Origin of the sequence: Allobosea sp. LjRoot90 (assembly GCF_964254315.1) — a bacterium.
Taxonomy (GTDB): domain Bacteria; phylum Pseudomonadota; class Alphaproteobacteria; order Rhizobiales; family Beijerinckiaceae; genus Allobosea.
Window position 1 is genome coordinate 166,508 of sequence record NZ_CAXUTF020000005.1, and the last position, 56,739, is coordinate 223,246.

Genomic DNA, 56,739 nt, shown 5'->3' on the forward strand with positions numbered 1-56,739 from the left:
TGCCCCATTGCTGGCCGGGCGTGTTGGCGAGGATCGCCTGCGGCGGGTAGAGCGTCCATCCCGCTCCCGTCGGGCCGCCCGGCAGGAAGAAGCCGGCGACGAGAACCAGCACGGCGAGGAAATAGATCCAGAAGCTCAGCATGTTCACGTAAGGGAACACCATGTCCCGCGCGCCGAGCATCAGCGGGATGAGGTAGTTGCCGAAGCCGCCGAGGAACAAGGCGGTCAGCAGATAGATCACCATGATCATCCCGTGCATGGTGATGAACTGATAGTAGCGGTCAGGGTCGATGAAGGAGAACGCGCCAGGGAAGCCGAGCTGCAGCCGCATCAGCCAGGACAGGACCAGGGCGACCAGCCCGATCGCCAGCGCCACCATGGAATACTGGATGGCGATGACCTTGGCATCCTGCGAGAAGACGTACTTCGTGATCCAGCTCTTCGGGTGATACAGCTCGACATCATCGACCTCGGCCGCCGACAGCGGTCCGGCTGCGTCATGCGTCACGTCGGCCATCGAGCATCTCCCACTCCTTTCGGACGCAGCCCCTGTTCCGGGGCTTGATCCCGCATCAATCCCTAGTTCTTCGCCTGCGTCCTCGCCGGCGCCTGGAGTTGTGCGAAGGTTTTTTGTTGCTGCAGCCAGGCCTGGTAGCTGCCCTCGGGCTCGACCACGACATTGCCGCGCATGAACGTGTGGCCGGTGCCGCAGAGCTCGGCGCACAGCACGTCGAAGGTGCCGGCCCGCGTTGGCGTGAACCAGTAATAGGTGACGCTGCCGGGGATCATGTCCATCTTGGCGCGGAACTCGGGCACATAGAAATTGTGCAGGACATCGACCGCGCGCAGCAGCATCTTCACCGGCTTGCCGAGCGGGAGATGGAGGTTGTCGCCCTGGATGACGACGTCGTCCTGCCCGTGCGGATCCTTGGGATCAACGCCCAGCGGGTTCTCAGGAGTGATGTGGGCGACGTCGGAGGCGCCGAGCCTGCCATCGCCACCCGGCAGCCGGTAGGCCCATTGCCATTGCTGGGCGACGACCTCGACAATGGTCGCGTCCTTCGGGACCGTGATGAACTGATGCCAGACGACGAGGCCGGGTGCGAGCATGGCGGCGACGCCGACGCCGGTGCCGATCGCGAGCCACCATTCGAGCCGCTTGTTCTCCGGCTCGTAGGCCGCGCGGTTGCCCTCGCGATGGCGAAACCGGAGGACGCAATAGGCCATGAACAGGACGACAGCAGCGAAGACGACGCCGGTGATCCAGAATGTGATGATGATGGTGTCGTCGATATAGCCCCAGTTGGAGGCGATCGGCGTCCACCACCACGGGCTCAGGAAGTGGAACACCACCGAGCCGATCACGACCAGAGCCAAGGCGACCGCGACACCCATTCCTTTTTCATCCTTGCCGAGGGCGGCATGAACAGGAACCAGGCAATGCCACGGCGCAGGTAACGCGCCACGGCGCTACGTAAACGAACTCATTTCCGATATGAAAACGGGGTTGGGGCCCGACACGAAGCGGGCCCATTGCTTAAAACGATCGAGGTCAACAAGATCGGAGGCGGCACATGACTGCCGCTGGGCGCGGGCTCGGCTGAGCGCGCCGTCGGGCTGCAAATTTTGCTTCCTGTTCGCCATCGCCGAACCTTTGGTTCGCTTGGACGACCACGCGTCACATCTGACGCACAAGCTCTCAGTCGGACTGCAGGACACTCAAGCCTCCAGCCCATAGTCATCTGATGTTGTCGTCCTGCTCGCGGTGGTTGTCAATCGAACCCACATCGCAGCCCGCCGCGGCTGCGGCTGCATTCAAGCGCCGATCCGGCTATTTTTTCTTTCCGTCGGTGTCAAATTGCTTGAGGAAGGCGAGGATGTCGTCGATTTCCTGATCGGCTTTGAGCCCTGGAAACACCATCTTGGTACTCGGAATCTTCACCTGCGGCGCCTTGATGTAATCCCGGAACGTGGGCTCATCCCACGTGATGCCGGAGTTCTTGTTGGCAGCCGAATAGCTGTAGCCTTCGATCGATCCCGCCGGCCGACCGAGAAGGCCGTTCAGTCTCGGTCCGATGGCATTCTTGGCCGTCTCCCCGATCTGGTGGCAGGCGCGGCACTTCTGAAAAACCTTCTCACCCGCGGCGGGATCGCCGACCGCTTTGGCTGGATGGGTCAGGGCCGCAAGCATCAACGAAGCCATCAAGGTCCAACGCAGCATCGAAGGTTCTCCCTCGAACTCGGAGGCGACCCAATCCGCTCGACCGCGGCCGAGCCGCACAACCCTTCGCAATACGCTTACATCATTGCCGGCTTCCCTCCAATCCGGGGTCGATCGGCGTCACGGCAATCCGGCTGAGGCAGCTTGAGAATGAGAACGCCAAGCTTAGGAAACTGGCGCCGATCCACCGCTTGATCAGGATATGCCCCAGGATAGTGGTGCTGAGATCACGAGCGAAAATAAGATGGCAGAACCGAGAAGTAGGCCCCTTGGGCCGGCTTTTGTGATTCTGGTGTGCCGGCCCGGCTTTCACGCCTCGCGGACAATCTGCAAGGCCATTATGAAGAAGGGGCTTCTCGTTGCGCGTGAGCGGAGACGGCCAGTCTCGCCAGGCCGGCGCCCTTGAAGCTGCCTTTGATGACGGCGATGTCGGAAAGCCTGCCCCCGAAGGCCGTTGCGACGAGCAGTCCTTCCGCTTCGGGTGAGGCGAGAGGGTCGAACTGGCGCCAGCGCGTGCCTTCCCAGATGGCGATCCAGACATGGCGTCGGACCATTCGCACGTCGCCCTCGACATGGGCGAGACGATAACCGCCGACGAAGCGCGCCGGAATGCTCTGGCTTCGAACGATCTCGACTGCCAGGCGCGCCACCGCTTCGCAAGAGCCTGAGCGGAGCCGCGCAATCTCGGGCAGCGTCGACGGCTGCCGGTGCGGATCATCGCTATAGCACCAGCTGGCGCGCAGGCGCCCCAGCGCCTCTGGCCAGGGCTCGATCTCCGGGGGAGCCATCAGGCCTTCAAGCGCGAAGTCCGCCTTGGTTGGAGCGAAGACGGGGAGGGCTGCATCACGTACGACCAGATGGTCGAAGCTGGCGTTGAGCCGCAAGCGGGAGAGCGGCCCAGCGAGCCGAAACCGATCCACGGCTACACCGTTCTCGTCAATTTCCGGCCTCGCGAAACAGCCTTCTGGCTCGCTGGCGAGCCGGATCGGAACAAGTCCCGGTTTGGCATCAAGCCAGGGTCGAACCCTGAGTTCGAGCTCCAAATCGTGCGCCGGTCGATCGAAGGCATAGACGGCATCGAAGGTTAGCCGAACCCGTTCGGCGGCTTCGAGGCCCGTTCTCACGGCCTGGCTTCGGCGTCGAGCCGCGCGCGAATGGCCCGTCCAAGGTCCGTGCCTGAAGACGACGCATCCTGCGATCCGGCCGTCCGGAGCAGCGTCAGCGACGGATAGAATCTCGCCCGCCCCGCCTCCTCCTGCCAGATCCAGTGCGGCACGCGCGGGAGCAATGCGATGCCGGGCCGGCCGAGCGCGCCGGCGAGATGCAAAGCGAGGCAATCTGGCGCCACCACCAACTCGAGCGACGCGACAGCGGCGGCGAGATCCTCCGGCCCGGCGACCCGATGGCCCGCATCGATGACATCAGGCGCGCGGGCGAGATCGTCCCGCGCTTCGCCAATCGCCAAGCTCACCACCGTGCCGAGTGATCCGGCGGCCGCCAGGAGATCCTCCAGCCCCATTCCGGGGATACGGGCCGACCAGATGATGCCGATGCGCGGGCCGGGTAGCGCCGCGATCGCTTCCTGCCAGAGTCGGGCGCGGCCGGGTTCTACCGCGATATAGGGCGCCGACATGGCGAGCATGCCGGCATCGGCGCGCAGATGCGCCATAGCCTCGGCGAGAACGAGCGGCTGCGCGGCGCCCACTTCCGGGAGCAGAGGCGCGAGCGGCGCCAGCAGCGGATGCAAGGCCGGCGGCGCCAGCAGCGGCAGTTCCCGGTCGGCCTGCGCGGCCAGCGCCGGCAGCAGGCGCAGCGCGAAGAGGACCTCGCCGAGCGGCATGTCGGGCGGGATCAGCACCGCGTCGATCGCTGGCCGTGGCTCGGGCTCGCCATAGGCTTCCTCGAAGCGGCCGAGCGCGAATAGGCAGGCGTGCCGCAGCGGACGGGCTTCGGGCAACTGCATCGCTGCGGCGCGCTCGCTCGCCAGCAGCGCATCCGCGAAGCGCCCTGCTCCGGCCAGCGCCCGTGCCAGCGCGAGCAAAGCGGGGCCGCTCTCGGCTCTGTTCTCGCGAGCTGCCGCGGCCAGCGCGGCAAACGCCTGCCGGGCCGTTGCGTCATTGGTCGCGGTCAGCGCCTGCAGTTCCAGCGCGGGGAGGTGGCCTGGCGCGAGGGCCAGCGCACGCCGCAGCAGGTCGCCTGAACGGCCGGGGTCGCGGGCGGCGAGGAGCCGCGCCAGGGTGACGATATGCGTTGGGTCCGCCGGAGCACAGAGATAGGCCCGCTCGGCGCAGTCGATCGCGACCGCCTCATTGCCGAGCGAGGCATAGGCTTCGGTGAGGTTATGCCAAGCCTCGACGCAGGCCTCGTCCAGGGCGACGGCTTCCTCGAAACAGGCGATGGCGAGCGGCCGGTCCGAAACGGCGAGGGCGCAGAGGCCGCGCAGCAGCCAGGCACGCGGCCGCTCGGGATCGCATTCGAGCGCCCGCTGGGCCTCGTCGGCGGCTTCCGCCGGGCGTCGTCGCGCCAGAAGGAGCTCGGCCCGGCGTTCCCGGATACCCACATGGTTCGGTGCCAGGCGGACTGCCTCGCCGAGACAGAGCTCGGCATCGTCGAGGCGCCCGCATTCGGTATGCAGGGCCGCGAGATTGGCGATAATTTCGGGCTCGCCCGGGAGCAGCTGAGCCGCGGCGCCGATCAGCTTTTCAGCCGCCGCCGTGTCGCGCCGCAACAAGGCGACGCCGCCGAGCCCATTCAGCACCCAGGGATCGTCCGGACTTGCCGCGAGCGCTTCGCGCAGGATCGCATCGGCCTCGGCGGTGCGGCCTTCGGACAGGCGCTTCAGCCCGGCCCGTACCCTGGTCGCATGGCTGGTCGTGGCCACCGGCGCGCTCATCCGATCGTCACGCGCTTGGCGTCGAGGCGGATATCGTCGCGCGCCAGATGCGTCTCGACCGCGGCGCTGACCGTGGTCAGCTCGGTCTGCGAGAGATGCGTGCCGATGCGCTCGCTGTCGATGCCGGCGATCGCGGTGTTCCGCTCTTGTGACGTCACCTCGATGCGCTGCGCTACGGTCGACTGGCGGCCGACGACGGTGGTCAGTGTCTCGCCGATCACGGATGCCAATCGCGAGACCTGCGTCAACACGTCCGTAACAAGGTGGAAGCGCCGGCTGGTCACGGCCACTTCCGGCGCTTCGAGCCCGAGCCGTGCCGAGGCATTGAGAGCGATGCTCGGCGCCGCGATGGCAAGGCTCGCAGCCCGATCCGGCAAAGTGAGGGTCGCATCGCCGAGGCCGGTACGGGTCAGGACCGCCAGAATGAAGATGCGCCGGCCGGAGGCAACGATGAGTACCTCGTCCTCGGCCTGCGGCTGGATCAGGCAGGAGACGGCGCGCGAGGCCTCGCGCGTCCCCGCCTCGTCCTGCACAAGACAGCGTTCTCCGGTGACCGCGAGCACGCGCGCAGAATTCAGCCGATCTGCTTCCCGGAAAGGCACGGAATTCGCGCCGGCCAAGGCTTCAGCCATGGCCAAGGGGCTGTGCAAAGCTTGGCTCATGATCTGAAAAGGAGGCCGGTTTTGACATCGACATCCTTGCCGCCGATCTCGACTGTGCTTTTCTTCAACACGACCGCCTTGAGATAGGCGCTCATGTCGGCGTTCTTCACTTCCAGCCCGAATTTCTTGCCATCGATGCCCACCCATTTGAAATCCAGGCCGTTGACGTATTTGAAGTCCGAGCCGAGCACTGCCTTCGTATCGAGGCCGATGACGCCCTTGAAGGCGACGCCGATGATGATGTTCATGTCGATGGCGAGATTGATCTTGAGATCGATCGCGGCGTTGAGGCGGAACTCCGTGCCGAGCGCGAGTGTCAGCGTCGCCGCCAGCGTCATGCTGATGCGCGCGGCGAGGTTGGTCGAGATCTGGTCGCCGAGGAAATAGCTGATCGAGGTACCGAAGAACTTCTTCTCCTCGTAGCCGTGGAACTCGGTGTATTTCTCGCCGTAGAACCACTCCTTGGCGGTGCCGTAGGTCTTCTTCTCGGAGGTCGAGTAGAGCCATTCCGAAAGCGGCCCCTTCGCCTCGTTCTTCACATAGCCATAGGCGAGCAGGGAGATATTGGCCGGCGCGTCGGGCGTGCCGGCAGTGATCGAGACGCCGGAGAGGGCGTTGACGGCAAAGACGCCGGCCGGCGCCGTGAACTTGATGTCGCCGTCGGAGACGTTGGTGGTCTGGCCCTTGACGATATCGACGAGCATGCCGCCGCCGACGGAGAGGTTGACGTCGGAATCGGTCTTGCCGAGGAAGCCGTCGCCGGAGGAAGTCGTCGTCGTCGCCTTGGTCGAGATGGTCAATAGCTCCATCTGGCCGGCCTTGTTCTTCACGAACTTGTCGCCGCGCTTCAGATAGCCCTGCTTGACGCTGCCATCGGCATTGGTCGCGTCGCTCTCCTTGGCGGCGTTGGCTGTCTCGGCCATGCCGACATAGGGGTTCTTGCCGCTGAGCAGCGAGGTCAGCGAGAGGTCCGGGCTCGGCTCGGTCTTGGTCGTGTTCGAGGCGGTGCTCTTCGAGAGCGCGAGGTCGGGCATCATCGCGCCCTCCTCGCCCTCGACATAGGCGCCGAGGCGCAGATAGGTGCCGCTGCCGAATTCGTCGGGCTTCAGCGGCACGTCGATGCGGGTGTAGGGCCGGCCGGCAGCTGCCTCGCCTTCGGTGACCGAAGCGTCCTCGTAATGTGGCACCAGCGGCAGCGGCTTCGCTTCGCCGTCGATCACGCGTTCCAGGTCATTCGGGCGAACACGCTGTGCCGTTTGCACGCCGCGACCCAGCACGGCGAGGACGTGCCATTCCTCACTGCCTGCCCAGGCGAGGACCTCGTCGCCGACATGGGGGGCGAGCGGGCAGGACAGGGCGACGCAGGCCGGAACCTCGCCGGTCTCGCTCCGGAGAAGCAGCCGGTCACCGGTGCGGGCGACCACCGTTGCCGGGCGCAGCGCCGGCATGGGGCCGAGGGGCGGGATCAGGGCGGTTGCGGCGGGCATCATCGGTGCTCTCCCGTGGGATCAGAAATGCGGCCGTTGTCTCAGGACAGGCAGATCGTGGTGATCTGGGTAGGGGCAAGCGTCAGGCCGACGATGTTCGGGCTCATGCCGTTCTGCATGGTCGGGTTGAGCATCTTCGTGGCGGGCGGGCCGCCGAGGAACATCGTCACCGATCCCATTGCGTGTTTGACCGGCCCCATGACGAAGCCCGAGGCGACGCCGAGCAGGACGCCGGGCTGGTCGCCGAGGCTCATCGGCTTCGTGGTCAGAAGGTTGTGGGCCGGCATGCAGGTCAGGAAGGTGGTGAGCTGCGTCGGTATCGCCATCGGCGCGAGCGCGATGTTGGGGTAGGGCACCGGCACCGGCACGACCGCCGGCGTCATGCAGACATCGGGAAAGGCAAAATCGGGGGCGGGGATCGGCCCGGAGGAGTTGACGAAGACCATCGCGTGCCTCCTCAGGCCAGGGCCGCGACGCGCGCGGGATCGTAGAGATCGGCGACGGCGCGCTGTGGATCGGTCGGAAGGGTCGAACCCGTCGCATGCTGGAACAGCGTGCCTTCGGCCGAGATGGCGTGAAGATTGGTGCGATGAAAGCGCGCCGCGATGAAAGACGCGCCGTCGAGCCGGGCGTAGGGAAATTGCGCATGGTCGAGCAAGGCGCGCTCGAAGCGCGCCGCGGCGCAGTCAGCGCGTTCGAAGAGAGCGTTGCTCAGCCGTGCGTCGGAGAGATCGGCGCCCGCGAGCTTCGCCTCGCTGAAATTCGCGCCGGTGAGATCTGCTCCAACCAGTTTCGCGGCTGTGAGATCGACGCCGATCATCAATGCCATCGGCAGCTTTGCCCCGGAGAGATCGGCGCGCGAGAGATCGGCTTCGAGGAAGAGGCTCTGGGAGAGATCGACGCCAGCGAGATTGCTGCCGGCGAGGCGGGCTCTCATCAGATTGATGCGTGACAGCCGCACGTTGCGCAGGTCGCGATCCGATATATCCGCCTCCATGGCGAACATCGTATCGATGTCGGCGTGATCGAGGATGGCAGTTCGCAGATCGCCCTTGACCAGCGTCAGGCCGCGGATCGTCGCATCCGACAGATCAATGCTTGCGAGGGCGCATTCGATCATCGCGACTGTCGTCAGTTCGGCCCCAGCGAAGCACGATCGGGACAGGTCGACCCGGGCGAAGCTTGTGCTGACGAGTTTCGCTCCAGTGAAATCGGCTTCGGTCGCGTCGGTTTCGGCGAACTGGCAATTGAGCAGCACCGCGCGGGTGAAGGATGAGGCGATCAAGCCGGTGCGAGGCCATTGCACCGTGTCGAATTCGGCTCCGCTGAAATCTGCGCGTTCGAAACGGCATTGAACGAACTGGCATTGTTTCAGCTGCGCTTCGTGGAAACGCGCTCCGGAGAAATCGCAGCCGATCAGGATCGCGCCGTCCAGCAAGACACCGTTGAAATCCGCTTCGACGAAAGAGACTCCCTCGACCGGCAGGCCAAGCTCGACGCGCTCAAGCAGATCCTCACGGCGCATCGCTGGGCATCCCGAATATGGTCTTGTCGAGCAGGGCCTGCGTCAGGTCGGCGCCGACGAGCGACGCATCTGAGAGATCGCAGCCGTAGAGATTGGCCCGCAGCAGCCGCGCGCCGTCGAGATGGGCACGGCGCGCCTGGGCGTTGAACAGATTGGCGCCGAAGAGATCGGCCCGCAGCAGGATCGCCTTGCCGAGCGAGGCCTGCTTGAGCGAGGCGAGGGAGAGATCGGCCTCGCTGAGATCGGCTTCGCCGAAATCGACTCGGTTGAAGCTCGAACGCGCGAAGCTGGCGCGGATCAGCCGTGTCCCGCGAAAGGAGCCGTTCATGCCGACAGCACCATCGAAGCGCGCGCCGGTGAGGTCGCAACCCGCATAGAAACCGCATTGCTGCAGGTGCGCGCCGGAAAAGTCGGCGCCCGGTGCTTCGAGCTTCACCGCCGAGAGCTTGAACGCCTTGAGCCTGCGCGCGTCGAGCCCGTCCGCCCTGACCTCAACCAGTGAGCAGCTTTCCATGACCGCATCGGCGAGGACCGCCCGCGACATCTCCGAGCGCAGGATCGTGACCCGGTCGAGCCGGGCGCCGGCGAAGGAAACCTCCGACAGGTCGGTCTCGATGAAATTCGCCTGTTCGAGCGTCGCGCCGGCGAAGTCGCATTGCGCGACCTGGCTCTTGAGCCATTGCACGCGACGTAGATCGGCTCCGGCGAAGCGCGCGCCGCGGGCATCGGCGGCGCCGAAATTGGCCTCCAGCAGATTGGCCTGCGAGAAATCGGCCTCGCGCAGATCGGCGCCTGCGAAGACCGCGCCGGCGCAATTGGCGCCGAGAAAGCGCGCACCGCGTAGATCGCATTGCTCGAAGAAGGCACCGCTGAGATCGAGGCCGCTGAAATCGTGACTGGAGAGATTGGCGCCAGCCATGTCACGGCGGGCGAGTCCTTCCCCCTTCATCGCGGTGATCGCCTGGCCGAAGCGGAGCGCGGCTTCCGGTGGCAATGGCGTGATCGGATGGATCGGCTGCGGGGCGAGGCGGCGCATCGTCGCCATGGCTTCGCCGAGCTGCGGTTCGAGTTCGTCGAGCTGAGCGCTCGCCCGCGCGAGCTGCGCCTTCGGATCGGCCGGTTCCTTTGAAACCGGCAGGATATCGCCCGCCAGCAGCGTGCTGAGAAGATCGTCGAGCGATTGGCCGGGCGGTGCCAGATCAGGGAAGGCTCGTGTCAGTTTCTCGCGGGCCGCAGCGGTTTCTGCCGGCAGCTGGATCGCCTGTCTGCTGCCTGCTGCCGCCAGCTCCGGGAGCGGCGTATCGCGCTGCGCCGCCTGGGCACCGGCGAGGCCATCGCGCGCGGGGGCAAGGAGCGCCGCGCCCGGCGCGCTATGGAAGCGCTGCAGCGCCTCGCGCAGCGCTGCTTCCGGATCGATTGTGTCTGCCGGCAGCTTGAAATCCGGCGGCAGGGCGGTCGCGGCGAGGTTGGGCTGCTCCGGCAGGTCGAGCTCGGCGAGCAGGGCATCGAGCTCGCCGAGTTCTCCCGTCTGGCGGAAGCGCTCGCCGCGATTCGCCATGGCATGGGCCTGCGCCTCCAGCTGGCGGCCGCGTTCGTCCATCTGCGCCTGGAGCTGCTGCGTCCCCTCGAACAGGGCAGCGAAGTCGATCTCGCCGCTGGCGATCTCGTCAGGCGAAGGCATCCAGGCCGGTGGCGGCTCGGCCGGCGGCAGGCTCGGCATGAAGGCTGCTGGCAGGCCGGCCTTGTCGAGCGCGTCGCGCAGGACGAGCCGTTGCGCTTTTTCGGTCCGCTCGCGCTGGCGTTCGTGATGGGCCATGCGGGCAAGCCGGCGTCGCTCCAGCGCGGCGGGGTCGGGGAGGGGCGAGAGCGCCGCGTCGGCAAGAACGTATTTCGGTTTCTCGGCCGGATCGCTGCGCAGCCGGAAGGCTTCGGTATAATGCTCGACGGAGCGGGGCGCGTCAGCGAGGCGCTCATAGGCGAGCATGATATGGGTCACGTCGTCGCCGTCGATGTCGGAGACGGGGCAGGCGCCGCGATAGATCAGCACGCCCTTGTGGGCGCTGGGGAAGAGCCAGGCGGTGTCGAGCACGTTCGGCAGCTCGAACAGGCCATCGGCGCGGGCGATGAAGATGCGGGCACGCATCCCCGGCAAGGCGCCCTCGAGGACGGGATGCTCAGCCGAGAAGCCTGCGAGCCGGAACCGCTCCTGCCCGGAGAAGTAGCCTTCGATGCGCTGATCCGGCGTGGCGACACAGAATAGCCGCGGATCGGCATCGCGGGCGAGCCCCGGGAAATCGTGCTTCAGCCAATGATCGTCATAGGTGCCGGCCAGCACCCGCCTGGATGGGTGGGCTGGGTCGATCGGCCCAAGGCGCACTGACTCCGGCGCATCGTCGGCATTGCGGATCAGCCGGTCGGCGCGCTCGATGTTCGGCAGCAGGACGATCTCCCCGGCATCGACGCGGCGGGCCGCCTCCGCGCCGCGCCCGAGCGGATTGACCGGATGGTTCGGGCCGCCGAAGCAACGCTCGGGAACGAGCGGCATCTCGGTGAAGGGGCGGGGCGGCTCGAAGACAGGTCCGCCTGCGGTCTGGCGCCAGACGCGGTCGCCGAAGACGGCGAGGCGCTTGCGCATGGAGCCGAGCGCTATGTCGAGCGTGAGTGCCGGGACAGACTCTCCGCCCGGAGCCCTGGCAAAACCGGCGACGAGCACCTCACCGCACGGTTTTGGCATTGCCGCGTCGAAGATCGTGCCCGCCGGCATCTGCTCCATCGCCATCGGCCAGAGCGCGGTATCGGGCTCGAAATCACCGGGTTCGAGCAGCGAGAACAGCCCGAGCGCCGAGACGACCAGCGTTGCCGAAGCGCCCCGGCGCTCGACCTTGGTCAGGATGCCGAGCTTTCGTGGTTTGATGATCGTCGGCATGCTGCTGTCTTGATGGCTCGTAGGTGACGCTAGGGCGGGGAGACGACAGGCTGACGACGCTCGCGCGGCGCCTCAGGGCTCGCGGGTGATCAGGATTTCGACACGCCGGTTGCGGGCGCGGCCCTCGACGCTGCCATTGTCGGCGATCGCCTCGGATGAGCCGCGTCCATCGACCGCAAGGCGACCGCCCTCGCGCAGGGCGGGCCGGATCAGCGCTGCGACGGCCTCGGCTCGTGCGACCGAAAGCGCTTGGTTGTCGCGGAACGGGCCGCCGGCTGTGACCGCCTGATCGTCGGTATGCCCGACGATGCGCACGGGCCCGCGTTCGCCGTCGATCACACCGGCGATACGGCGCGCGACCGGCACGAAGCCCGGCAGGGCCGTCGCTTGGCCCGAGGCGAAGGTGATGAGATTGCCGATGCGGATCGCGACCCAGCTGCCGAACGGATCGACGGTGATCGAGCCGGCCTTGATCTCCTCGGCCAGCGCCGCCCGAATCCGATCGATTTGGCTGGGGCGCGGCGTCGGAACCGGAGTGGGCTGCGCCGTGACCGGCTGGGCTGGCCTGGGGGCTGGCAGCAACAGCGGGATCAGCAAGGCGAGCGCCACGAGCACCGCGATGATCGCGGCGCTGTAGAGGCCGATCTGAACGAATTTCGATCTGACCTGCGCGCTCGCCGCCATCGCTCCCCCCGTGCCCACGCGACAGATCACGACGCCGGTGACGACAGGACGATGACGGCACTGGCTATTGCAGGGACGCAACGGAATTTGATCGGAAACTGTATAGAAAATCGCATATTAAAGTAATTAGCCGGCATATTGAAACAATACTGTTAGATTCCCACCCTAGAGGTGCCGACGAGACTTCCTGGCCGCTGACGAGAGACCGTCCGTGACGAAGGTCCTGGGCGATGAAATGCCTTTGCGCTTGAACGGAGAGGCCGAGGCGTCTCCGGCAGCAGAACCGACTTCAGCAGGCACCGCTGCGTCCACCTTGCCGTTCCTGCCCGCCGTTCTCGTCCTAGCCGGGGTCGTCTGCCTGTTCGCGGCAGGCTCGCTGCTGCTGCGGCAAAGCTTGCGTCCGGCCGAGTTCCGAATTGCTCAGCCCGTGGGCCATGCCGAGCGCGAAGCGGGTTTCGTGCTGTACCGGACGCATTGCAGCGCCTGCCACGGCGCCTTTCTCGGCGGTGCGGCCGGATGGCGCAGCGATCCGCGAGCGGCGCCGGCGCTCAACGAGAACGGCCATGCGTCCAACCATAGCGATGCAGACCTGTTCTTCCGTGTCGCCGCCGGCGCCCGCACGGCCGATCGCCGCGTGACCATGCCGGCCTTTCGCGGTGTCCTCTCGGATCAGGAGATCGTGGCGGTGTTGGCCTATGTCATGTCCTGGTGGCCGCAGGAGGAATTGCAGCGACGTGCCGGCGCCGACTGGACCTTCCAGGCTGTGTGCACAGCGGCCGGGGCGCAGGTTTCCGCGAAGGCCGGGCTTTGACGCGATCCTCCTCCCAAGCAACATGCGCCTGGAGCGCCTGGTTCCGGCAGCGCGCAGTCCGGCCGGGATGCCTCTTGGCGCCGACGATCCTCTTCGCATCGACGGGGGGCGCCGAAGCGCATGTCAAATGGTTCGCGCCCTACAACGTCGCTGTCTCACCTGCCGCGCTCTGGGAGGTGTTCTCGATTCCTTTCGTGACCGCCCTGTCGCTGTCGATCCTCCTGATCGCGATCGTCTTCGTGGCCGACCGGCTCATGGCCGCCGGCGGTCTGGAAGATGCCGTCGATGCGATGTTCGCACCCTTGAAGGGCATGGCGCCTGGGATCATGCGCGTCAGTCTCGGCGCCTTCCTGCTCTGCCTCTGGCTGCTCGGCGGCATCCTGCTCACCCCGGAGCTGAAGACCGACAGCCAGGCCGTCTCCTGGTTTCAGCTCTTCCTGGCCATCTGCACGCTCTGGTGGCGAACGGTCTTCATCGCCGGCTTCGGGATCGTCGTGCTCTACGGCCTCGCGGTCGCCCAGTACGGTGCTTTCCACCTGATGGATTATCCGCTCTTCCTCGGAATCGCCGCCTACCTCATCATCCATTCGCTACGGCTGGCGAAGCTCCAGCCCTACGCCCTGTCGATTCTTTACGCCGCCATGGCGCAGACGCTGCTCTGGGCTTCGGTGGAGAAATGGGCCTATGCGTCGTGGACGCTACCGCTGCTCGCCGAGCACGAGCGCATCACCCTCGGCATCAACCATCACATCTATGTCATGCTGGCGGGTTTCGTAGAGTTCGTCGCCGCCTTCCTGCTCCTGTTCGGCATGCTCAGCCAGCGCCTGGTCGCCGCAATGCTACTCGGCATCTTCATTGCCGCCGTCATCGACTTCGGCAAGGTCGATGCCGTCGGCCATCTGATGATCATCGCCTCGCTCGGCATCGCCGTGATCGAGGGCAACACGGCTGTCAATCGCGCGGTCCAAAGTGGCATCCGCTCTTACCGGATCGGAGGGCTGGAGCAGGCCGCGACCTATGTCGGCGTCCTCCTGCTCCTCTTCCTGATGTATTACGGCGCGCACGGTCTGGCCTATGGCAGCCTGGCATAACGGCAAATCAACGGGTCGAACGACCACCCGGCTGAAAGCCGGCACGGTGGAACCGTTGCTGCGCCTGCGTGGCTGGCGGTTGCTCGCTAGCGTCGCGATGATCTTGCTCGCCGGCTGCTCCACCATCGAGCCACTGCTCGAAAGCCCGGCAAGCCTCGACGGCGACGGTCCAACTCTCACGCCTGAACAGGCCGAACAGAAGGCGAGGGCGACCGCACGCCCGCTCGACAACGCCGGCCTGCGAGCCAGATATCGCCGGCCAGCCGATCTGCCCGATGGCGCGCGCTCTTCGGCGCCCGTGGTCGCGCTCGGCGACAAGCTCTTTCACAGTACCGAATTATCGGGCAATCGTCGCATCGCCTGCGTCAGCTGCCATCTGCCGAATGCCGCCTGGGCCGATCGCAAGGCGAAGCCGATCGCCGACAATGGCCGGCCGATGGCGCGGCGCTCACAGACCCTCTACGACATGGCCTGGGCGAGCGCCTTCCTCTGGGACGGCCGGCAGGATTCGCTTGCCGGCATGGTGAGCGGGCCGATCGCCTCGCCCGACATCATGGGGCTCTCGCTTGACGCGATGGTGCAGCGCCTCGCCTTCTCGCCGGAGTTCTCGGCCGAGTTCCGGCGCGTCTATCCCGAGGTCGGGCCGACGCCCGAGACGGTCTCCGACGCGCTGGCGGGCTATATGAACACCTTACGCTCGCCGGCGACCCGCTTCGACCTCTGGGTCAAAGGTGATGACCGGGCGCTGACACCGGTGGAACTGCGCGGCTTCAAATTGTTCAACGGCAAGGCCAATTGCGTCGCCTGCCATTCGAGCTGGCGCTTCACCGACGAAGGCTTCCGCGACATCGGCCTGAAGGACACCAGCGATCGCGGGCGGGGCCGGATCAAGCCGCAGATCGAAAGCCTCGCCTTCGCCTTCAAGACGCCGACCTTGCGCGGCGTCGCCGAGCGCGCGCCCTATATGCACGACGGCTCGATCGGCACGCTGGAGGCCGTGATCGAGCATTACGACCGCGGCGGCGCGCGCCGCCCGAGCCTGTCGCCGGACATGTTCCCGCTGGGGCTCAGCGCGCAGGAGAAGAGCGACCTCGTCGCCTTCATGCGCTCGCTTTCGGGCTCTGCAACATCTGCCCAGACCAATGCTGACCCGGAGGCCACGGCCCAATGAAGTACGCCCCAGCAATCCTCCTCGCGCTGGCTTGTGCCGGCGCAGTGCCCTCGCTTGCCGCAGCGACCGAGTTCCGGGTCACCCAGAAGGGCCAGCAGTTCAATCCGCGCACGCTGACGATCAAGGCCGGCGACGAGGTCGTCTTCGTCAACGACGATGCCGGCACGCACAATGTCTTCTCCGAGAGCGCCACGAACAGCTTCGACCTCAAGGCGCAGCGGCCGGGCGCCAGCACCAGGGTCGCATTTCCAAAGGCGGGCCGGGTCGATGTACGCTGCGCCATCCACCCCTCGATGCGGATGACGATCGACGTCGAGTAATTCGACGGCCTGCCGCCCGGCCGCGGCTGGCGCGCAACTGTCACATGCGCGTGCTCCGATGCGTCGTCAGGACCGGGCGGCGATACGTCGCCATTCGGCGATCCGGCGTGTGGCATGAGGCCCGAGCGTTGAAAATGACCGTCAAACGCAAACTGTATGGGCTCGCCGCACTCGGCATCCTGATCGCGGCGATCGTCGCCGCCGCGGCAGTCTACGGCGTCGCGGCCATGTCGAGCGCCAGCCATTCGATCTTCAACAATGCGCTGCTCGTCAACAAGAACGTCTCGACCCTGGTCGTGCTGTTCGAGCAGAGCCGGACATTCGTTCGCGGTGTCACCGCGGCGACCAGCAAGGACGAGATCGCCAGGGCCGATGCGGCCTTCAACGTCATCGACCAGAGGCTCGCCGACACCAGCATCGACGTGTTCCGCTCGATCACCAATGAAGGGGTTCGCGAGGCAGTCACCGCCTTCATCGCCGCGCTCGACCAGTCGCGCCGGGTCGCGACCGAGATCTTCGAATCCTGGAAGGTCGGCGATGTCGAGAAGGCAGCGCGGCTCTATGAGGAGGACGGCCGCAACGAAGCGGCGATGCGCGACGCGCTGTCGACGCTGACGGCCTTTCTCGACCGGCTCGCCGATCAGGAGCTGAATGCGCTCGAAGAGACGCAACGCACGACCACGCTCGTCGCGATCGCGGTGGCGGCGGCGGTGCCGTTCCTGATCGTCATCGCCTTCCTGGTCGCGCGCCAGATCGCGACGCCGATCGCGGCACTGACCTTCGCTGCGCGCGATGTCGAGCGCCGCAAGTTCGAGCCGAGCTCGATCGAGGCCGTCGCCAGCCAGCGCAACGAGCTCGGCTCGCTCGCGCGCGTCTTCCAGAAGATGGCGGTCGACGTGCAACGGCGCGAGGAGGAGCTCGAAGGGCTCGTGCACGAGCGCACGCGCGATCTCGAAACCAAGAACGAACTGCTCGAAAAGCAGCACAAGCGGATGGAGACCGAGCTCGACATCGCCCGCTCGCTGCAGGGCGCCATGCTGCCGCAACGCATGCCGAAGCATCCGAGCTATTCCGGCCGGGCGATCATGCGGCCGGCGCGCGAGCTCGGTGGCGACTTCTATGATTTCTTCGTGATCGGCGAGGACGAGATCGGCCTCGTGATCGCGGATGTCTCGGGCAAGGGCGTGCCGGCGGCCTTCTTCATGGCGATATCCCGCACGGTACTGCAGGCGAGCGCGCGCGAGCGTCGTTCGGCCGGCGAGTGTCTCGCCGAGACCAATTCGATCCTGTGCGAGCAGAACCCGCTCGATATGTTCGTTACGGTCTTCTACGGCATCCTGAACCTGCGGACAGGCGAACTGAGCTACGCCAATGGCGGGCACAATCCGCCGATTGTCGTGCGCGAGAGCGGCGAGGTCACCGAACTGCCTGTTACCGGCGGCATCGCCATGGGCATCATGCCCGGCCTTTCCTACGAGCAGGGCAGCCTGATGCTGGAGAAGGGCGACACGCTCTTTCTTTACACCGATGGAATCTCCGAGGCGATGGATACTCAGGGCCGTGAATTCACCGTCTCTCGCCTGCTCGCATCGTTGAGCGAAAGCCATCACCACTCGCTCGACATCGTGGTCTCGAACGTCACCGACGCCGTCAGCCGCTTTGTGGGGGACGCCCCGCAGCATGACGACATCACCTATCTGGTGGTCCGCTATAAAGGTCCGCCGGAGCAGATCGAGCTCGAAACCATCAAAAAGATGGAAGACGCGGGCCGCGGGTGGGCGGTAGAGGCCATTTGATACTGAGCCGGCTTGGTCTTAGCTGCATTTCTACAGTGGACGTGACCTGAAGATCGATTGTCGAAGGGTTAGTCGCGCGGTCACATCAAAGTCATCGAAGCTTCAATAAGCGGCGTCATCAACGTCAGCGGGGCCAAATACACAATGGGCGCCGCTGCGAGCGTCGATGTCCGAAACCAGTTCCACCTTTTTCGATCCGCGTATCGCGAGCGGTGCATCGCCCGTGTCCGAGGCGGCGCCTGCCGGCTCGGAGCCGCGCAGCTCGTCCGAATTCGAGGAACTGGAGGCCGAGGTCCGCAAGCTCGAGACCGACGGACCGCTCGCCGTGAACTGGCGCGAGGTCGCACGGCTGTCGGCGGCCGTGCTGGAGACCCGCGGCAAGGATCTTCTGGTCGGCGCTTGGCTGGCGCATGCGCTCTGCCGCGAGGAGGGCTATCACGGCCTCGCCGTCGGGCTCGGCATCCTGCGCGGGATGATCGCCAATCATTGGGACGGCATGCAGCCGCCGGCCGCGCGTGAGCGGGCTCGTGTCGGCGCGCTGGAATGGCTGGTCGGCCGCACCGCTCCGCTTTGCGAAGGCGAGGTCGAGGAGCGCGATTGGCCGGCGGTTCTCTACGCCTATGACGCGCTGACCGAGATCGACACGCTCGCCGGTGAGAAGCTGCGCAAGGAGCAGGTCGCCCTCGGCGATCTCGTGCGTGCCCTGAGGCCGCATCGCGATGCCGCGCGCCATGCCCTCGCCGAGGCGGAGCAGAAGCGAAAGCAAGCGGAGGCCGAAGCCGCTGCCAGGGTGGAGCAGGAGGCGCGGGCTGCCGAGACGCCTGCAGCAGCTCCGGCGCCATCACCCGTAGCCCCAGTGCCCACACCGGCCGCGTCGCCCACGCCTGCCGCGTTGCCTGCGCTCGACCTCTCGACGATCGATACGCTGCCCGAGACGCTGCGCACCCTTTCGGCCGGGCTGATCGGTCGCAGCACCGCCGATGCGCGCGCCTATCTGCTCTCGCGCGTCGCCTCCTGGTGGCGCATCCGGCAATTGCCGCCGAACGAGGGCGGCCGCACCGGCGCCATGCCCCCGGTCGAGGAGGCGGCGACCGTCCAGGCCCAGCGTCAGGCGGGCCAGAACCAGGAGGCGCTCAAGGCGCTGAACGAACTGATCTGGACGGCGCCATTCTGGTTCGAGGGCCACCGCCTCAGCGCTGAGATCCTGAAGAGCATGGGCCCGGACCATGCCGATGCCTGCGCCGCGGTCGGCGGGGCGATGAACATGCTGTTCCGTCGCTTTCCCGAGCTGATGAATTTCAGCTTCGGCGACGGCAAGCCCTTCGTCGATCCTGCGACCCGAGACTGGATCGAGGAGAACGGCGGCGGCGGTAGCGCTGCTTCGGGCGACGCCGACGGGCTCGACCGGGTGCTAGGCGAAGCGAGGGCGCTGATTGCGGCCGGCAAGGCGCCGGAGGCGGTCGACCTGCTGGCGTCGCTGACCCGCGGCGAGATCGGCGGACGCAGCCGCCTGCTGCGCCAGATCGCCCAGGCGCGCTTCTGCCTCGATGTCGGCCTGATCGCCGCGGCGCTGCCGCTGCTCGATCATCTCGAGAACCTGCTCAAGACCTATGACCTCGAGAACTGGGAGCCGCAGCTCGCCGCCCAGGTGGCCGAGCTGCGCTTCCGGGCGCTCACCCATGCCGATGCCGCCCGGCTCGTCGCCGAGGACCGTCGTCGCATCAGCCTTGACGAGACGCGCCAGCGCCTCGTTCGGCTCGATCTTGCAACCGCCGCGCGCCTGTTCCGGTGACCGGCTCCACCTGAAGACCAAGTTTCAACACGCTGGGGAGATCGTCATGTCGAAGGAAGTCTCGGTCGCTCCGAAAGAGCGCGTCAACATCAAGTTCAAGCCGAGCACCGGCAATGTGAAGGAAGAGGTCGAGCTGCCGCTCAAGCTGCTGATGGTCGGCGACTTCACCGGCCGGGCCGATGACCGCCCGGTCGAGGAACGGGCGCTGGCCGACATCAACAAGGACAATTTCGACGACGTGCTGAAGGGCCACGAGCTCAAGCTCGACGTCGCCGTCGCCAACAAGCTCGATGACTCCGCCGATGCGCCCGACGTCCGCGCCTCGCTGTCCTTCAACAAGCTGAAGGATTTCGAGCCGGATGCGGTGGCACGGCAAGTGCCCGAGCTGCGCAAGCTGATGGAGCTGCGCGAGGCGCTGGTCGCGATGAAGGGCCCGCTCGGCAACGTTCCGGCCTTCCGCAAAGCGATCCAGAGCGTGCTCGAGGACGATACGGCCCGCGAGAAGCTGCTGCGGGAGCTGACCGGCTCCGTCGACGGCAAGACCCCCTGATCAAGCCAGCACGACAGGACCGCCACCATGAGCAATCAGCAACTCGAGATCGCCCCGGATGCCTCGGTCGTCACGACCGAATTGTCGCTGCTCGACCAGATCCTCGGCGAGACCAAGCTCCAGCCGAACGACGAGGGCTATGACGTCGCCCGCCGCGGCGTCGCCGCCTTCATTTCCGAGCTGATGCTGCCGGCGCGCAAGGACGAGAAGGTCAACAACGCCGTCATCGACCAGATGATCGCGGCGATCGACGGCAAGCTCTCAGCGCAGATCGACGAGATCCTGCACGACGAGTCGTTCCAGAAGCTCGAGGCGGCCTGGCGCGGGCTGAAATTCGTCGTCGACCGCACCGATTTCCGCCAGAACATCCGCATCGAGCTGCTGAACTGCTCGAAGGACGAACTCCTGGCCGATTTCGAAGACAGCCCTGAAGTGGTGAAGTCCGGCCTCTACAAGCACATCTACTCGGCCGAGTTCGGCCAGTTCGGCGGCAAGCCCTATGGCGCGGTGATCTCCAATTACGAGTTCTCCGCCGGCCCGCAGGACGTGAAGCTGATGCAGTTCATGTCCAGCGTCGGCGCGATCTCGCACGCTCCGGTGATCGCCTCGGCCGGGCCGCAGATGTTCGGCGTCGAGAAGTATGAGGACATCGCCAACCTCAAGGATCTCGAGTCGATTTTCGAGGGCCCGCGCTATGCGAAGTGGAACGCCTTCCGCGAGACGGAAGATGCGCGCTATCTCGGCCTGACGGTGCCGCGCTTCCTGCTGCGCATTCCCTACGGTTCGGACACGGTCCCGGTGAAGGCTTTCAACTACGAAGAAAAGAGCGCTGGCGAGACCGACAACTATCTGTGGGGCAACGCGGCCTACACCTTCGCGACGCGCCTGACGGAGTCCTTCGCGCAGTATCGCTGGTGCCCGAACATCATCGGGCCGCAGTCGGGCGGCGCGGTCGAGAACCTGCCGGTGCACAATTTCGAATCGATGGGTCAGCTCCAGTCCAAGGTTCCGACCGAGGTCCTGGTCACCGACCGGCGTGAATATGAGCTCGCCGAGCAGGGCTTCATCGCGCTGACCATGCGCAAGGGCAGCGACAATGCCGCCTTCTTCTCGGCCAATTCGGTGCAGAAGCCGAAATATTTCGGCAACACGCCGGAGGCCAAGCAGGCGGAGCTGAACTACAAGCTCGGCACGCAGCTGCCCTATATGTTCATGATCAACCGCCTGGCGCACTACATCAAGGTGCTGCAGCGCGAGAACATCGGCTCCTGGAAGAGCCGCGAGGAGCTCCAGGAAGAGCTCGGCAAGTGGATCAGCCAGTATGTCGCCGACCAGGACAATCCTTCGCCGGAGGTCCGGGCGCGCCGGCCGCTGCGCAAGGCCGAGATCCGGGTCGAGGACGTCGAGGGCGAGCCGGGCTGGTACCGCGTCGCGATGTCGGTCGTGCCGCACTTCAAGTACATGGGCGCCGACTTCACGCTTTCGCTGAAGGGCAAGCTCGACAAGCAGTGACCTAGTCCTGCTCTGCCCCGCCTCCCATCGGAGGTGGGGCGGCAGCGATCGACGAGAAGCCCGTGGCGAGCCTGTTCGAACGATTGGAGACCGCGCGCGAACCCGGCGCCGGTTCGCCGGGGGCAGCGCCCGGCCCGAGCCTGTCCGAGAGCGTGCTGACAAACGTCAGGCGCATCCTGAACGCGCGCCAGGGCTGCTGCGAGACGAGGCCCGATTTCGGCATGCCGGATCTCAACGACATCTCGCGTGAGGCATCCGAGACCATCCCGGCGATCGCGCGCACGGTGAAGGCGCAGCTCGAAGCCTTCGAGCCGCGGCTGCGCGAGGTGCTGGTCAAGCCGATGCAGGCGGAGGCTCCGGGCGAGTTCGCCTTCTCGGTCAGCGCCGTCCTGATCGATGGCGAGAGCGGCGAGGCGATGCGCATCGACACCGTGCTCGGCAATGACCGGCAGATGCGGCTGCGGAATTGATGCGATGTCGCTGAACGCCCATTACGAAGACGAATTGTCCTATCTACGCGAGCTCGGGCAGGAGTTCGCCCGGGCCAATCCCAAGCTCGCCGGCTTCCTGTCGCGCGAGGCGAGCGACCCTGATGTCGAGCGGCTGCTGGAGGGGTTCGCCTTCACCGTCGCGCGTCTGCGCCAGAAGCTCGAAGACGAGATGCCGGAGCTCGTCCACGGACTGATCCGGCTGGTCTGGCCGCATTACCTGCGCCCGATCCCGCCGATGAGCGTCGTCGCCTTCGAGGCGGCGGCCGGCGGCGGGCCGGGTGTCACGCGCGTTCCGGCGGGGATCGCACTGGCCTCGCGGCCAGTCGACGGCGTCTCCTGCCGCTTCCGCACCTGCTATCCGGTCGAGGTGCTGCCGTTCTCGATCACGCGCATCGAGAGCGAGAACCGGCCGACCACGGCGCGCCTCGCGCTGACCTTGCAGGCGGCCGGGCGTGGCACATTGCAAGGCCTGCAGGGCAGTCGCCTGCGGTTGTTCTTCAACACCGAGCGCGAGCCGCAGGTCGGGCGCACGCTCTTATTGTGGCTGTCGCGCCATCTGCGTTCGATCACGGTGACGAGCGATGCCGGCGAGAGCGTCACCCTGCCGGCGAGCGCGATCCGCCCGGTCGGCTTCGAGGAGGCCGAAGGCGTACTGCCTTATCCATCGAACGCCTTCATCGGCTTCCGGCACCTGCAGGAATATCTCGCCTTTCCGGCCAAGTTCCTGTTCGTCGACGTGACGGGGCTCGAGGCGCTGGCCGGGCTGTCTGGGAAGGCTGCGACCTTTGCCTTCGAGTTCTCGCGACCCTTCCCCGATCAGGTCAGGGTGGCGGAGGGTCATGTCCGGCTGAACTGCACGCCGGTGGTCAATCTCTTCGCGCACGAGGCGCATCCGCTACGCATCGATCGCTCCCGCAGCGAGTATCGCGTCGTCGCGGGCGGCCGGGCCGGGGCGGAAATCTACGCGATCGACAAGGTCACCGGCTATCTCCAGGGCAGGGCCGAACGCATCGTCTACGAGCCCTTCGAAGCCTTCCGCCACGACTTGCCCGGCGAGGCCGAGAGCAAGCTGTTCTATCGCGAGCGGCTGCGCCCGGCCGTGGTCGGCCGCGGTGTCGACCATTATCTCTCTTTCGTCTCGCGGTTGGAGCGGGCCTCGGCGCCGCCGGCCGAGGTGATCTCGATCGGTTTGACGTGCTCGAACGGCGCATTGGCGGAGCGGCTCCCCATCGGCGCGATCGATCAGCCGACCTCGGAGACGCCGGCGACCGTCACCTTCGCCAATGTGATGGGTGTGACGCCGCATACGCCGCCGCCGATCGGCGAGAACCTGCTCTGGCGGCTGATCTCGAACCTCTCGCGCAATTACGGCTCGCTCGTCGATGTCGGAGCGCTGCGGACGCTGATCGCAAGCTACGACTTTCGCGCCGTGCACGATGCGCAGGCACGCCGCCGGCTGGAGTTGCTGCTGGAGGCGCTGGAGACGTTCGAGACCGGCGTCGAGGACGGCGTGCTGCGCGGCCAGCCGGTGCGCATCCGCACGATCCGGCTCACTGTGGCGGAGAGCAAGATCGGCGGCGAGGCGGAGCTCTATCTGTTCGGTGCGGTGCTTGATCGCTTCTTTGCGGTCTATGCCAGCCTCAACAGCCTGCACCGCTTCGCCATTCAAGGCGCCGACAGCAAGGTGGAATACAAATGGACGCCGCGAGCGGGAACGACGAGCGCGACCTGAGCGCCGTCGTGGCGCTCGACGCTGCGACGGTCCAGTTCAACGCCTTGTGCCTTCAGCTGGAAGAGGCCTTCCCGCAGCCAGGTGGCATCGGCGCCTCCGGTTCGCCGCGGCGCGAGGCCGTTCGCTTCCGGGCCAATCCGACGCTGGGCTTTCCGGCCGAGGAGGTCGCGGCGATCGAATTGCCGGCACGCGCCGGCGACCCCATCGTCGTCACCGCCAATCTCTTTGGCCTACACGGTCCGTCCTCGCCCTTGCCGCCCGCCTTCACCGAGCGGATCATCTTCGCCGAGGATGGCGGCGCGCTGCGCGACTTCTCCGACTTCTTCAACCATCGCCTGCTCGGGCTGCTTTTCCGGGTCTGGAAGCATTATCGCCATCAGCATCGTTACGAGCCGGGTGCTACCGATCCGATCTCCGGCGCGGTCGCCGCGCTCTTCGGCATGTTCGGAGTGGCGCAGGAGGGAGACCGTCCGGCGCGGACGCTGCTCCTGCCCTATGCCGGGGTGTTGGCGCTCCATAGTCGCTCGGCTTCCGTGGTCGCAGGCGTGGTCAGTCACTATTTCGGCGTGCCCTGCGCGATCGAGGAATTCGTGCCACGTGAGATCCGCATTCCGGAGGAGGCGCAGTGGCGCCTCGGCGCCCCCGGACTCGAGTTCGGCGTCGACACCGTTGCCGGAGAGAGCATGCGCGACGTCATAAGCAAGTTCCGCCTCCGTCTGGGGCCGCTCACGGCGGCGCAATGCGACCGGCTGCTGCCGGGCGGGGCGGATCACGCCACGCTGGCTGAGCTGATCCGTCTCTCGATCCGTGAGCCGCTGGATCGGGACATCGCCTTCCTGCTGGCGCCGGGCGAGGCACGGCATTTCCGCCTCGGCGAGACGCGGCTCGGCTGGACGGGCTGGCTCGACGCCGATCCGGCTGGTGCGGTCGAATTCGTCATCTGAGATCTACTTGCGTCACATGATTGTTGTTCGCCTCGCCCAACCTTGCGTCAGCAGCGCGAAGAGCCGGCCCGACCGGTCGGCGGGGCATGCGTTGATGTGGGGCCGGGGGTAAGATGAGACTGCTGCTGACCGTGCTCGGGCTGCAACGCAGCACGCTCGGCGACCGGTCCACGCATATCTTCGAGGAAGTCGGCGGCACGCTCGGGCGCAGCGCCAACTGCGACTGGATTCTGCCCGACGAGCGCAACACCCTCTCGGCCCGGCATGCGCGCATCTCGCATAACGGCCGCGGCTTCCTGATCACCGATACCAGCACGAACGGCGTCTATCTCAACGCGGTCGATGCGCCGCTCGGGCGCGACCAGAGCGCGCCGCTGGCCAATGGCGATACGATCTACCTCGCCGACTACATTATCTCCGTCGCGATCCTGCGCGAGGAGCCTGCGCCGGCGCCGGTTCCCATGCCAGCCGCCGTAGCGCTACCGGCGGTGCCGCCTCCTGCGCCGGTCGCGCTAATGCCGGTGCAGCCGATGCCAGTCGCGGTACCAGCCATTCCGATGGGCCTGGAGCTGTCGGCGCCTGCGCTCTCCATCTCTGCTCCGATGCCGGCCGCAGCTCATCGTCAGCCGACGCAGCCCGCCGGCCTGATCCCGGACGATTTCGACTTCAGCGACCTGGCGCCGGCAAAGCCACAGGCCACGGCGATACCGGTGCAAGTGGCGCAGCCGCCGATTCCGGCAATGCCCTTGCCTGCCATCGAACCCATCGCACCGCAGCAGGCATCAGTCGCGGCGGTCGACCCGCTCGCCTTGCTGCGCCAGCGCGCCATGGCGCGGGCCGCCTCGATCGATCTGACGCCGCAGGAACCCGGCGCGTCGCCTCCCGCCGCGTCTCGGCAGATGACCGACGTCGCCCTGCCGGGAGGCTCGCCCGCTTCGAATTCAGGTGATGCCGCGGCCTTCTGGTCCGGGCTCGGGCTCGATCCAGCGCGCATCCCGCCCGAGGCGCGGGCGCGGTTGCTGGAAGAGCTCGGCGGAGCGCTGCGCCAGGCCGCGGGCGGGCTCGTCTCGATGCTCTCGGCGCGCAAGTCGATGAAGGACGAGTTCCGCCTCGACCAGACGCTACTCGCGCCGCAGGAGAACAACCCGTTCAAGTTCTTCTCGCATGGCGACGAGGCGCTGCGCCGGGTCGTCACGGAGGGTGCGCCCGGCTTCTTGCCGCTCGACATGGCGGTGAAGCAGTGTTTTTCCGACATGCATGCGCATGAGGTCGCGCTCGCCTCGGCGATGCAGACCAGCATCCGCGAACTGCTCGACAGGCTGGCGCCGGCACGGCTCGAATCCGAGGCTGAGCCGGGCCTCCTCGGCCGCAAGCCGGACAGGAGCCGGCTCTGGGAGCGGTATGCCGAGCTGCACGGCGAACTCGCGGGCGATCTCGACCGGACGATCCGCACGCTCGTCTCCGACGAGCTGGCGCGCGCCTCCGTCCGCAGGCCGGGGGCGAAGGCGTGAAGCCGATGCTGCTCCCCTCCCGCCGGCTGCTGCTCGCCGGGCTGGCGGTCGGTACTTGCGCGCCGCTTGTCGCCGGTTGCTCGTCCGGTCCGCCGTCGGCGAAGACGACGTCGCTCGAATTCGGGATCGAGGCTGATCAGGAGATCAACGTCAACGCGAACGGCGACCCGTCGCCGATCGTGCTGCGCGTCTACGAGCTCAAGACCAAGAATGCCTTCGAGCAGGCGAGCTTCTTCGAATTGCTGGACAGCGACTCGGCCAAGCTCGGCGCCGATCTCGTCTCCAAGCGCGAACTCGAGGTCAAGCCAGGCGAGAAGAGCTCCTTCAAGCGCGAGTCGCCGGCCGAGGCCAAGCATATCGGCGTGATCGCCGGCTTCCGCCAGATCGAGGTCGCGCAATGGCGCGCACTGGTCGACATCGTGCCGGACCGCGACAACGCCTTCCTGATCACCGTGCGCGCCTTGGCCGCGCGGATCGAACTGCAGCGCGCTTCCCGCAATTTCGGCCTGATCTGAGGCCGCCCATGCCGACCCTCGCCCCGACCGCAGAACCTTTCCGGAGCTGTCCCCGATGACACTGGTGAGCAAACCGCTCTGGTCCGAGGGCATGCTGATCCGCCCGCAGCACTTCCAGCAATATGACCGCTGGATCGAGCATGTGGTCGAGGGACGCACCACTGCACTCGCGGCCTTCGCCTGGGGGCTGCGCAAGCTGACGCTCGGGGCCGAGCTGCTGCCGCTCGGCCGCATCGCCGTCCAGTCGGTCGCCGCGGTAATGCCGGACGGGACCGTGATCGACACCGCCGGCGGCATCGTGATCGAGGCGCGGGCGGTCCCGCCGAACACCAAGAACACGCTGGTGAAACTCGCCGTCGCTTTGCGCCCGCTCGACGGCGCCGAGATCGGCGATGGCGGCCGCAGCAGGCGCTATGAGGCGGCCGAGCAGGCGGTACGTGACGCGACCGCTCCGGACCGCGCCTCGGTCAGCCTCAAGGTCGGGCGGCTCTCGGCGCGGCTCCTGCTCGAAGGCGAGCCTGAGGACGATCTCGTCACCTTGCCGATCGCTCGTATCCGCGAGGTCGATGCGACCGGGGGCGTGCTTCTCGACGAGAATTACGTCCCGCCCTGCCTCGATTTCCAGGCCTCGCAGCGTCTCGTCCGGATCGTCGGCGAGATCCGCTCCCTGCTGCGCAGCCGGGCTGAAGCGCTGGCCGGCCAATCGGCCGCCGGCCCGGCCGCGGCGGAGAGTGGCGGGCTGGTCGATCTCGTCGTGCTCTCGATCGTCAACGGCCAGGAGGCCGTCTTCGACCATTTCGCAACGACGCCCGGCCTGCATCCGGAGCAGGTCTACCGCGCGGCGCTGGCGCTCGCCGGCCAGCTCTCGACCTTCTCGGTCTCGCGCCGGCGCAGCGCCGATTTTCCGGCCTACGACCATCTCGATCTCGACACCTCCTTCGGGATCGTGCTCGATCAGCTGCGCCAGCTTCTGGCGGTGGTGATCGAGCGCAACGCGATTGCGCTGCCGCTGCAGGATCGCGGCTACGGCATCCGCCTCTCGACGATCAGCGATCGCACCCTGTTCCAGGATGCCCGCTTCGTCCTGATCGCGCTCGCGAGCGTGCCGACAGAGACGCTGCGCAGCCAGCTGCCGATCTCGATGAAGATCGGCTCGGTCGAGCAGATCCGCGATCTCGTCAACCTGCAGCTGCCCGGCATTCCGCTGAAGGCGCTGCCCGTCGCGCCGCGCGAGCTGCCCTTCCTGCAAAGCGGCGTCTATTTCGAGCTCGACCAGAGCGTCGAGCTCTGGCGCAACCTGACGCGCTCGGCTGCCTTCGCCCTGCATGTCAGCGGCGACTATCCCGATCTGCATCTCGAATTCTGGGCCATTCGCGGGAAACGCGCGTGAGCAGCGATCAAAGCTTCGATCCGCCGACCGTCGTCGGGCACAGGCCGATCAGCCTGGCGCAGCCGCGGCCGGCCGGGTCGGCGATTCACGATCCGCCGACGACACCGTTCGCGCCGCCGCGCCAGCCGCTCTCGGCTCCGACCCTTGCTCCGCCACCGGCAGCCCAACCGACCGGCTTCGTGCCGCCGCCCACGCAATCATCATCGCTCATCTCACGGTCCGAGCCGCCCAGGCAGCAACGGCGCACCTCCGCGCCGACGCGCGAGCCTGCTCCTTCGGCGCTGCAGGCGAATGCCGAGATTACCGACGGCTCCGACGCGCTGGTCGCAGCCGCCAACCCGCTGCTGGCGCTGGTGGCGCAGTTGCGCGATGCCGTCGACTTCGCCGATGTCGCGCAGCTGCGCAACGAGGTGGTCGAGCAGATCCACAAATTCGAGGAGGCGGCAGTCAGGAACGGGGCGGCGGCCGGCGATGTCCAGGCGGCGCGCTACGTCCTGTGCTCGCTGATCGACGAGACGGTGATGACGACGCCCTGGGGCGCCGCTAGCGACTGGAGCGCCAGCTCGCTGCTCAACCGCTTCCATAACGAAACCTGGGGCGGCGAGAAGGTCTTCGCCATTCTCGACCGGGTGAAAACCGATCCGCGCAAGAACATCGCTTTGCTCAAATTGATCGACTTCGTGCTGCTGCTCGGCTTCGAGGGCATGCATCGCGTGCTCGACAACGGCCGCGAGCGCCTCGCCGACCTGCGCGACGAGATCGGCCAACTTGTCGGCCGCAACCTGCCGCCGCCGCCCTCGGAACTCTCGGCGAACTGGCAGGGCGTCGGAGCCGAGAAGGCGCTGCGGGCCTTCTTCCCGCTCTGGATCGTCTTCGCCGCCGCCGGCTTCCTGCTAGTGACGATGTACAGCTTCCATCGCTACCGCCTTGCGGTCGAGGTCGCGCCAGTGGTCGAACGGATGCGGGCGCTCGAAAACACGATCGCCTCCAGGGCGGTGCGGCCATGATCCGCTCCTATCTGCTCGGCTTCCTGTCACTGCGCGGGCTGGTCACCGTCTTCGGCGTGGTCGCGCTCTGCGCGGTGATCTGGGCCGGCGGCCCCTATCTCTCGCTTTTCGGCTGGGCGCCGCTGGTCTCCGTCGAGGCGCGGGCGAGCGCGATCACCCTGCTGCTCGCCGGCCTGATCGGCGTCTCGCTGCTGCGGCTCTATCTGGCGCGCCGCGCCAATGCCCGGATGATCAAGTCGCTGCTCGACACCGGCGGGCTGGCGGCCATGGCCGATTCCGGCGGGACCGACGAGATCGAGATCATCCGCGAGCGCTTCGAAGGGGCTCTGACTACTCTCAAGGAGACGATCTTCGCCGGGCGCAAGGGCGACGCCTATCTGTTCGAATTGCCTTGGTACGTCATCATCGGCCCGCCCGGCTCCGGCAAGACGACGATCCTGAAGAACTCCGGGCTCGATTTCCCGCTGGCGCGCACGCTCGGAACCGATCCCGTCGCCGGGCTGGGAGGCACCCGTCATTGCGACTGGTGGTTCACCGACCAGGCAGTGCTGATCGACACCGCCGGGCGCTACACCACTCATGAATCGAACGCCGCGGTCGACGGCGCCGCCTGGCGCGGCTTCCTCGATCTGCTCAAGACCCATCGCGGGCGCCGGCCGCTGAACGGTATCGTGCTCGCGATCAGCCTGTCCGACATCCTGCTGCAGAACGAGGTCGAGCGTAAGCGCCATGTCGCGGCGCTGCGCGCCCGCCTGCAAGAGTTGACCAAGACCTTCGGCGTCGAGCTGCCGACCTATCTGCTGATCACCAAATGCGACCTGATCCCCGGCTTCGCCGAATTCTTCGACGGTCTGAACGAGAGCGGGCGGGCGCAGGTCTGGGGCATGACCTTTCCGCCCGACGCCAATCTGGCGACGCGCCTGACCGAGATCCTCGATCAGAACTTGCGCGAGCTCGCCGATCGTCTCGACCAGGTCATGCGCGAGCGCGCCCATGCCGAGCGCGGCCTGACCCGGCGTGGGCGCATCTATCTCTTCCCCAAGGAGTTCGCCGGGCTGCGCCGCGATCTGGCGAGTTTCGTCCACGAGATCTTCAAGCAGAGCAAATTCGAAACCCAGTCGCGGCTGCGCGGCGTCTACTTCACCAGCGGCACGCAGGAGGGCACGCCGATCGACCGCGTGCTCGCGGCGTTCGGGCGCAGCTTCGGCCTGACCAGCGGCCAGCGCGCGCCGTTCTCGGGGCAGGGCAAGGCCTTCTTCGTCAACCGGCTGCTGACCGAGGTGATCTTCGAGGAGCAGGGGCTGGTCGGCGTCGACCGCAAGCTCGAACGCAGCCTCGTCCGGGCCCAGAACGTCGGCTATGCCGTGGCCGCGGCGCTGGTGATCGGTTTAGGTGTGCTCTGGTGGGGAGCTGCGACGCGCAGCCAGGCCAGGATCGCCGCCACCAACCAGGCGCTCGCGCCGGTCGAGACGCGGCTGGCAGCGGTACCTGCGCGGGCGACGCCGGCGACGCTGCTGCCGGTGCTCCAGGCGGCCGATGAGGTGCGCGAGGCGAGCGGGCAGGGCGGCCTCTTCGGCTGGCTCGATGGTTTCGGGCTGAGCGCTACGCCCTCGCTCGCGCCGGCGGCAGCGGAATTGCGCGAACGCCTGATCGTCGACCGACTCTATCCCGCCTTCGCGACGCGCCTGTCGGAGCGGTTGACAGGTCTCTCCCAGATCGGTGCAGACAACGAGGCGGTGCGCGAACTCCTGCGCAGCTATCTCATGCTGAGCGACACCGAGCGCTTCGACCGCAGCGTTGTGCAGCGTGCCGCGCGCGAGGAGGCGCAACTCGCCTTCCCGGTCGATCAGAGCCGGGCGGCCGAGCTGGGACGGCATTTCGACGAGCTTGTCGCGCTGTTGCCGAAGCCGCTGCCGACCGACCGACGCATCATCGATACGACGCGGGCGCGGCTGATGCGGACGCCGCGCAGCGAGCAGGTCTATGCGCGGCTGCTGCGCGAGGCATCGCAGAATCCGCGCCTGCGTTCGGTCGACCTTTCGACCGCGATCGGCGCCGGCGTGATCGATTTCGGGCTCGGCCGTGGCAGCAACACTGCGGTCTCGGTCATCCCGGCGGCCTTCACGCGCGAAGCCTTCTACGACTTTGTCCTGCCGCGGCTGCCGATGCTGATCCGCGAGGAGCTCGGGATCGACTGGGTCACCGGCGGCGAAGCCGCCGGCTCGAGCGTGGTCCAGACCGGCACGCGCGAGGTGATGGACCGCTATGTCACGGATTACATCCGTTCCTGGCAGGGGGCGATCACGGCGGCGCGGCTCGTGCCCTTCGCCGAGACGCAGCAGGCGCTCTCGGCCGTGCAGGCGCTCGCCGCCGCGAATTCGCCGCTCGAACGGCTGATCGGCATCGTGCGCACCAACACCGAGCTGCCTTTGCCGGGCGATCCTCCGACTGGCTCGGCTGCTGCCGCGACCGGGCCGGTCGGCACGGCCGCCGGCGGCCTCATCGCTGCGGCAGCCAGCAGCGCGGCGAATGCTGCCGCCACTGCCGCGCTCGGGGAAGGGCCTTGGCCCGGCGCGACGATCGCGGCGCCCTTCCGCCCGCTCGTCGAGCTGGTCGCGCCGCAAGGTGGCGCACAGGCGCCGATGGGGCGCATCCGCGAATTGTTCAGCGGCGCCTATGGCGCGCTCAGCAACGTCTCGAACGCACCCGATCCGCGCCAGGCGGCCTATCAGGCTGTGGCGCGGCGGGGCAGTTCCGGTGCCGACGCGCTCGGTCAGCTCAGGGCGGATTCGGCGCTGCGGCCGGAGCCGGTGCGCGGCATCATGCGGGCGGTCGCGAGCCTCAGCGCCTCCTCGGTGGTCGGCGACTCCCTCGACTACGTCAACCAGGCCTGGCGCCGGGACGTACTCCCGCAATGCCAGGCGGCACTCGACCAGCGCTACCCGCTCTTCGCCAATGCCAAGGACGAGATCTCGCTGCGCGATTTCAGCGACATGTTCCGGCCTGGTGGCCTCCTCGACGAGTTCTTCCAGAAGCACCTCGCGCCCTTTGTGACGGAACAGCGCAACGGCTTCGCTCCGATCAATGTCGATGGGCAGGCCCTGCCGCTGAAGCGCGAGGCGCTGGCGCAGTTCTATCGGGCGCGGGCGATCCGCAACGCCTTCTTCGCCGGCTCGGGCTCAGCTCCGTCGCTGAAGTTCAGCCTGCGGCCGAGCTTTCTCGATCCGAAACTGCTGCGCGCGACGCTGGCGCTCGACGGCAAGGACATCGTCTATCGCCATGAGGCACAGCGGGCCTACGATCTCGAATGGCCGACCAAGACCGATGCCAGTACGGTCGCGGTCACGCTCACCGACCTTAACGGCAAGGACACCCGGGTCGAGCGCACCGGAGCTTGGGCCCTGCTGCGGATGGTCGATTCCGCCTCGCTCGCGGCACGCGGCGGCGCCGACCAGTTCAGCATCACCGTGGCCGGCGACGAGGGCGCCCGCGTCGTCTACCAGTTGCGGGCGGCGAGCGTGAACAACCCGTTCAATCTCGGCGCCTTGCGTGCCTTCCGCTGCCCGGATGCGTTGTGAGCGAAGCGCCGGCATTCGGATTGTTCGGCAAGGTCCCCTGGGCCGGCGATTTCGTGCAGCAGGGACTGCCCAGCCGTTTCGTCAAGCCGTGGGAAGTCTGGCTGCTGGCGATGCTGGCCGCGAGCCGCGAGGCGCTTGGTTCACGCTGGGACGATGCCTATCTGCTCAGCCCGCCCTGGCGCTTTCAGCTGGCTCCTGGCGTGATCGGGGCGAGCGGCTGGGCGGGAGTTTTCGCCAGTTCTGTCGACCGCGTCCGGCGCCATTATCCGCTGACGCTCGCGCTTGAGCTTCCGGGGGAGGATGGCGCCGGTTTCGCCGCGAGCGAGGGCCTGCTCGATCTGTTCGAGGTGGCGGTGCTCGAGTTGATCGCGACGGAGCGATCCCTGCCTGACGCACTGGCCAGCCTGCGCCGACGGCTCGATGCCCAGCGCGCCACTGTCAGTCTTTGGCTCGGGCCGGGCAGCGGCCGGCTCGTCGTCGATGGCGAGGCGGAGCGCCTGTCGCCCGCCGCTGCCGATCGCCCGGCGCAGGACGGTGCCAGCCATTGGTGGCATGGCCGTTGGAGTGGACGGCCGGCGACGGCGCTGCGCTGCGAAGGGTTGCCGGACCCGGCCGCCTGTGCCGGCTTCTTCTCCGGCGACTGGTCGCGCCATGGCTGGCGCACTGCTGCAGTGCGGCAAGGCGCATGAGCCTGACAGGAGAGGTCTGGGAGGTCTCGGTCGCGACGCGGCAAGGGCCGCGTCATGACGTCAACCAGGACAGTTATGCCGCTTTGCCGGAAGCGGGGCTGTTCGCAGTCGCCGACGGCATGGGTGGCCATGCCGATGGCGAACTCGCTAGCCATGCGATCACCCGCATGCTCGCCGCCGTGTCGGAGCCGCAGGCGCCGTTGACGATGCGCGTCGCGCTGGCCGAGGAAGGGATCGCGGCGATCAATGATGCGCTGCGCGAGCATGCGGCCCGTTCGGCCGATGGCGACATCGTCGGCTCGACGGTGGTGGTGGCGTTGGTCGGCGAAGGCATGCTCGTCTGCATCTGGGCCGGCGACAGCCGCGTCTATCGCTGGCGCGCCGAAGTCCTCGCCCAACTGACCGAGGACCATGTGCTCGGGCACGGGCCCGGCGCCGGCCATGTCCTGACGCGCGCGGTCGGCTCGGCCACCTATCTGCCGATCGCACGCTGTGTGACGCCGACGCAGCCCGGCGACACGCTGCTTTTGTGCAGTGACGGCCTCAACAAGGCGCTCGCCGATGCCGAGATCGGCGAGTTGCTGGACGAGCCGCTGCCCGGCCTTGCCGAACGGCTCGTCGCCCGCGCCGTCGCCAATGGCGGCCGCGACGACATCACCGCCGTGATCGCGAGGCGGCTGTGACGGTCAGGCGCAGGAAGCGCAGGCGCGCGGCCGAAGCGGACGAGCCACAAACCGCGGCCCTGGCTGCGGCCACGCAGCCGCAATCGGGCGAACGTGCCCTGCCTGCGCCGCTCGGCACACTGCTGCGCGGGCGCTTCGAGCTTGTCGAGGTGGTCGGGCGCGGCGGCATGAGCACGGTCTACCGCGCCGTCGATCATGTTCGCAGGCGGGCGCGGGCGCTCGATCCCGAGGTCGCGCTCAAGGTCACCGATATCGGCGACGGTTATCATGACGATGCCGCGACCCTGCTGCATCGCGAGGGCCGGCGGCTGCTCGCGATGCGCCATCCCAATGTCGTCAAGGTGCACGACTTCGACCGCGAGGGGCCGCTGCACTTCCTCGTCATGGAATTGCTGCGCGGCAAGACGCTGGCGCAGGTGATGCAGGAGCGTGACGGCAAGGCGCTGGAACGGCGGCTTGCGCTGCGCATCGTCACGGAGCTCGGGGCCGGGCTCGCCGCCGTGCACGCCGCCGACATGGTCCATGGCGACCTCAAGCCCGGCAATGTTTTCATCACCCAGGAAGGCCATGTGAAGCTGATCGATTTCGGCACGGCCCAGCCATTGCTGCCGCCGGATCACCGACCGTCCGAGGACGAGACCGGCTTTTTTCTCAAGCGGCTGCGCGCGGTCACACCGGCCTATGCCTCGCCGGCTGCGCTTGCCGGACAGGCGCCGGACCCGCGCGACGATATCTTCTCCTTCGCCGTGCTGACCTATGTGATGGTCGCCGGCAAACACCCTTTCGATGGCCGCTCGGCTGCGGCGGCGATGGCGGAGGGGCTGGTCCCGGCCTCGCCGCCCAGCTTTCGCGGTGGCCGCTGGGTTGCATTGCGGCGCGGCTTCGACTGGGAGGCAGAGACGCGGCCGGGCAGCGCGCTCGATTTCGCCGGCCGCATCCTGCGGCCGCGTCTCGCAGATCATCGCCGCGCCTTGCTCGGCCATGCCCAAAGCCTGCTCGAACGCCTGCACCGTCGTAAACCTGTCAACGCCCCGCCCTAGCGTCACCTTCGTTCCCCTTATCGGACGCGACGTGCCATGCTCGACCGACCCGCCAGTCACGACACCACGATCGCGCTCTCGCTTGCCAGCGGCAGCATCAAGGACGGCCTGCATATCGAGCGGGTCACCGGCCGCGAGGCGATCTCGGAGCCCTACGCCTACCGGGTGGCGTTCCGCTCGGACAAGGCAATCAGTGCCCAGGACGTGGTCGGCGAGCGGGCCAAGCTGACGCTGAACACGGAGGCCGGCGAGCTGGTGGTGCACGGCGTGGTCGTCGAGTTCGCCGCCGAGGACCCGCTCGGCGACCAGGGCCATCTCTACGCGGTGGTGATCGCGCCGCGCCTCAGGATGCTGGAGCTCAGCCGCCAGAACCAGGTCTACGGCTCGACCAGCAAGGTCTCGGTCAAGGACATCATCCAGAAGGAGCTCGAAGGCTCGCTGGCGGCCAATCACGGCCACATCACCATCGAGCACGAGCTCAATCTCGCGACGAGCTATCGTGAGCGCGAATTCATCGTGCAGTACAATGAGAGCGACCTGGCATTCCTGTCGCGCTGGTGCGAGGGCAGCGGCATCTTCTACTTCTTCAAGCAGGGCGAGGATGGCGAGAGCGCGGTGTTCGGCGACAGCAATGTCGCCTTCATCGAGGCGAAGTCGCTGCCTTACCGCCATGGCCATGACACGATCAGCACGGCGCAGGCGGCGGTGACCTCGTTCGGCTTCGTCGCCCGGCCGGTGACGAAATCGGTGGTGCTGCGCGAATACAACCCCGAGAAGCCGGCACTGCTGCTGCGCGCCCGGGCCGAGGTCGAGGGCGGCAAAACCGGCACCATCATCGAATACGGCCAGCACTTCCTCGAACCCGACGAGGGCGACCACCTCGCCAAGGTCCGGGCCGAGGAGATCGCCTGCCGGGCCAAGGTCTTCCGCGGCGTCAGCAATGCACCGCAGCTGCGCCCGGGCGCATTCTTCAGCCTGACCGGGCATCCTTCGCTCGACGATCGCTACCTCGTCATCGCCGTCGAGCACGAGGTCTCGACACCGGCCCCGGTCGGCTATGGCGCTGGCGAAGCCGTCGCGGGCGCGCCCTATGGCAACCGCTTCGAGGCGATCCCGCTCTCCGTGCCATTCCGGCCCGAGCGACGCACGCCGCGCCCGCTGGCGGCGGGGTTGTTCAACGCCTTCGTCGACGGCGAGGCCGACGGCACGCGCGCCGAGGTCGATACGCAAGGACGTTACAAGGTGCGCCTGCGCTATGACGAAGGTGACAGCGCCGAGGGCAAGGCGAGCGAGTTCCTGCGCAAGGCCGAGCCCTATGCCGGCCCCGCCGACACCGGCATGCATTTCCCGCTGCTGAAGGGCACCGAGGTTATCCTCAGCTGCGTCAATGGCGACATCGACCGGCCGATCATCGTCGGCGCCGTGCCGAACCCGCTGACGCCCAATGTCGTCTCCAAGCGCAACCGCACGCTCAACCGCTTCCGCTCCCCGTCCGGCACGCTGTTCGAGATGAACGACGGCTCGGCGAGCTGAGACTGCGATGATCTGGCAGCCACCGACGCGCGAGCTCGATCCGCTTGCCGCACTCGTCCACGAGGCGGTGCGCACGCAGGTCTTTCCGGGCGAGGCGTTCGGCTTCCATCTCGTGCCGGTGCCGGGCGAGAGCTGGCGCGAAGCCACGCTGCCGGACGGCCGACAGGTCCGGATCAGGCTGTCGGTGAGCCCGGCCGCGCAGACGGAGCGCGAGAACCGCGCCTGTGCCGGCATCCATGTCAGCGGGGAACTGGTCGCCGGCGACATGGGCTATCGCGTCAGTGCCGATCTCGTCGTCGACTTGGTCACGCGCGCCGTCCTTGCTTGCGATAGCAGGCTGGAGGCCGTGGGGCGGACACGCCCCTGAAGCCGCAGCCCGGTTCACTTCACCACCCTTGTTCAAATCAGATCGCTGCGGCCCTGCATCGCTCGCCGCCATTGCTGCGATGTGGCCGGCATCGGCATGGCCGGCGCTGCCTGGCATTGCAGCTTCCCCTCGGGACGGCAGCTGATCGCGGTGAGCGCGCGCCTGCGCAGTTAGCCGAATGAGAGCAGGAAACTGCGCAGTCACGGCAGTGACGCAAACGAATTTATCAAAGTTATATCAAATGGATAGGTGATTTCTTCCACTTGGTACGGCCCTTGCCGAGCAAAAGGCGCCGGCCCGTGCCGGAGCACCGAATTCCAGGGAAGAAAACAATGGCACTCGACGCCTATATGACCATCAAGGGCCAGAAGCAGGGGGACATCTCCAGCGAGGCCAGCACCATCAAGAGCGCTGGCGCCGGCGCCAAATACGACAAGCACGGCAACGAGATCACCGTGCTCTCCTTCACCAGCGGCGTGATCAACCCGCGCGATCCGAAGTCGGGCTTCACCTCCGGCGCCCGCGTCCACCAGCCGGTCACCTTCACCAAGCTGATGGACCGGTCCTCGCCGCTGCTGTGGCAGGCGCTGGCCAAGGGCGAGACGCTGACCGAGATCGTCTGCAAGTTCTATCGCCCGGACACCGCCGGCCTCGGCGAGCCTGAGGAGTTCTTCGAGTTCAAGTGGGAGAACGCCAAGCTTTGCGAAGGCAAGTCCTATCTGCCGCTGACCGTCACCCAGGCGAACGACCATCTGCGCCCGATGGAAGACTGGTCCTTCACCTATGAGAAGGTGACCTGGAAGCACACCAAGGCCTCGACCGAGGGCGAGGATTCCTGGCAGAGCGCCTGATCAGGCGAATTCGGCCGCCGCGCAGCTCCTGCGCGGCGGTCTTGCAACGTTACGGTGACGTAGATGTCATCGGCCAGTCACCTCGACGCGGTGAGGTACGCCATCGCGCAGACCGGGCCCAAGCCCGGCGCGACATCCGGCGCCAGGCGCCAGGCAGGGGGCGTTCCACCATGGTCCAGGTCGATCTCAAGCAGCTGCTCGGGCGGCTGAACCCTTACGTCAAGCGTGCCTTGGAAACGGCCGCCGGCCACAGCGTCGGTCGCGGCCATTACGAGGTTGCGGTCGAGCATCTCCTGCTGGTGATGTCGGAAGACGAGCAGCGCGACCTCGGCATCATCCTGAAGCAGTTCGGGCTCGACGCCTCCGGCCTCAAGCGCGGCCTGCAGCGTGCCACCGAAACTCTCAAGACCGGCAATACCGGCCGGCCGGTCTTCTCGCCGGGCTTGATCGAATTGCTCACCGATGCCTGGTTGATCAGCTCGATCGAGCTTAGCCAGCAGCAGATCCGCTCGGGGTCGATCGTCGCGGCCCTGCTCGCCAATCCCAGCCGCTACGCGATGGCCGACTGGTTCGAGGCGGTGCGGGCGATCCCGCTCGCCGAGCTCAAGGCCAAGTTCCGCGACATCGTTGCGCCCTCGGCTGAGGAGCCGACGGTTGCCGCGGCGGTGCCCGGCGGGGCCTCCGGCCAGGCCGGCAACGGCGCCCTGCCGCCCGATGGCGCGCTCGCCCGCTTCACGATCAATTTCACCGAGCAGGCGCGGAAGGGCAAAATCGATCCCGTCTTCGGCCGCGACCGCGAAATCCGGCAGATGATCGACATCCTCGGCCGGCGCCGCAAGAACAACCCGATCTGCGTCGGTGATCCCGGCGTCGGCAAGACTGCGGTGGTCGAGGGCCTCGCGCTCAAGATGGCCGAAGGCGACGTTCCGGACTTTCTCAAGAACGTCGAGCTGCTCAGCCTCGATCTTGGCATGCTGCAGGCCGGCGCCGGCGTCAAAGGCGAGTTCGAGAACCGGCTCAAGGGCATCATCGACGAGGTCAAGGCCTCGCCCAAGCCGATCGTGCTGTTCATCGACGAGGCGCACATGCTGGTCGGCGCCGGCGCTTCGGCGGGCGGCGGCGACGCCGCCAATCTGCTGAAGCCGGCGCTCGCCCGCGGCGAATTGCGCACCGTCGCGGCTACGACCTGGTCGGAATACAAGAAATACTTCGAGAAGGATCCGGCGCTGGCGCGGCGCTTCCAGCTGGTGAAGCTCGACGAGCCCTCGCCGGCGGAGGCGATCACCATCGTGCGCGGCCTGCGCGCGGCTTACGAGAAGAGCCATGGCGTCTATGTCCGCGACGACGCCGTCGCCGCCGCCGCGAACCTCTCGGCCCGCTACATCTCCGGCCGGCAACTGCCCGACAAGGCGGTCGATGTGCTCGATACCGCCTGTGCCCGGGTGAAGCTGTCGCTGTCCAGCAAGCCGGCCGGCATCGACGATCAGGAGCGCCGCATCGCGACGCTGCGCCGTGAGCTTTCGGCGCTGGAGCGCGATCGCAGCACGCTCGGCAAGGACAATCCGCGCATCGCCGAGGTCGAGGAGGAGATCGCCGGGATCGAGGTCGAGAAGGCCGAGGCGATCGTGCAATGGGAGCGCGAGAAGGCTCTGGTCGACCGCATCGTCGAGCTGCGCCGCGAGCTCGGCCTCGGGCCCGAGGGTCTCGCGAAGCTGGAAGCCAAGCCCGCCGACAATGACGATGGCGATGACGAGGATGACGACCGCAACGAGGAGGAGGCCGAAGAGGTCGACGGCTCGCGCAAGTCAGCTGAGCAGGAGCTGCAGCAGGCCGTCGCCGAGCTGGAGAAGACCCGCGGCAAGACCGCGATGATCCATTACGAGGTCACCGCCGACGCTGTCGGCCAGGTGATCTCGGACTGGACCGGCATTCCCGTCGGCAGCATGGTCAAGGATGAGGCCGCCGCGATCCTCGGCATGTCCGACAATCTGCGCCAGCGCATCAAGGGCCAGGACCATGCCGTCTCGGCACTGGACGAGGGCATGCGTGCCGCCAAGGCCGGCGTCAACAATCCCGGCCAGCCCATGGGGGTCTTCCTCTTCGTCGGCACCTCCGGCGTCGGCAAGACCGAGCTCGCGACACAGCTCGCCGACCTGCTCTTCGGCGGCGAGCGCTTCCTGATCACCATCAACATGTCGGAGTTCCAGGAGAAGCACACCGTCTCCAAGCTCGTCGGCGCCCCCGCCGGCTATGTTGGCTATGGCGAGGGCGGGCTGCTGACCGAGGCGGTGCGCCAGCGCCCCTATTCGGTCGTGCTGCTCGACGAGTGCGAGAAGGCCGATCCGGAGGTGCTGAACCTGTTCTACCAGGTCTTCGACAAGGGGACGCTCGCCGACGGCGAGGGCCGGATCATCGACTTCAAGAACACGGTGATCATCCTGACCTCCAACCTCGCCACCGACATCATCACGGCGATGGGCACGCAGGAGGAGAAACCTTCGACCGCCGAACTCACCGAGGCGATCCGCCCGAGCCTGTCGCGGCACTTCAAGCCGGCGTTGCTGGCCCGCATGCAGATCGTGCCGTTCTATCCGCTGATGCCGGACGTGCTGAGCGAGATCGTGCGGCTCAAGCTGAACAAGGTCGGCAAGCGCCTGCGCGAGAGCCAGAAGATGGCGTTCCACTATTCGGACGCCGTCGTCGATGCGGTCACGGCCCGCTGTACCGATGTCGACACCGGCGCCCGCAATATCGACCATATCGTCAATCGCACGCTGCTGCCCGAGATCGCGACCGAGATCATCGGCCGGATGGGCGAGGAGCATGCGCCCGAGAGCCTCTCGGTCGACATCGGCCCCGAGGGTGGCTTCGTCTACCGCTTCACGCTGCCGGGCTCCGAGCCGGTGGCGCAGGCGGCCGAGTGACGGTGTTGCGCGAGCCCGCCAAATGCACGACCCCCTCTCGGTCGCCGAGGAGCTGATCGAGCTGACCACGACGCTCGCCACCGAGCGTCGCCTCGAAGCGCTGCTCGGGGCCGTGGTCAGCTCGGCGCGACGCCTGACCCGCGCCGAGGGCGGGCGCGTGCTGGTGCTCGACCGTACCGGCCGGCATCTGCACGGCCTCGTCGGCCAGAACGACGTCGCGCCCGACGCCGCGGCGCTCCCCGGCGAGATTCCCGTCTATGCCGAGGGGAACGCGTTCAACCTGCGCGACGCCAATGTCTTCGCGGCGGTCACCGGCAAGATCGTCAATCTCGCCGACGTCTACGATTATAGCGGATTCGATTTCGTGCGGCTGCGCGAGCAGGACGAGCGCACCGGCTATCGCACGCGCTCCTTCGTGGTCGCGCCGCTGTGGAATGTCGAGGGCGTGACCCTCGGCGTGCTCCAGCTCATCAATGTGCAGCTGACGCCGGGAGGTGAGATCGGCGCGCTGCCCAAGGCCTTCGAGCGCGTCGTCGGCTCCTTCGCCGCCCATGCCGCCGTTGCGATCACCAATGCCCGGTTGTTCGAGGAGAACCGCGAACTTATCCGCCAGCTCGACCGGCGCAATGCCGACCTCGCCCGCGAGAATTCCCGGCTGAAGGTGATGACCGCGCCGCGGGAGGAGCAGGTGGTCGGGGAGAGCCCGGCTTTCCAGGCGGCGCTCGATCTGGCGCGCCGCGCCGCCTCCTCATCGGTGGCGGTGCTGATGCTCGGCGAGACCGGCACCGGCAAGGACGTCTTCGCCAATGCGATCCATCGCTTCGGCAAGCGTCGGGACCGGCCTTTCGTTGCCCAGAACTGCGCGGCGCTGCCTGAGACTTTGCTGGAGAGCGAGCTCTTCGGTCATCGCAAGGGCGCCTTCTCGGGCGCGCTCGCCGACAAGAAGGGGCTGGTGCACGAGGCCAATGGCGGCACGCTCTTCCTCGACGAGATCGGCGACATGCCGTTGCCGCTGCAGGCGAAGATCCTGCGCCTGCTCGAGGAGGGCTCCGTGCGCCGCCTCGGCGACACCCGGCTCGAAAAGGTCGATGTCCGCATCATCGCCGCGACCAATGGCGACCTGCCGCAGAAGATCGCCCAGGGAACCTTCCGCGAGGACCTCTATTACCGGCTCAGTGTCTTCCCGGTGACGATCCCGCCGCTGCGCGAGCGGCCTTCTGATATCCCGCTGCTCATAGACTTCTTCCTCCGGCGTATCGCGCAGGCGCATGGCCGCGAGGGCTTCGCGCTGACGCCGCGGGCGCTCGATGCGCTCTGCCGCTGGCGCTATCCCGGCAATGTGCGCGAGCTGAAGAACATGGCGGAACGCGCTGCGCTGCTGATCGACGGCGACGAGCGCATCGACCTGAAGCACTTGCCGGCGCATCTCGCCAGGGTTGCGCCCGACATCATCGTGCAGACGCCGGCGGCCGAGGGCGGCAGCAGCCTGCGCTCGGCGGTGCGGCAATACGAGGCGATCGTTATCGAGAACCGGCTGCGCGAAGCCGGCTGGAACCAGAGTCGGGCTGCCCGCATGCTGCAGATCTCGCGCCGCAGCCTGGTCGAGAAGCTGCAGCGCTACGCCATCAGGACACCATGAGCACGGCATTGCCGAGAGGAAGGATCGATGGATAGGGCGGACGAGGCCGACCGCGCCCTCAACGCCTTCGTCTCGGGGAGGATGCCGTTCGAGCGGCTCGTCGCGGCCCTGAAGAGCCTCGTGATCGGCGACGGCACCGCCCTGCCGGTCCTCGCGCAGCTCGGGAACTGGGCGAATGAAGGACGCCTGCCCGCCGATCTCGCAGCCCTTCTCGCCGGCGAGCTTGGTGGGACCTCGGCAGCCGCCGCATCCGGCGACGCCGGCCTCGATCCTCCGACCGTCCCGCTCGGCCCGCCGCGCCGGTCTGCGCCCGATCCGGCCATGGCGCTGCCGCCGGCCGGCACGATCCGCGACAAGGTCGACGAGGTCGTCGTCAATGCGTTGATCGGCGATTTCGTGGGCCTGCGCGGTCGCAACCGCACCGGTGAAGCCAGCTCTGACGCAGCGCTGGACGCCAGCCTCGCCGATTTCCGCAGCCTGCGCTTCCGGCGGGACGCGAGCAATGCCGAAGCCGGCCGCGCCCGGCGTTTCGAGCTCGATCCCCGGCGCGAGACGCGCCAGATCGGTATCGGCGCCATGTTGAAGGACCGCTTCATCCTCGATGCCGAGATCGGCCGGGGTGGCATGGGCACGGTCTATCGCGCGGTCGACCGGCGGCGGCTCGAGGCGATGCGCCACCAGCCCTATGTCGCGCTGAAGCTGCTCGGCGGCGATTTCCGCCATCATCCCGAGGCGCTGCGCACCATCGAGGCCGAGGCGCGCCGGGCGCAGGAGCTCGCGCATCCGAATATCGTCACGATCCATGATTTCGAGCGCGATGGCGGCCATCTCTTCATCGTCATGGAACTACTCGAGGGCGAGCCGCTTGATCAGCGCATCGCACGCGCCGGTCCGACCGCGGTCGGCTGGGAGGAGGGCAGGGACATCCTCACTGGCCTCTGCGCCGGCCTTGCCCATGCGCATGCGCGCGGCGTGGTCCATGCCGACATCAAGCCGGCGAATGTGTTCCTGACGGCGGGCGGCGTGAAGCTGCTCGATTTCGGGATTGCGAGCGCGGCACGCGACGGAGGCTTCGATCCAACCTCGCTCGGCGGGCTGACACCGGCCTATGCCAGCCCGCAGATGATCGAGACGGCCGAGCGCCGGGCGGATGACGACGTCTATGCGCTGGGCTGCATCAGCTATGAGCTGCTCGCCGGGCGCCACCCCTTCGACGGAAAGGCGGCGCTCGAGGCACGGGAGCAGGGCCTCTCGCCGAAGAGGCCCGTGGATGTCGAGGACAGGGTCTGGCAGGCGGTCGTGGCGGCACTCGCCTTCGAGCGCGGGCAGCGCGCGGTGGATGCTTCGGCCTTCGCGCGGGCGCTGTTCAGCTGATTGCGGCGCTCCAGAGTCGGATCGATCAGGTTGGATCAACCTGGTCGGTGAATCCGTCTCTCACTTTTAGAATGGAGATCGTTTTGCCGATCAGCTTGCGGTGCAAGCTGATCGGCACGGGCTCTAACGATCGCTGTCGACCAGGGCCGTGATCGCGGCAATGCCGTCGGCATAGGCCGATGTCGGCGCGAGCAGCGAATAGAGTCCGCCGCTGCCGAGCCTGATCATGTCCTCGCTGAGCGGCAGCACGGCTGCGACCGGCACGCGATAGGTGCTGGCGATCCGGTCGGAGAGCTCGCGGAAATCGAGCGAGGGCAGCACCTTGTTGACGATCAGCAGCAGCTGCGGCACGCCGAGCCTGCGGGCGAGGTCGAGCGTGACGGCGGTGCCCTGATAATCCTGATGGTCGGGCCGCAGCACGAGCAGGAGCGTGTCGGAGATCGCGATCGAGAGCAGCGTCTCCTCGTTGACGCCGGGATGAGTGTCGATCAACAGGTAATCCAGCGCCAGTGCGCGGGATAAATCCTGAAAACCGTCATTGAGCAGGTTGACGTCGTAGCCTTCCTTGACGACCCGCGCGATCTCGCCTGGCCGGATGCTCGACGGCACCAGCATGACGATTCCGCCCGCCGTGGCCGCCTCGGCCAGCCGGTCGGTGACGTCGTGAGCGGCTTCCTCGATGCGGCAGCGCCCCCACAGATAGTCGTTGAGCGTATAGCGCAGCCGGTCCGGCTCGATGCCGAACAGGACGTGGATGCCGGGCGACTGGATATCGGTGTCGACGATGGCGACGCGCCGACCGCGCCGCGCCAGCTGGGCGGCGATGTTAGCCGTGGTGTTGGATTTGCCGGTGCCACCCCGGTAGGAATGCGTCGAGACGATGATGGTCATGTCCGCTCGCTCTTCTCCGGGCCACCGGCGTCACGCCGCTGCCGCATCGCCTGTGCGCGTTCCTGCAGCGCCCTGAAGTAGTCGGTCTCGACGATGGCTTCGACCTCGCGCTCCTTGCGCGTCTGGTCGATCTCGATGGCGAGGCGCTGCACCTTGGTCTTGAGGTCGGCGTTCTCGCTGGTGATATCGCGATTGGCCTCTTCCAGCCGGCGATTGGCCTCCTTGAGCTCCGCCAGCATCTCGCCGAGCCGGAATTCGCGTGCCTCGATCTGCACGGCCATGCTGCCGAAGGCCTCGGCGAGCTCGCGCACTGTCTCTGGCGCGTCGGCATCGGCCGTCATGGCGAAGAGGCTGTCGATATTGTCGTAGTCGCCGCGGGCAAGCTCACCGCAGAGATCGCGCAGGCGCCGGGCGAACAGGTCGGGGGAGGCGAGGCTGTGGGTGTCCATGCGGGACACACTAGAGCGCCATCGATGACAGAAAGAGGAAGGCGCTGTCGGCCTGATCGATGTCAACGTAGTTTCGCAATCGGCCTCTAGCGTCACAGGCGAATGATAATCGCCGACCGAAGGCCGTTGAATGCTGGCGCGCGGAATCCATGTCGTCCTTCGCAGCGACACACATGAAATCCGGCGTCTGGCCGATGCGATCGACTATTTGGCAGATTCCCTTCAGCTGCCCCAGCCGATGATCTTCAAGCTCAACCTCGCGCTGGACGAGCTGATCACCAACACGATCGCCTATGGCTATGCCGAGCAGAAGGACGGCGTCATCGACATCGAGATGCGCCGCCATGACGATCGCGTCGTGGTGAGACTGATCGACAGCGCCGAGGCCTTCGACCCGCTTTCGGTTTCCGAGCCCGACACGGCCGCGGCGCTGGAGGACCGGAAGATCGGTGGCCTCGGCATCCATTTCGTCCGCACGCTGATCGATGAGGTCGACTATCGGCGCGACGACGACCGCAACGTCATCACGCTGACGCTTCTCTTGCCGCCGCAGCCGGTACCGGCTGCCGGAATCCACCCCTGAACGAACAGTTCCGGCCTTATCCGCCGCCACAGGAGAGCAACGGCTGATGATGGAGTCGCAGACCATCGGCGAGATGCGCGTCCTGTCGCTCACAGGCCGGCTCGACAGCATCAACGCGGCCGAGACGGAAGCCGCGATCGTGGCCGAGATCAGGGACGGAGCTACGCGCCTCGTGCTCGACTGCTCGGGGCTGACCTATGTCTCCAGCGCCGGCCTGCGCGTTTTCCTCGTCGTCGCCAAGCGCATGCGGGAGATCGGCGGCCGGGTCGTCCTGGCCGCGCTCGCCTCCTCGGTGAAGGAGGTCTTTGCGATCAGCGGCTTCCTGCAGATCCTCACGGTCTGCGAGAGCCGGGAAGACGCCATCCAGATGTGTATCTGAGCCGGCAGTTGTCGGCCCATTGCGGAAACCAAATCGCCGCTGACGCACGATCGTGGCCGCCACGGGATTCGGGCTAGCGCGATGGCGCGGGGCGCGCGGTCCTTTGACCGTCGGCCAGGCCCGCTCGCCCTCGATTCGTACACGGACCTTTCCCTTGGAGCCTGCGACACCAACCCGCCCCGTAGCTTCCGGTGGCCGGTGGCCTCCTCGCGCCACGTATCACCGATCACCGCGCCGGATCCGCGTTCTTCTGCCGGTTTACATCTGGCCCGCCTTGGCGGCGAAGGTCGATATCCGCATCGCCGAGCTCGGCAACACGGCCGGGCTGCTCGGCGTAGCCTCGCTTGCCTTCGAGGGGCTGTCCGCATCGGCGTACGATCGCGGCGCCAGGCAGATCGCCAAATCCTGATCGGCTCGGCTGCGCGCTCGGGCATTTCTTGGTCGGGCTGCCGGCCGAACGCGTTCCCAGTGTTTGAATGCGAGTCCGGCCGGGCTTCTTGCAGCAAAGCTTAGTTACAGAGCGGGTCCTTTAGAGACCTGATCGCTCGCCCTTAGCGGAGCGGCGGCGCGTATTGCAGCCCACCCTTGGACCAGAGATTGTTCGCGCCCCGTGGGATTGCGAGCGGCGAGTTCGGGCCGAGATAGCGCTCATAGCTCTCGCCGTAGTTCCCGACCTGTTTGACGATCCGGTAGGCCCAGTCGTTGCTCAGGCCGAGGCCTTCGCCGAGCTTGCCGTCGACGCCAAGGAAGCGCTTGATCTCGGGGTTGGTCGATTTGAGCTGCTCGTCGACATTGGCCGAGGTCAGGCCGAGCTCCTCGGCATTGACCATGGCGTAATGGGTCCAGCGGACGATGTTGGCCCAGGCTTCGTCGCCGCGGCGAACCGCCGGGCCGAGCGGCTCCTTCGAGATCAGTTCGGGCAAGACAACGAAGTCCTGCGGGTTTGCCGCCTTGAGCCTGTAGGCATAGAGCGCCGAGGCGTCGGTGGTGAAGGCGTCGCAGCGCCCCGCTTCGAAGGCCTTGATAGCCTCGTCGCCGGAGGCAAAGGAGACGGGATCGTATTTCAGCGCGTTCTTCTGGAAGAAGTCGGCGATGTTCAGCTCGGTTGTCGTGCCGCCCTGGACGCAGATCGTGGCGCCGTTCAGCTCCTTGGCCGACTTGATGCCGAGCGTCTTCTTCACCATCAGCGCCTGCCCGTCGAAATAGGTGATCGGCGAGAAGGAAAGGCCGAGCGAGGTGTCTCTCGACAGCGACCAGGTCGTCTGGCGGGACAGCACGTCGACCTCGCCAGACTGGACCGCCGCGAACCGGTCCTTGGGGTTCAAGGGCACATACTTGATCTTGGTGGTGTCGCCGAAGACCGCCGCGGCCACTGCCTTGCAAAGGTCGACGTCGAGCCCGTTCCATTGCCCTTGCGCGTTGGGCAGGGAGAAGCCGGGCACGCCCGGGCTCGTTCCGCAGACCAGCTGCCCCCGTGACTTCACCGCATCCAGCGTGGCGGCGCCTGCCGTCGACACCGAAAACGCGATGCTCAGTGCGCCCAGCGCGGCACTTGCTAATTTCACAGGCGTTCCTCCCAGTTATTTAGGTCATTAAACTAGCCTATATTCCTGTGTCGGAACTTGGTCAATCTGACCGCGCTCGCTTTCGATGCGGCAGTCGGCGGGTAATGATCACCTTGTCGCTTTGCACGCGGGTCTCGACAGCGCGAGGTGAATTGTTATAGGACATAAAACTAGCTGATAAGCTGAATATGGAGATGTTTCGCTTGGGCAAGATGCTGCTTCACTGGTCGCCGCGATCGCCTTTCGTCCGCAAGGTGATGGTGGCCGCGCATGAGCTTGGTCTGGTGGACCGGCTGACGCTGCGGCGAACCGTGGCTCTGATGACGGCGCCCAATCCGGACCTGCTGCCCGACAACCCGCTGAGCAAGATCCCGACGCTGGTGCTCGAGGACGGAACCGTCCTGATCGATTCCGGCGTGATCTGCGAGTATTTCGACTCGATCGCGGGCGGCGGGCTCATCATTCCCGCAGCCGGGCCGGAGCGCTTCCGGGAGCTGAGCCGGCACGCGCTGGCGACCGGCCTCCTCGATGTCCTGATCCTGTGGCGCAACGAACGCGGCAAGCCGCCCGAAGCGCAGACCGCAGCGTGGCTGACGGGCTTCGAGACGAAGTTCCTCGCCACGCTCGCACGGCTGGAACGCGAGGCCGGGCCGATCGCGCCGGGGCCGCTCGGGCTGTCCTGGATCGCGCTCGGCTGCTGCCTGTCCTATCTTGACTTCCGCTTCGCCGATCTGGGTTGGCGCGCCGGACGCCCGGCACTCGCCGCCTGGCATGACGAATTCCGCGCACGTCCCTCAGCCATCGCGACCGAGATCAACGACGATGTCTGAGCCCGCCAGCGCCCGACAGGGACCCCTGAGCCATGTCCGCGTGCTCGATCTCAGCCGCATCATGGCGGGGCCCTGGGCGACCCAGATCCTCGCCGATCTCGGCGCCGACGTGATCAAGGTCGAACGCCCCGATGTCGGCGACGATACCCGCTCCTGGGGGCCGCCCTTCCTGAAGGATGAGCAAGGGCAGCCGACCCGCGAGGCCGGATATTATCTTTCGGTCAACCGCGGCAAGCGCTCGATCACGCTCGACATCGCGACGAAGGACGGCCAGGAGGCGATCCGTCGCCTCGCCGCGATCAGCGACATCGTCGTCGAGAACTACAAGGTCGGTGCCCTGCGACGCTACGGGCTCGACTATGACGGGTTGAAAGCCGTCAATCCGCGCCTGATCTACGCCTCCGTCACCGGCTTCGGGCAGAATGGTCCGCGCCGGGAGGCTGCCGCCTACGACTTCGCGATCCAGGCGATGGGCGGCCTGATGAGCATCACCGGCGAGCGCGACGGCATGCCCGGCGCCGGCCCGCAGAAGGTTGGCGTCCCGATCGTCGACATCATGACCGGCATGTATACGGCCATCGGCGTGCTGGCGGCGCTGGTACGGCGCGGCGAAACCGGGCAGGGCGATTATCTCGATCTCGCCATGCTCGACGTGCAGACCGCCTTCCTCGCTAATCAGGCGATGAACTGGCTGCTCTCGGGCAAGCCGCCGGCGCGCGGTGGCAATCGCCACCCGAATATCCAGCCGCAGGACGTCTTCCCCTGTGCCGACGGGGCGCTCGTCCTGGCCGTGGGGAATGACGGCCAGTTCGCCAAGCTCGCAGCCATCCTGGAGCAGCCCGGCTGGGCGAGCGACGAACGCTTCGCGACCAATCCGGCACGCGTCCGCAATCACGCTCTGCTCGACCCGATGCTGCGCGCGGCGCTGGCGAGCCGCAGCCGAGACAGCCTGATCACGGCGCTCGACGCCGCCGGTGTGCCCTGCGCGCCCATCAACACCGTGCCGGAGGTCTTCGACGATCCCCAGGTCAAGCATCGCGGCCTGTTGCGCGAGCTGCCGCATCCTACCGCCGGCAAGGTTCCGCAGGTGGTCAGCCCATTGAACTTCCGGAATGAGCCGCTCGCCTTCGATCGGGCGCCGCCGCTGCTCGGGCAGCATACCGACGAGATCCTGCAGGAGATCGGGCTGGCTTGACGCCGGCTCGCGGAGATCAGCATGGCCCGCCTTCACCTCCCGACCCCCGACGAGCTGAGCGACGAGCAGCGCAAGGTCTATGACGAGGTCGTCTCAGGCCCGCGCGGCCGGCTCGTCGGGCCGCTTCGCGCGATCATCCACAGTCCCGAGTTGGCTGCGCGATGGTCGCGCATGGGCGAGTTCCTGCGCTACTCGACCTCGCTTCCGGCAAGGCTGAACGAGCTCGCGATCATCGTCGTCGGCCGCCACTGGAACAGCCAGCTCGAATTCCATATCCACGCCGAAGCGGCGCGCGCGGCCGGGCTCGATGCCGCCTGCATAGAGGCGATCCGGCTCGGCGAGAGCCCGGTTTTCGTGGATGAGGCCGAGGTCGAGATCTATGACTACGCCCGGCTCCTGCTGCAGACGGGGCGGCTTTCCGATGCAGTCCATGCCGCCGTCGTGGCGCGCTGGGGCGAGCGCGGTGCGGTCGAGCTGACGGGCGTCATCGGCTACTACACCATGGTCTCGCTGACCCTGAATGCGCATGAGATCCCGCTGCCCGACGGTGCGCAGGCGCCATTGCCGGTCGAGGGGCCTGGCCCGACCGTGTTGCCGGCCTCGCGGCAGGTCCAGAGCGCGGTGCAGGCGGGATGACCGAGACCACGACGCCACGGTCGCACCGCCCGCCGAACTGGACGCTGCCTGACGGGGCCTGCGATTGCCATGCGCATGTCTTCGGGCCCTATGACGCCTTTCCGGTGTCCCATGCGATGCACTATGTCCCGCCGCTGGCTCCGGCCGGCGCTCATCGCGCTATGCTCGACCGGGTTGGGCTTGCACGCGGCGTCCTGGTTCAGCCGGGCGCCTATGGCTCCGATCCGGCCGCGATCCTGGATGCGACAAGCCGATCGGGCGGGCGCATCAAGGGCGTGGCGGCGGCGGACGGTGGCGTGAGCGATGCACAGCTCGACGTCTGGCACGGTCACGGCGTACGCGGGCTGCGCTTCAACGACATGACGGTACCGGGCGGAACGGGGCGCTTTCCCGGCGCCGTCGGCACCGATGGGCTGACTGAGTTGGCGCCCCGCTTGAGCGCACGTGGCTGGCATGCCGAGATCTGGGCGAGCATCGACCAGCACGTCGCGCTGCTGCCGCTCTACCGTGCGACCGGCCTGCCGGTCGCGCTCGACCATATGGCAGGCCTCGTCGTCGCGCGCGGCATTAGCGACCCCGCCTTCCAGGCGATCCTGGCGGTGCTGCGCGAAGGCTGGCTTTGGGTCAAGCTCGTGCTCTGCCGCTGTTCGCAGGCGTTTCCGGACTATGCCGATCTGCGGCCGTTCCACGACGCTCTGATCGACGCCAATCCGGACCGGATGGTGTGGGGTTCGGACTGGCCGCACTTACGCCTCGCCGACAGAGCGCCCGATATCGGCCATCTGCTCGATTTGTTCCGGGACTGGGTCCCGGACGCAGCGCTCCGGCAGCGCATTCTCGTAGACAATCCGCGCATTCTCTACGGCTTCTGAGCCGACGCGGGACAAGGAGACCGACATGACCGACGCCTATGAGTGCTTCAAGGTGAGCGTTGCCGATCACGTTGCGACCGTGACGCTCGATCGCACACCGGTGAATGCGCAAAACCGCCGGTTCCGCGAGGAAATCGTCGCCATCTTCGACCGGCTGAACGACAGCGCCGACGTCCGGGCGATCGTGCTGACCGGCGCCGGCAAGGCGTTCTCGGCCGGCGCCGACCTCAAGGAGCGGCCCGGCCTGGCGGATGAAGCGGGAGCCTACCCCCGCCACAACCGGCTGGTGCGCGCCTCTTTCGATGCGGTGATGGAATGCGGCAAGCCGGTCATCGTCGCCGTCAACGGCGCTGCGATCGGAGCCGGCTGTGTGCTGGCGCTGTGCTGCGACATCCTCCTCGTGGCCGAAGAGGCGTTCCTCGCCATGACGGAGGTCGATGTCGGCCTCGCTGGTGGCGTCAGCCATGTCCGGCGCTTCTTCCGCGAATCCGACGCCCGCATGCTGATCTACACGGCGCGGCGGGTCCATGGCCCCGACCTCTACCGGATGGGCGTCGCTTCGGCCTGCCTGCCGGCGGCGGAACTGCTCGGCTTCGCACAGTCCATGGCGCGCGATATCGCGGCCAAGAGCCCGCTCGCCGTCCAGGCCGCGAAGCGCTCGTTCAACGTCACGGAAGGCCTTGCGCTGCGGGACGCCTATCGCTTCGAGCAGTCGCAGACCGTCGCGCTCTCGCACACCGAGGACACGAAGGAGGCGCAACGCGCCTTCGCAGAGAAGCGGCGGCCGCACTTCACGGGGCGCTGACCGTCGCCCCGTGCCATGTCACTTCAGCTTGACGTCGAATCTGACCACATCGCCGCGGTAGAGCCCCTTGGCACTCAGGACCAGCACGCCGCGCTGGTCGACGGCCTGGCGGTGCACGAAGGCGACCGGCGCATCGAGCGAGATCGTCAGGGCCTCGGCGGTTTCGACATCGGCGGTGCCTACGGTGAGGGTCTGGCGTGCATCGGCGATCTCCACGCCGGGCACTTCCGAGATCAAGCGCAGCGCCGTCTTCGATTCGAGATCGTGCTGCGAAATCCTGTCGCGCAGGGATTCGTCGATATGCAGGTCGGCCAGCAGGAAAGGCTGGCCGTGCCGCCAATGACGCCGCCGGACTTCCCGGTAGGCCGGGGCGAGTTCGCCGATCTGGCCATCGAACGGGTGGAACACCCGGTCCGGCTCGTCGCGGAGGATCTCGATCGTGGCGCTGTAGCTCGGCCGCAGCAGGCCGGACCAGTCCGTGCCGACCTCACACCACAAATCTTCGGTCGGCCGCTTGCGGACGAAGGTGCCCCGGGCGCGGTAGCGCTCGATCAGCTGATCGGCTTCCAGCAGATCGAGCGCCTGGCGGATCGTGGCGCGCGCAACGCCGCATTCGACAGCGAGATCGTCGACCGTCGGAATCTGGGCGCCGACCGCCCATTGACCGGCTTCGATCCTGCGGCGGAACAAGGTCGCGAGCTGATTGTAGCGGGAGACCCCGGTGCGTTTGAAATCCAGCGGCTTCGTCACGGCGCGGCTAACGGTCATGCGGCTCCCTTCGCCGATGCGATGTCGATCCGGCTAGCCCAACAGGATAATTCATCATCCGCCCAAATGTAAGCCCATCAGCCGTGAGTGAGGCATAAAACATAATCAACTAGCTTATTGCCCTTTAGGCTTCGAATGAGCATGATCGGCTCCGGTCGCGCCATGTGTGCGGCCGGCTTGGGCTGTCGAAAAGGTGACTGGGAATGCACGGCACGATCGAAATCACCGGGCGGGATCTCAGCCCCGCGGTGATCGTACGGATCGCGCGGCATGGCGCGAAAGTCGCGCTCAGTGCCGAGGCCGGGGAGCGCATCGAGGCTGCGCGGAAGGTCGTCGATGGGATCGTGAGCAGGGGCGAGAAGGTCTATGGCGTGACCAGCAGCGTCGGCGCCAAGACCGGGGTCATGCTCGCGCCCGACCGGGTCGCCGAGTTCAACCGGCGCCTGCTGCTCACGCATAATATGGGGCACGGACCGCTCGCCTCGCCGGAGGCGGTGAGGGCGATGATGGCGGTGCTGCTGAATGCGATGGCCAGCGGCTATCTCGGCGTCCGGCGCGTGCTCGCCGACCGGCTCGTCGACGCCCTCAACACGGACCGCCATATCCCGGTGCATCTCTGGGGCTCGATGGGCGAAAGCGACATGTCGCCGGTGGCAGATCTCGCCCTCGAGCTCTACCGCGACCATGATTTCGCGGCCGGCGAAGCGCTCGCCCTCCTGAATTCGAGCGCGCTGTCGCTGGGCATGGGCGCGATGGCGTTCCACGATCTGTCGCGCATGCTGGACTTCGCGACCCTGGTCGGCGCGCTCAGCATGGAAGGGTTCGCGGCTAACCCGTCAGTGGTGTCGGAGGCCGCGCTGGCGTCCCGCCCGTTCGATGGCGTGCTCCGGCATGGCGGCGCGATTAGGCGCTATCTCGCCGGCAGCTACATCATGACGCCCGGCGGCCCGCGCCATCTGCAGGATCCGCTGAGCTTCCGCTCGCTGCCGCTGCTTCACGGCAACGCCGCCGACAGCCTCGATTTCGCCGGGCGGCAGCTCTCGATCGAGCTGCGGGCCAGCCAGAACAATCCGGTCGTCTCCGTCGAACGGGGCGAGCTGGTCTCGGTCGCCAATTTCGACATGGTCGCCCTGGCGATGGCGCTGGACGTGGCGCGGCTCGCGATGTCGCCGGTGGTGACGAGCTCGACGGAGCGCCTCGCCAAGCAGGCCGACTCGTTCTGGTCGGGCCTGAGCGTCGGGCTGATCGAGGAGGACGGGGTCGGGTTGCCCGGGTTCAACGGCCTCGCGCAATTCCACAAGTCGATCACCTCGGAAGCACGCCTGCTGACCGCGCCGGTCGTCGGCGAGCTCGCCAGCTCGAGCCATTCGAACGGCAATCTCGACCGGGCCAGCATGGCGGGCCTCGCGGCGCGCCGCGCAGCCGAGTTTGCGACGCTGTGCCGGTCGATCTTCGCAATGGAGCTGCTCGTCGCCGCGCAGGCGGTCGAGATGCGCAAGGCCTCGCCGCTGGGCGCAACGACGCGCCGGCTCTTCGCCCTGGTGCGCGAGGCCGTTCCCTATGCCGGGCCAGGGCAGCGCGTGCCGCACATCACGGCACTGCTCGACCATCTCGATGCAGGGGCTGCGCGGATCGACGCGCTGATGGCGCCTCCGGACCAGGGCTGAACCGCCTCGCGCGTGGCCCACACGGCCGCGACGAATGAACTGATCAACGTAGCACAAGATAAAAAGGGGAGACGACCATGAGACCATTGCGCTTTCGAACATTCGCGGCGGCGGTTGGCATGCTCGCGCTGAGCCTCGGCGGGGCGGTTGCACAGAGCTACCCGACCAAGCCCGTTCGCATGATCGTGCCCTTCGCTCCCGGCGGGCGCGTCGAGGCGGTTGCGAGGCTGATCGCCGATGCGCTCAGCAAGGATCTCGGCCAGCCCTTCCTGGTCGAAAGCCGGCCCGGTGCCGGCGGGGCGATCGGCGCGGATTTCGTCGCCAAGGCCCAGCCCGACGGCCACACGCTGCTGCTTTGCTCCGCTGGCGTGCTGGCGATCCTGCCGAATGTCGACAAGAAGCTGCCCTACGACTCCGTCAAGGACTTCACGCCTGTCGCCCGGCTGATCGAAGGCTTCACCTTCATTGGCGCCTATCCTGGCCTGCCGGCGAAGTCGATCGCCGAACTTGTCGCATTGGCCAAGCAGAAGCCGAACTCACTCGGATACGCCTCGAGTGGCATCGGCACCTACAGCCATCTCGCCGGCGAGCTGGTCGCCATCGCCTCGGGCGCGCCGATCAAGCACATCCCCTACCGGGGCAGCGGGCCGGCGCTGAACGACATCGTCGCCGGCCATGTGCCGCTGATGATCGGCGGCGAGCTCGGCGACCTCGCCAAGGCCGGCAAGATCCGCATCCTTGCGACCACGAACGAAAAGCGCTCGCCCGAATTCCCTGACGTTCCGACCATGAAGGAAAGCGGCTTTCCGCAGTTCGTCGCGCATTCCTGGGTCGGGTTGGTCGGGCCGGCCAAGATGCCGTCCGCCATCGCCGACAAGCTCAACCTGACGCTGGCCCGCGTCATGGCCGATCCGGCGACGCAGGAGAAGCTGCGAGGACTCGGCGGCGAGCCCGCCTATCTCGCGGCGGCTCCGTTCGGCAAGACGATCGCGAGCGATATCGCCATCTATGCCGACATCATCGCCAAGGCCGGGCTGAAGTTCGAGTAAGACGAGCCCGTTTCAGCCCGCGAGGGTCAAACCCGTGCCGGCTCCAGTCGGTACGGCGACCTCGCCGCCCTCCAGGCTCAGGCCTGAGAAGCGGTCGTCGTTCAGGAGCGCCATCTCGGAGAATTCGTGCGGGAAGCGCGGCGCGGGCAGGCTCGCCGCCAGGTGCACGGTGTGGGCGTGGATGATGCTCGACCCGAACACCGCGCCAAAGCGAAAGCCGAGATCGGCGGCCCGGCAGATCGCGACCGCCTGCGCGGTCCGGCTCGGGCCGCCAAGATTCAGGATCCGCAGGTTGATCGATTCGACCTGGCCGGCATCGGCGATCCGCAGGATCGAGGGCAGGTCCTGGGCGCTTTCATCGGCTTCCACCGGCACGTCGAGGGCGCGCGCGACCGCGATGAAGCTCTTGAAATCGGTCGCCGCCGTTGGCTGCTCGACGAGTTCCAGCCCGAAGCGCGCAATGGCGTTGATGGCCCGCACCGCGGTCTTCGGGGTGTAGGATTCATTGGCGTCGATCATCAGCGCGATGTCCGCCCCGACGGCGCTCCTCACGGAGCGGACACGGTCGAGATCGAGCTCAGGCTCGCCGGAGACCTTGACTTTCAGATACCGAAAACCGGCACTCACGAGCCCCTCTGCAACCTCGGCCATGCGCTGCGGTGACTTGAGGGGGATGATCCGCGTATTGGCGAAGCGTTCCTGGCGCTTGCCGCCATAGAGATCGTGCAACGGCACGCCGAGCGCCCGGGCCCGCAGGTCGAGCAGGGCGCATTCAATCCCGGCCTTTATCGGCAAGGCGCCGTGCAGCCGGTGGTCGAGCCCGTCCATAATCGCCCCGATCGCCGTCTCGTCCTGGCCGACCAGGCCCTCGCAGAGATAGTCGAAGCTCGCCTTCACCACCTCCAGCGGCTCGGTCCAGGGCGGCATGGCGCGGACATAGCCGTGCCCTTCGACACCGTGCGCATCGGACAGTATCACCGCGAAGCCCCGGATGCGGGTCAGCGGTCCCTGCGCGAAGCGCCATTCGGGGTCCGACAGCGTCTGGTCGATCGCGACCGTCCTGACTGCGCCGATTGCCATCGAAACTCCCGCTGCTTCGTTTGGTTGACCGAGCCGACCCTATCACACCAGGCTTGTCATCAGGTCAATAGTATATAAAACTGGCCTAATGACATAATGAGCCGATCAAGGCTCCTGATCATAGGGCGGCGAGGGAATGCAGAGCCAGGATGAAGCTCGCCCGGCAGGGCCGGGGGAGGCCGTTGCGGACAACAAGGCCGTACGTGCAGCTGGCGATATCCTGGCAGGCTTGCTGTTCGCGGGCCTGGGGCTCGCCGCACT

52 protein-coding genes (2 of these 52 only partly in view) are annotated in these 56,739 nt (G+C 67.0%); 36 read left to right on the forward strand and 16 right to left on the reverse strand.

Annotated features, from left to right (window positions below; all coding sequences use genetic code 11):
* The 11 genes from ACSQ3M_RS19360 to ACSQ3M_RS19410 all read right to left on the reverse strand — a co-directional run.
* Window positions 1–517 carry the 5' end (the start) of a cbb3-type cytochrome c oxidase subunit I gene (locus tag ACSQ3M_RS19360; RefSeq protein ID WP_436151705.1) on the reverse strand. The gene continues 1,244 nt to the left of window position 1, outside the view, so only the first 517 of its 1,761 coding nucleotides appear in the window; it begins with the start codon at window positions 515–517; the stop codon falls past the left edge of the window.
* Between the two features lie 62 nt (window positions 518–579).
* A complete protein-coding gene (locus tag ACSQ3M_RS19365; RefSeq protein WP_436151706.1) occupies window positions 580–1,395 on the reverse strand; it encodes a cytochrome c oxidase subunit II in 816 nt (271 codons plus the stop codon).
* Between the two features lie 436 nt (window positions 1,396–1,831).
* Window positions 1,832–2,221 (reverse strand): c-type cytochrome, encoded by a 390-nt coding sequence (locus ACSQ3M_RS19370; protein ID WP_436151707.1) that lies wholly within the window; start codon window positions 2,219–2,221, stop codon window positions 1,832–1,834.
* A gap of 338 nt (window positions 2,222–2,559) precedes the next feature.
* Window positions 2,560–3,345: a transglutaminase-like domain-containing protein gene (locus tag ACSQ3M_RS19375; protein WP_436151708.1), complete on the reverse strand. Its 786-nt coding sequence runs from the start codon at window positions 3,343–3,345 to the stop codon at window positions 2,560–2,562.
* Window positions 3,342–5,102 carry a tetratricopeptide repeat protein gene (locus tag ACSQ3M_RS19380; protein WP_436151709.1) on the reverse strand — a complete coding sequence of 587 codons (1,761 nt, stop codon included), beginning with the start codon at window positions 5,100–5,102 and terminating at the stop codon, window positions 3,342–3,344. The genes ACSQ3M_RS19375 and ACSQ3M_RS19380 overlap by 4 nt, the downstream gene beginning before the upstream one ends.
* Before the next feature lie 8 nt (window positions 5,103–5,110).
* On the reverse strand, window positions 5,111–5,746 hold the full coding sequence (locus ACSQ3M_RS19385; RefSeq protein ID WP_436151710.1) for a DUF3540 domain-containing protein: 636 nt from the start codon (window positions 5,744–5,746) through the stop codon (window positions 5,111–5,113).
* Window positions 5,747–5,772: 26 nt separating this feature from the next.
* The gene (locus ACSQ3M_RS19390) at window positions 5,773–7,266 is read right to left on the reverse strand and encodes a DUF3540 domain-containing protein (RefSeq protein ID WP_436151711.1); all 1,494 of its coding nucleotides are present in this window, start codon (window positions 7,264–7,266) and stop codon (window positions 5,773–5,775) included.
* A 38-nt stretch (window positions 7,267–7,304) separates the two neighbouring features.
* Entirely contained in the window at window positions 7,305–7,709 is a 405-nt protein-coding gene (locus ACSQ3M_RS19395) for a DUF4150 domain-containing protein (RefSeq protein ID WP_436151712.1), read from the reverse strand.
* A gap of 11 nt (window positions 7,710–7,720) precedes the next feature.
* Entirely contained in the window at window positions 7,721–8,788 is a 1,068-nt protein-coding gene (locus ACSQ3M_RS19400) for a pentapeptide repeat-containing protein (RefSeq protein ID WP_436151713.1), read from the reverse strand.
* On the reverse strand, window positions 8,778–11,714 hold the full coding sequence (locus tag ACSQ3M_RS19405; protein WP_436151714.1) for a DUF2169 family type VI secretion system accessory protein: 2,937 nt from the start codon (window positions 11,712–11,714) through the stop codon (window positions 8,778–8,780). The genes ACSQ3M_RS19400 and ACSQ3M_RS19405 overlap by 11 nt, the downstream gene beginning before the upstream one ends.
* Before the next feature lie 72 nt (window positions 11,715–11,786).
* Window positions 11,787–12,398, reverse strand: coding sequence for an OmpA family protein (locus ACSQ3M_RS19410; protein ID WP_436151715.1), 612 nt, complete (start codon window positions 12,396–12,398; stop codon window positions 11,787–11,789).
* 211 nt (window positions 12,399–12,609) lie between these two features.
* On the opposite strand from ACSQ3M_RS19410, the gene ACSQ3M_RS19415 reads away from it, so the two are divergent.
* From ACSQ3M_RS19415 to ACSQ3M_RS19535, 25 genes are all read left to right on the forward strand, one after another.
* On the forward strand, window positions 12,610–13,209 hold the full coding sequence (locus tag ACSQ3M_RS19415; protein ID WP_436151716.1) for a c-type cytochrome: 600 nt from the start codon (window positions 12,610–12,612) through the stop codon (window positions 13,207–13,209).
* Between the two features lie 74 nt (window positions 13,210–13,283).
* Window positions 13,284–14,300 (forward strand): hypothetical protein, encoded by a 1,017-nt coding sequence (locus tag ACSQ3M_RS19420; RefSeq protein ID WP_436151717.1) that lies wholly within the window; start codon window positions 13,284–13,286, stop codon window positions 14,298–14,300.
* 46 nt (window positions 14,301–14,346) lie between these two features.
* Window positions 14,347–15,471 carry a cytochrome-c peroxidase gene (locus ACSQ3M_RS19425; protein ID WP_436151718.1) on the forward strand — a complete coding sequence of 375 codons (1,125 nt, stop codon included), beginning with the start codon at window positions 14,347–14,349 and terminating at the stop codon, window positions 15,469–15,471.
* Window positions 15,468–15,791: a cupredoxin domain-containing protein gene (locus ACSQ3M_RS19430; protein WP_436151719.1), complete on the forward strand. Its 324-nt coding sequence runs from the start codon at window positions 15,468–15,470 to the stop codon at window positions 15,789–15,791. The genes ACSQ3M_RS19425 and ACSQ3M_RS19430 overlap by 4 nt, the downstream gene beginning before the upstream one ends.
* A gap of 134 nt (window positions 15,792–15,925) precedes the next feature.
* Window positions 15,926–17,587: a SpoIIE family protein phosphatase gene (locus tag ACSQ3M_RS19435; RefSeq protein ID WP_436151720.1), complete on the forward strand. Its 1,662-nt coding sequence runs from the start codon at window positions 15,926–15,928 to the stop codon at window positions 17,585–17,587.
* A 166-nt stretch (window positions 17,588–17,753) separates the two neighbouring features.
* Complete coding sequence (gene tssA, locus ACSQ3M_RS19440; RefSeq protein ID WP_436151721.1) at window positions 17,754–19,379, forward strand: type VI secretion system protein TssA; 1,626 nt, start codon at window positions 17,754–17,756, stop codon at window positions 19,377–19,379.
* Between the two features lie 46 nt (window positions 19,380–19,425).
* The gene (gene tssB / locus ACSQ3M_RS19445) at window positions 19,426–19,929 is read left to right on the forward strand and encodes a type VI secretion system contractile sheath small subunit (RefSeq protein ID WP_436151722.1); all 504 of its coding nucleotides are present in this window, start codon (window positions 19,426–19,428) and stop codon (window positions 19,927–19,929) included.
* A gap of 27 nt (window positions 19,930–19,956) precedes the next feature.
* Window positions 19,957–21,441: a type VI secretion system contractile sheath large subunit gene (gene tssC / locus ACSQ3M_RS19450; protein WP_436151723.1), complete on the forward strand. Its 1,485-nt coding sequence runs from the start codon at window positions 19,957–19,959 to the stop codon at window positions 21,439–21,441.
* Between the two features lie 62 nt (window positions 21,442–21,503).
* Entirely contained in the window at window positions 21,504–21,911 is a 408-nt protein-coding gene (tssE, locus tag ACSQ3M_RS19455) for a type VI secretion system baseplate subunit TssE (protein WP_436151724.1), read from the forward strand.
* A 4-nt stretch (window positions 21,912–21,915) separates the two neighbouring features.
* Entirely contained in the window at window positions 21,916–23,664 is a 1,749-nt protein-coding gene (gene tssF / locus ACSQ3M_RS19460; protein ID WP_436151725.1) for a type VI secretion system baseplate subunit TssF, read from the forward strand.
* Window positions 23,628–24,608 (forward strand): type VI secretion system baseplate subunit TssG, encoded by a 981-nt coding sequence (gene tssG, locus ACSQ3M_RS19465; RefSeq protein ID WP_436151726.1) that lies wholly within the window; start codon window positions 23,628–23,630, stop codon window positions 24,606–24,608. The genes tssF and tssG overlap by 37 nt, the downstream gene beginning before the upstream one ends.
* 113 nt (window positions 24,609–24,721) lie before the next feature.
* Window positions 24,722–26,119, forward strand: a complete 1,398-nt coding sequence (gene tagH, locus ACSQ3M_RS19470; RefSeq protein ID WP_436151727.1) for a type VI secretion system-associated FHA domain protein TagH — start codon at window positions 24,722–24,724, stop codon at window positions 26,117–26,119.
* A gap of 5 nt (window positions 26,120–26,124) precedes the next feature.
* Window positions 26,125–26,634 carry a type VI secretion system lipoprotein TssJ gene (gene tssJ, locus ACSQ3M_RS19475; RefSeq protein WP_436151728.1) on the forward strand — a complete coding sequence of 170 codons (510 nt, stop codon included), beginning with the start codon at window positions 26,125–26,127 and terminating at the stop codon, window positions 26,632–26,634.
* Window positions 26,635–26,689: 55 nt separating this feature from the next.
* Window positions 26,690–28,024, forward strand: a complete 1,335-nt coding sequence (tssK, locus tag ACSQ3M_RS19480; protein WP_436151729.1) for a type VI secretion system baseplate subunit TssK — start codon at window positions 26,690–26,692, stop codon at window positions 28,022–28,024.
* The gene (gene icmH, locus ACSQ3M_RS19485) at window positions 28,021–29,031 is read left to right on the forward strand and encodes a type IVB secretion system protein IcmH/DotU (protein WP_436151730.1); all 1,011 of its coding nucleotides are present in this window, start codon (window positions 28,021–28,023) and stop codon (window positions 29,029–29,031) included. Before tssK ends, icmH begins: the two co-directional genes overlap by 4 nt.
* The gene (gene tssM / locus ACSQ3M_RS19490) at window positions 29,028–32,609 is read left to right on the forward strand and encodes a type VI secretion system membrane subunit TssM (RefSeq protein ID WP_436151731.1); all 3,582 of its coding nucleotides are present in this window, start codon (window positions 29,028–29,030) and stop codon (window positions 32,607–32,609) included. Before icmH ends, tssM begins: the two co-directional genes overlap by 4 nt.
* Window positions 32,606–33,298 (forward strand): type VI secretion system-associated protein TagF, encoded by a 693-nt coding sequence (gene tagF, locus ACSQ3M_RS19495; protein WP_436151732.1) that lies wholly within the window; start codon window positions 32,606–32,608, stop codon window positions 33,296–33,298. Before tssM ends, tagF begins: the two co-directional genes overlap by 4 nt.
* On the forward strand, window positions 33,295–33,981 hold the full coding sequence (locus ACSQ3M_RS19500) for a PP2C family protein-serine/threonine phosphatase (RefSeq protein WP_436151733.1): 687 nt from the start codon (window positions 33,295–33,297) through the stop codon (window positions 33,979–33,981). The genes tagF and ACSQ3M_RS19500 overlap by 4 nt, the downstream gene beginning before the upstream one ends.
* Window positions 33,978–35,021: a serine/threonine-protein kinase gene (locus ACSQ3M_RS19505; protein WP_436151734.1), complete on the forward strand. Its 1,044-nt coding sequence runs from the start codon at window positions 33,978–33,980 to the stop codon at window positions 35,019–35,021. Before ACSQ3M_RS19500 ends, ACSQ3M_RS19505 begins: the two co-directional genes overlap by 4 nt.
* A 36-nt stretch (window positions 35,022–35,057) precedes the next feature.
* Window positions 35,058–36,554, forward strand: coding sequence for a type VI secretion system Vgr family protein (locus ACSQ3M_RS19510; RefSeq protein ID WP_436151735.1), 1,497 nt, complete (start codon window positions 35,058–35,060; stop codon window positions 36,552–36,554).
* A 7-nt stretch (window positions 36,555–36,561) separates the two neighbouring features.
* Window positions 36,562–36,921, forward strand: a complete 360-nt coding sequence (locus ACSQ3M_RS19515; protein WP_436151736.1) for a hypothetical protein — start codon at window positions 36,562–36,564, stop codon at window positions 36,919–36,921.
* A 332-nt stretch (window positions 36,922–37,253) separates the two neighbouring features.
* Window positions 37,254–37,772, forward strand: coding sequence for an Hcp family type VI secretion system effector (locus ACSQ3M_RS19520; protein WP_126112974.1), 519 nt, complete (start codon window positions 37,254–37,256; stop codon window positions 37,770–37,772).
* Between the two features lie 170 nt (window positions 37,773–37,942).
* The gene (gene tssH / locus ACSQ3M_RS19525; protein ID WP_436151737.1) at window positions 37,943–40,696 is read left to right on the forward strand and encodes a type VI secretion system ATPase TssH; all 2,754 of its coding nucleotides are present in this window, start codon (window positions 37,943–37,945) and stop codon (window positions 40,694–40,696) included.
* Window positions 40,697–40,718: 22 nt separating this feature from the next.
* A complete protein-coding gene (locus tag ACSQ3M_RS19530) occupies window positions 40,719–42,335 on the forward strand; it encodes a sigma 54-interacting transcriptional regulator (protein ID WP_436151738.1) in 1,617 nt (538 codons plus the stop codon).
* 27 nt (window positions 42,336–42,362) lie between these two features.
* Window positions 42,363–43,709, forward strand: coding sequence for a serine/threonine-protein kinase (locus ACSQ3M_RS19535; RefSeq protein WP_436151739.1), 1,347 nt, complete (start codon window positions 42,363–42,365; stop codon window positions 43,707–43,709).
* A 123-nt stretch (window positions 43,710–43,832) separates the two neighbouring features.
* Here the strand turns inward: ACSQ3M_RS19535 and ACSQ3M_RS19540 are convergent, their stop codons facing one another.
* Both ACSQ3M_RS19540 and ACSQ3M_RS19545 read right to left on the reverse strand, forming a co-directional pair.
* On the reverse strand, window positions 43,833–44,600 hold the full coding sequence (locus tag ACSQ3M_RS19540) for a MinD/ParA family ATP-binding protein (RefSeq protein ID WP_436151740.1): 768 nt from the start codon (window positions 44,598–44,600) through the stop codon (window positions 43,833–43,835).
* Window positions 44,597–45,049, reverse strand: a complete 453-nt coding sequence (locus tag ACSQ3M_RS19545) for a hypothetical protein (protein WP_436151741.1) — start codon at window positions 45,047–45,049, stop codon at window positions 44,597–44,599. Before ACSQ3M_RS19545 ends, ACSQ3M_RS19540 begins: the two co-directional genes overlap by 4 nt.
* 130 nt (window positions 45,050–45,179) lie before the next feature.
* Between ACSQ3M_RS19545 and ACSQ3M_RS19550 the strand changes: the two genes are divergently transcribed.
* The 3 genes from ACSQ3M_RS19550 (at window position 45,180) to ACSQ3M_RS19560 (ending at window position 46,420) form a co-directional block, all read left to right on the forward strand.
* Window positions 45,180–45,632, forward strand: coding sequence for an ATP-binding protein (locus tag ACSQ3M_RS19550; protein WP_436151742.1), 453 nt, complete (start codon window positions 45,180–45,182; stop codon window positions 45,630–45,632).
* A gap of 46 nt (window positions 45,633–45,678) precedes the next feature.
* Window positions 45,679–46,011 carry an STAS domain-containing protein gene (locus ACSQ3M_RS19555; RefSeq protein WP_436151743.1) on the forward strand — a complete coding sequence of 111 codons (333 nt, stop codon included), beginning with the start codon at window positions 45,679–45,681 and terminating at the stop codon, window positions 46,009–46,011.
* Window positions 46,012–46,285: 274 nt separating this feature from the next.
* On the forward strand, window positions 46,286–46,420 hold the full coding sequence (locus tag ACSQ3M_RS19560; protein ID WP_436151744.1) for a hypothetical protein: 135 nt from the start codon (window positions 46,286–46,288) through the stop codon (window positions 46,418–46,420).
* 142 nt (window positions 46,421–46,562) lie between these two features.
* On the opposite strand, the gene ACSQ3M_RS19565 is transcribed toward ACSQ3M_RS19560, so the two are convergent.
* Window positions 46,563–47,576, reverse strand: coding sequence for an amino acid ABC transporter substrate-binding protein (locus tag ACSQ3M_RS19565; RefSeq protein ID WP_436151745.1), 1,014 nt, complete (start codon window positions 47,574–47,576; stop codon window positions 46,563–46,565).
* A gap of 212 nt (window positions 47,577–47,788) precedes the next feature.
* On the opposite strand from ACSQ3M_RS19565, the gene ACSQ3M_RS19570 reads away from it, so the two are divergent.
* Genes ACSQ3M_RS19570 through ACSQ3M_RS19590 form a run of 5 tightly spaced genes read left to right on the forward strand, consistent with a single transcriptional unit; the run spans window position 47,789 to window position 51,914 of the window.
* Complete coding sequence (locus ACSQ3M_RS19570; RefSeq protein ID WP_436151945.1) at window positions 47,789–48,406, forward strand: glutathione S-transferase family protein; 618 nt, start codon at window positions 47,789–47,791, stop codon at window positions 48,404–48,406.
* Window positions 48,399–49,601 carry a CaiB/BaiF CoA transferase family protein gene (locus tag ACSQ3M_RS19575; protein WP_436151746.1) on the forward strand — a complete coding sequence of 401 codons (1,203 nt, stop codon included), beginning with the start codon at window positions 48,399–48,401 and terminating at the stop codon, window positions 49,599–49,601. Before ACSQ3M_RS19570 ends, ACSQ3M_RS19575 begins: the two co-directional genes overlap by 8 nt.
* 21 nt (window positions 49,602–49,622) lie before the next feature.
* On the forward strand, window positions 49,623–50,237 hold the full coding sequence (locus ACSQ3M_RS19580; protein WP_436151747.1) for a carboxymuconolactone decarboxylase family protein: 615 nt from the start codon (window positions 49,623–49,625) through the stop codon (window positions 50,235–50,237).
* Window positions 50,234–51,109, forward strand: coding sequence for an amidohydrolase family protein (locus tag ACSQ3M_RS19585; RefSeq protein ID WP_436151748.1), 876 nt, complete (start codon window positions 50,234–50,236; stop codon window positions 51,107–51,109). The genes ACSQ3M_RS19580 and ACSQ3M_RS19585 overlap by 4 nt, the downstream gene beginning before the upstream one ends.
* Before the next feature lie 25 nt (window positions 51,110–51,134).
* Window positions 51,135–51,914 carry an enoyl-CoA hydratase/isomerase family protein gene (locus ACSQ3M_RS19590; protein WP_436151749.1) on the forward strand — a complete coding sequence of 260 codons (780 nt, stop codon included), beginning with the start codon at window positions 51,135–51,137 and terminating at the stop codon, window positions 51,912–51,914.
* Between the two features lie 18 nt (window positions 51,915–51,932).
* Here the strand turns inward: ACSQ3M_RS19590 and ACSQ3M_RS19595 are convergent, their stop codons facing one another.
* The gene (locus tag ACSQ3M_RS19595) at window positions 51,933–52,682 is read right to left on the reverse strand and encodes a GntR family transcriptional regulator (protein ID WP_436151750.1); all 750 of its coding nucleotides are present in this window, start codon (window positions 52,680–52,682) and stop codon (window positions 51,933–51,935) included.
* A gap of 203 nt (window positions 52,683–52,885) precedes the next feature.
* On the opposite strand from ACSQ3M_RS19595, the gene ACSQ3M_RS19600 reads away from it, so the two are divergent.
* Both ACSQ3M_RS19600 and ACSQ3M_RS19605 read left to right on the forward strand, forming a co-directional pair.
* On the forward strand, window positions 52,886–54,349 hold the full coding sequence (locus ACSQ3M_RS19600) for an aromatic amino acid lyase (protein WP_436151751.1): 1,464 nt from the start codon (window positions 52,886–52,888) through the stop codon (window positions 54,347–54,349).
* Window positions 54,350–54,468: 119 nt separating this feature from the next.
* On the forward strand, window positions 54,469–55,398 hold the full coding sequence (locus ACSQ3M_RS19605; RefSeq protein ID WP_436151752.1) for a Bug family tripartite tricarboxylate transporter substrate binding protein: 930 nt from the start codon (window positions 54,469–54,471) through the stop codon (window positions 55,396–55,398).
* A gap of 12 nt (window positions 55,399–55,410) precedes the next feature.
* Here ACSQ3M_RS19605 and ACSQ3M_RS19610 read toward each other — a convergent pair whose 3' ends face one another.
* On the reverse strand, window positions 55,411–56,478 hold the full coding sequence (locus tag ACSQ3M_RS19610; RefSeq protein WP_436151753.1) for a mandelate racemase/muconate lactonizing enzyme family protein: 1,068 nt from the start codon (window positions 56,476–56,478) through the stop codon (window positions 55,411–55,413).
* 136 nt (window positions 56,479–56,614) lie between these two features.
* On the opposite strand from ACSQ3M_RS19610, the gene ACSQ3M_RS19615 reads away from it, so the two are divergent.
* Window positions 56,615–56,739: the 5' end (the start) of a tripartite tricarboxylate transporter TctB family protein gene (locus tag ACSQ3M_RS19615; protein ID WP_436151754.1), read on the forward strand. It continues 376 nt past the right edge of the window; only the first 125 of its 501 coding nucleotides appear in the window; the start codon lies at window positions 56,615–56,617; its stop codon lies off the right edge, out of view.

Bases quoted from the DNA above. Each gene is read 5' to 3' on its own strand.
- ACSQ3M_RS19500 (WP_436151733.1), top strand. From the start codon at position 33,295: ATGAGCCTGACAGGAGAGGTCTGGGAGGTCTCGGTCGCGACGCGGCAA.
- ACSQ3M_RS19395 (WP_436151712.1), bottom strand. From the start codon at position 7,709: ATGGTCTTCGTCAACTCCTCCGGGCCGATCCCCGCCCCCGATTTTGCC.
- ACSQ3M_RS19555 (WP_436151743.1), top strand. From the start codon at position 45,679: ATGATGGAGTCGCAGACCATCGGCGAGATGCGCGTCCTGTCGCTCACA.
- tssB (WP_436151722.1), top strand. From the start codon at position 19,426: ATGTCGAAGGAAGTCTCGGTCGCTCCGAAAGAGCGCGTCAACATCAAG.
- ACSQ3M_RS19365 (WP_436151706.1), bottom strand. From the start codon at position 1,395: ATGGGTGTCGCGGTCGCCTTGGCTCTGGTCGTGATCGGCTCGGTGGTG.
- ACSQ3M_RS19535 (WP_436151739.1), top strand. From the start codon at position 42,363: ATGGATAGGGCGGACGAGGCCGACCGCGCCCTCAACGCCTTCGTCTCG.
- tssJ (WP_436151728.1), top strand. From the start codon at position 26,125: ATGCTGCTCCCCTCCCGCCGGCTGCTGCTCGCCGGGCTGGCGGTCGGT.
- tagH (WP_436151727.1), top strand. From the start codon at position 24,722: ATGAGACTGCTGCTGACCGTGCTCGGGCTGCAACGCAGCACGCTCGGC.
- ACSQ3M_RS19585 (WP_436151748.1), top strand. From the start codon at position 50,234: ATGACCGAGACCACGACGCCACGGTCGCACCGCCCGCCGAACTGGACG.
- tssC (WP_436151723.1), top strand. From the start codon at position 19,957: ATGAGCAATCAGCAACTCGAGATCGCCCCGGATGCCTCGGTCGTCACG.
- ACSQ3M_RS19385 (WP_436151710.1), bottom strand. From the start codon at position 5,746: ATGGCTGAAGCCTTGGCCGGCGCGAATTCCGTGCCTTTCCGGGAAGCA.
- ACSQ3M_RS19575 (WP_436151746.1), top strand. From the start codon at position 48,399: ATGTCTGAGCCCGCCAGCGCCCGACAGGGACCCCTGAGCCATGTCCGC.
- tssG (WP_436151726.1), top strand. From the start codon at position 23,628: ATGGACGCCGCGAGCGGGAACGACGAGCGCGACCTGAGCGCCGTCGTG.
- ACSQ3M_RS19570 (WP_436151945.1), top strand. From the start codon at position 47,789: ATGCTGCTTCACTGGTCGCCGCGATCGCCTTTCGTCCGCAAGGTGATG.
- tssF (WP_436151725.1), top strand. From the start codon at position 21,916: ATGTCGCTGAACGCCCATTACGAAGACGAATTGTCCTATCTACGCGAG.
- ACSQ3M_RS19595 (WP_436151750.1), bottom strand. From the start codon at position 52,682: ATGACCGTTAGCCGCGCCGTGACGAAGCCGCTGGATTTCAAACGCACC.
- ACSQ3M_RS19580 (WP_436151747.1), top strand. From the start codon at position 49,623: ATGGCCCGCCTTCACCTCCCGACCCCCGACGAGCTGAGCGACGAGCAG.
- ACSQ3M_RS19520 (WP_126112974.1), top strand. From the start codon at position 37,254: ATGGCACTCGACGCCTATATGACCATCAAGGGCCAGAAGCAGGGGGAC.
- ACSQ3M_RS19390 (WP_436151711.1), bottom strand. From the start codon at position 7,266: ATGATGCCCGCCGCAACCGCCCTGATCCCGCCCCTCGGCCCCATGCCG.
- ACSQ3M_RS19545 (WP_436151741.1), bottom strand. From the start codon at position 45,049: ATGGACACCCACAGCCTCGCCTCCCCCGACCTGTTCGCCCGGCGCCTG.
- tssH (WP_436151737.1), top strand. From the start codon at position 37,943: ATGGTCCAGGTCGATCTCAAGCAGCTGCTCGGGCGGCTGAACCCTTAC.
- ACSQ3M_RS19400 (WP_436151713.1), bottom strand. From the start codon at position 8,788: ATGCGCCGTGAGGATCTGCTTGAGCGCGTCGAGCTTGGCCTGCCGGTC.
- tssA (WP_436151721.1), top strand. From the start codon at position 17,754: ATGTCCGAAACCAGTTCCACCTTTTTCGATCCGCGTATCGCGAGCGGT.
- ACSQ3M_RS19430 (WP_436151719.1), top strand. From the start codon at position 15,468: ATGAAGTACGCCCCAGCAATCCTCCTCGCGCTGGCTTGTGCCGGCGCA.
- tssM (WP_436151731.1), top strand. From the start codon at position 29,028: ATGATCCGCTCCTATCTGCTCGGCTTCCTGTCACTGCGCGGGCTGGTC.
- ACSQ3M_RS19600 (WP_436151751.1), top strand. From the start codon at position 52,886: ATGCACGGCACGATCGAAATCACCGGGCGGGATCTCAGCCCCGCGGTG.
- ACSQ3M_RS19510 (WP_436151735.1), top strand. From the start codon at position 35,058: ATGCTCGACCGACCCGCCAGTCACGACACCACGATCGCGCTCTCGCTT.
- ACSQ3M_RS19370 (WP_436151707.1), bottom strand. From the start codon at position 2,221: ATGCTGCGTTGGACCTTGATGGCTTCGTTGATGCTTGCGGCCCTGACC.
- ACSQ3M_RS19515 (WP_436151736.1), top strand. From the start codon at position 36,562: ATGATCTGGCAGCCACCGACGCGCGAGCTCGATCCGCTTGCCGCACTC.
- ACSQ3M_RS19410 (WP_436151715.1), bottom strand. From the start codon at position 12,398: ATGGCGGCGAGCGCGCAGGTCAGATCGAAATTCGTTCAGATCGGCCTC.
- ACSQ3M_RS19530 (WP_436151738.1), top strand. From the start codon at position 40,719: ATGCACGACCCCCTCTCGGTCGCCGAGGAGCTGATCGAGCTGACCACG.
- ACSQ3M_RS19590 (WP_436151749.1), top strand. From the start codon at position 51,135: ATGACCGACGCCTATGAGTGCTTCAAGGTGAGCGTTGCCGATCACGTT.
- ACSQ3M_RS19605 (WP_436151752.1), top strand. From the start codon at position 54,469: ATGCTCGCGCTGAGCCTCGGCGGGGCGGTTGCACAGAGCTACCCGACC.
- ACSQ3M_RS19435 (WP_436151720.1), top strand. From the start codon at position 15,926: ATGACCGTCAAACGCAAACTGTATGGGCTCGCCGCACTCGGCATCCTG.
- ACSQ3M_RS19540 (WP_436151740.1), bottom strand. From the start codon at position 44,600: ATGACCATCATCGTCTCGACGCATTCCTACCGGGGTGGCACCGGCAAA.
- ACSQ3M_RS19550 (WP_436151742.1), top strand. From the start codon at position 45,180: ATGCTGGCGCGCGGAATCCATGTCGTCCTTCGCAGCGACACACATGAA.
- ACSQ3M_RS19610 (WP_436151753.1), bottom strand. From the start codon at position 56,478: ATGGCAATCGGCGCAGTCAGGACGGTCGCGATCGACCAGACGCTGTCG.
- tssK (WP_436151729.1), top strand. From the start codon at position 26,690: ATGACACTGGTGAGCAAACCGCTCTGGTCCGAGGGCATGCTGATCCGC.
- ACSQ3M_RS19405 (WP_436151714.1), bottom strand. From the start codon at position 11,714: ATGCCGACGATCATCAAACCACGAAAGCTCGGCATCCTGACCAAGGTC.